Source organism: Affinundibacterium nitidum, assembly GCF_014284155.1.
Classification (GTDB): domain Bacteria; phylum Pseudomonadota; class Gammaproteobacteria; order Burkholderiales; family Burkholderiaceae_D; genus Undibacterium; species Undibacterium nitidum.
In genome coordinates, this window is sequence record NZ_JACOFZ010000001.1 from 461,372 (window position 1) to 519,042 (window position 57,671).

General features: G+C 45.4%; 55 protein-coding genes (1 of these 55 cut by a window edge). 10 read left to right on the top strand and 45 right to left on the bottom strand.

Translation table 11 applies throughout. The features are described 5' to 3' along the window. Window positions 1-1,935, bottom strand: the 5' portion of a protein-coding gene (locus H8K36_RS01960) for a YhdP family protein (RefSeq protein ID WP_186915336.1). 2,235 nt of this gene lie to the left of the window's left edge; 1,935 of the gene's 4,170 nt are visible here — the first part of the coding sequence; the start codon lies at window positions 1,933-1,935; its stop codon lies off the left edge, out of view. Between the two features lie 331 nt (window positions 1,936-2,266). Here H8K36_RS01960 and glnE point away from each other — a divergent pair, with 331 nt between their 5' ends. Then, a complete protein-coding gene (gene glnE / locus H8K36_RS01965) occupies window positions 2,267-4,987 on the top strand; it encodes a bifunctional [glutamate--ammonia ligase]-adenylyl-L-tyrosine phosphorylase/[glutamate--ammonia-ligase] adenylyltransferase (protein WP_186915335.1) in 2,721 nt (906 codons plus the stop codon). A 90-nt stretch (window positions 4,988-5,077) separates the two neighbouring features. Here glnE and pbpG read toward each other — a convergent pair whose 3' ends face one another. The 4 genes from pbpG to H8K36_RS01985 all read right to left on the bottom strand — a co-directional run bounded on the left by pbpG (window position 5,078) and on the right by H8K36_RS01985 (window position 9,389). Next, complete coding sequence (gene pbpG, locus H8K36_RS01970; RefSeq protein ID WP_230404270.1) at window positions 5,078-6,178, bottom strand: D-alanyl-D-alanine endopeptidase; 1,101 nt, start codon at window positions 6,176-6,178, stop codon at window positions 5,078-5,080. A gap of 188 nt (window positions 6,179-6,366) precedes the next feature. Then, window positions 6,367-7,062, bottom strand: coding sequence for a nitroreductase (locus tag H8K36_RS01975; protein WP_186915768.1), 696 nt, complete (start codon window positions 7,060-7,062; stop codon window positions 6,367-6,369). Between the two features lie 20 nt (window positions 7,063-7,082). Continuing rightward, complete coding sequence (locus H8K36_RS01980; RefSeq protein WP_230404330.1) at window positions 7,083-8,966, bottom strand: ATP-dependent DNA helicase; 1,884 nt, start codon at window positions 8,964-8,966, stop codon at window positions 7,083-7,085. A 222-nt stretch (window positions 8,967-9,188) separates the two neighbouring features. Next, window positions 9,189-9,389, bottom strand: coding sequence for a YdcH family protein (locus tag H8K36_RS01985; protein WP_186915333.1), 201 nt, complete (start codon window positions 9,387-9,389; stop codon window positions 9,189-9,191). 78 nt (window positions 9,390-9,467) lie between these two features. Between H8K36_RS01985 and H8K36_RS01990 the strand changes: the two genes are divergently transcribed. Beyond that, window positions 9,468-10,265 carry a PP2C family protein-serine/threonine phosphatase gene (locus H8K36_RS01990; RefSeq protein ID WP_186915332.1) on the top strand — a complete coding sequence of 266 codons (798 nt, stop codon included), beginning with the start codon at window positions 9,468-9,470 and terminating at the stop codon, window positions 10,263-10,265. A 79-nt stretch (window positions 10,266-10,344) separates the two neighbouring features. Here the strand turns inward: H8K36_RS01990 and flgL are convergent, their stop codons facing one another. The 11 genes from flgL to flgB form a co-directional block, all read right to left on the bottom strand. Then, window positions 10,345-11,568 (bottom strand): flagellar hook-associated protein FlgL, encoded by a 1,224-nt coding sequence (flgL, locus tag H8K36_RS01995; RefSeq protein ID WP_186915331.1) that lies wholly within the window; start codon window positions 11,566-11,568, stop codon window positions 10,345-10,347. A gap of 11 nt (window positions 11,569-11,579) precedes the next feature. Beyond that, window positions 11,580-13,883, bottom strand: coding sequence for a flagellar hook-associated protein FlgK (gene flgK / locus H8K36_RS02000; protein ID WP_186915330.1), 2,304 nt, complete (start codon window positions 13,881-13,883; stop codon window positions 11,580-11,582). Window positions 13,884-13,978: 95 nt separating this feature from the next. Next, complete coding sequence (gene flgJ, locus H8K36_RS02005; protein ID WP_186915329.1) at window positions 13,979-14,893, bottom strand: flagellar assembly peptidoglycan hydrolase FlgJ; 915 nt, start codon at window positions 14,891-14,893, stop codon at window positions 13,979-13,981. Window positions 14,894-14,901: 8 nt separating this feature from the next. Continuing rightward, the gene (locus H8K36_RS02010) at window positions 14,902-16,023 is read right to left on the bottom strand and encodes a flagellar basal body P-ring protein FlgI (protein ID WP_186915328.1); all 1,122 of its coding nucleotides are present in this window, start codon (window positions 16,021-16,023) and stop codon (window positions 14,902-14,904) included. A gap of 11 nt (window positions 16,024-16,034) precedes the next feature. Further along, window positions 16,035-16,703, bottom strand: coding sequence for a flagellar basal body L-ring protein FlgH (locus H8K36_RS02015; RefSeq protein ID WP_186915767.1), 669 nt, complete (start codon window positions 16,701-16,703; stop codon window positions 16,035-16,037). A gap of 34 nt (window positions 16,704-16,737) precedes the next feature. Further along, window positions 16,738-17,520, bottom strand: coding sequence for a flagellar basal-body rod protein FlgG (gene flgG / locus H8K36_RS02020; protein WP_186915327.1), 783 nt, complete (start codon window positions 17,518-17,520; stop codon window positions 16,738-16,740). A gap of 54 nt (window positions 17,521-17,574) precedes the next feature. Next, window positions 17,575-18,315, bottom strand: coding sequence for a flagellar basal-body rod protein FlgF (gene flgF / locus H8K36_RS02025; RefSeq protein ID WP_186915326.1), 741 nt, complete (start codon window positions 18,313-18,315; stop codon window positions 17,575-17,577). Between the two features lie 31 nt (window positions 18,316-18,346). Next, window positions 18,347-19,702 (bottom strand): flagellar hook protein FlgE, encoded by a 1,356-nt coding sequence (gene flgE / locus H8K36_RS02030; RefSeq protein WP_186915325.1) that lies wholly within the window; start codon window positions 19,700-19,702, stop codon window positions 18,347-18,349. Between the two features lie 105 nt (window positions 19,703-19,807). Further along, complete coding sequence (locus H8K36_RS02035) at window positions 19,808-20,476, bottom strand: flagellar hook assembly protein FlgD (protein ID WP_186915324.1); 669 nt, start codon at window positions 20,474-20,476, stop codon at window positions 19,808-19,810. 21 nt (window positions 20,477-20,497) lie between these two features. After that, entirely contained in the window at window positions 20,498-20,902 is a 405-nt protein-coding gene (gene flgC / locus H8K36_RS02040; protein ID WP_186915323.1) for a flagellar basal body rod protein FlgC, read from the bottom strand. Window positions 20,903-20,929: 27 nt separating this feature from the next. After that, window positions 20,930-21,325: a flagellar basal body rod protein FlgB gene (gene flgB, locus H8K36_RS02045; RefSeq protein ID WP_186915322.1), complete on the bottom strand. Its 396-nt coding sequence runs from the start codon at window positions 21,323-21,325 to the stop codon at window positions 20,930-20,932. A gap of 215 nt (window positions 21,326-21,540) precedes the next feature. On the opposite strand from flgB, the gene flgA reads away from it, so the two are divergent. The 3 genes from flgA to H8K36_RS02060 all read left to right on the top strand — a co-directional run bounded on the left by flgA (window position 21,541) and on the right by H8K36_RS02060 (window position 23,107). Continuing rightward, window positions 21,541-22,197 (top strand): flagellar basal body P-ring formation chaperone FlgA, encoded by a 657-nt coding sequence (gene flgA, locus H8K36_RS02050; RefSeq protein WP_230404331.1) that lies wholly within the window; start codon window positions 21,541-21,543, stop codon window positions 22,195-22,197. A 110-nt stretch (window positions 22,198-22,307) separates the two neighbouring features. Beyond that, a complete protein-coding gene (gene flgM, locus H8K36_RS02055; RefSeq protein ID WP_186915320.1) occupies window positions 22,308-22,622 on the top strand; it encodes a flagellar biosynthesis anti-sigma factor FlgM in 315 nt (104 codons plus the stop codon). Next, a complete protein-coding gene (locus H8K36_RS02060; protein ID WP_186915319.1) occupies window positions 22,619-23,107 on the top strand; it encodes a flagella synthesis protein FlgN in 489 nt (162 codons plus the stop codon). The genes flgM and H8K36_RS02060 overlap by 4 nt, the downstream gene beginning before the upstream one ends. Window positions 23,108-23,205: 98 nt before the next feature. On the opposite strand, the gene motD is transcribed toward H8K36_RS02060, so the two are convergent. The 26 genes from motD to H8K36_RS02190 all read right to left on the bottom strand — a co-directional run bounded on the left by motD (window position 23,206) and on the right by H8K36_RS02190 (window position 47,848). Then, complete coding sequence (motD, locus tag H8K36_RS02065; protein ID WP_186915318.1) at window positions 23,206-23,985, bottom strand: flagellar motor protein MotD; 780 nt, start codon at window positions 23,983-23,985, stop codon at window positions 23,206-23,208. 11 nt (window positions 23,986-23,996) lie between these two features. Next, entirely contained in the window at window positions 23,997-24,737 is a 741-nt protein-coding gene (locus H8K36_RS02070; protein WP_186915317.1) for a flagellar motor protein, read from the bottom strand. Then, the gene (locus tag H8K36_RS02075) at window positions 24,719-25,453 is read right to left on the bottom strand and encodes an RNA polymerase sigma factor FliA (protein ID WP_186915316.1); all 735 of its coding nucleotides are present in this window, start codon (window positions 25,451-25,453) and stop codon (window positions 24,719-24,721) included. Before H8K36_RS02075 ends, H8K36_RS02070 begins: the two co-directional genes overlap by 19 nt. A gap of 7 nt (window positions 25,454-25,460) precedes the next feature. Next, on the bottom strand, window positions 25,461-26,303 hold the full coding sequence (locus H8K36_RS02080; protein ID WP_186915315.1) for a MinD/ParA family ATP-binding protein: 843 nt from the start codon (window positions 26,301-26,303) through the stop codon (window positions 25,461-25,463). Continuing rightward, window positions 26,296-27,555: a flagellar biosynthesis protein FlhF gene (gene flhF / locus H8K36_RS02085; RefSeq protein WP_186915314.1), complete on the bottom strand. Its 1,260-nt coding sequence runs from the start codon at window positions 27,553-27,555 to the stop codon at window positions 26,296-26,298. Before flhF ends, H8K36_RS02080 begins: the two co-directional genes overlap by 8 nt. Next, window positions 27,552-29,636 (bottom strand): flagellar biosynthesis protein FlhA, encoded by a 2,085-nt coding sequence (gene flhA, locus H8K36_RS02090; RefSeq protein ID WP_186915313.1) that lies wholly within the window; start codon window positions 29,634-29,636, stop codon window positions 27,552-27,554. Before flhA ends, flhF begins: the two co-directional genes overlap by 4 nt. Further along, the gene (flhB, locus tag H8K36_RS02095) at window positions 29,633-30,784 is read right to left on the bottom strand and encodes a flagellar biosynthesis protein FlhB (RefSeq protein ID WP_186915312.1); all 1,152 of its coding nucleotides are present in this window, start codon (window positions 30,782-30,784) and stop codon (window positions 29,633-29,635) included. Before flhB ends, flhA begins: the two co-directional genes overlap by 4 nt. 266 nt (window positions 30,785-31,050) lie before the next feature. Continuing rightward, window positions 31,051-32,265, bottom strand: coding sequence for an EAL and HDOD domain-containing protein (locus tag H8K36_RS02100; RefSeq protein WP_186915311.1), 1,215 nt, complete (start codon window positions 32,263-32,265; stop codon window positions 31,051-31,053). 24 nt (window positions 32,266-32,289) lie between these two features. Next, on the bottom strand, window positions 32,290-32,919 hold the full coding sequence (gene cheZ / locus H8K36_RS02105) for a protein phosphatase CheZ (protein ID WP_186915310.1): 630 nt from the start codon (window positions 32,917-32,919) through the stop codon (window positions 32,290-32,292). 27 nt (window positions 32,920-32,946) lie between these two features. After that, complete coding sequence (gene cheY, locus H8K36_RS02110) at window positions 32,947-33,342, bottom strand: chemotaxis response regulator CheY (protein WP_186915309.1); 396 nt, start codon at window positions 33,340-33,342, stop codon at window positions 32,947-32,949. A 98-nt stretch (window positions 33,343-33,440) separates the two neighbouring features. Continuing rightward, window positions 33,441-34,517 carry a protein-glutamate methylesterase/protein-glutamine glutaminase gene (locus tag H8K36_RS02115; RefSeq protein WP_186915308.1) on the bottom strand — a complete coding sequence of 359 codons (1,077 nt, stop codon included), beginning with the start codon at window positions 34,515-34,517 and terminating at the stop codon, window positions 33,441-33,443. A gap of 61 nt (window positions 34,518-34,578) precedes the next feature. Continuing rightward, window positions 34,579-35,187 carry a chemoreceptor glutamine deamidase CheD gene (gene cheD / locus H8K36_RS02120; protein ID WP_186915307.1) on the bottom strand — a complete coding sequence of 203 codons (609 nt, stop codon included), beginning with the start codon at window positions 35,185-35,187 and terminating at the stop codon, window positions 34,579-34,581. A 3-nt stretch (window positions 35,188-35,190) separates the two neighbouring features. Then, entirely contained in the window at window positions 35,191-36,078 is an 888-nt protein-coding gene (locus H8K36_RS02125) for a CheR family methyltransferase (protein WP_186915306.1), read from the bottom strand. Window positions 36,079-36,139: 61 nt separating this feature from the next. Further along, entirely contained in the window at window positions 36,140-36,652 is a 513-nt protein-coding gene (locus H8K36_RS02130) for a chemotaxis protein CheW (RefSeq protein ID WP_186915305.1), read from the bottom strand. 40 nt (window positions 36,653-36,692) lie between these two features. Then, on the bottom strand, window positions 36,693-38,720 hold the full coding sequence (gene cheA, locus H8K36_RS02135; RefSeq protein ID WP_186915304.1) for a chemotaxis protein CheA: 2,028 nt from the start codon (window positions 38,718-38,720) through the stop codon (window positions 36,693-36,695). Between the two features lie 49 nt (window positions 38,721-38,769). After that, a complete protein-coding gene (locus H8K36_RS02140) occupies window positions 38,770-39,135 on the bottom strand; it encodes a response regulator (protein ID WP_186915303.1) in 366 nt (121 codons plus the stop codon). Window positions 39,136-39,184: 49 nt separating this feature from the next. Next, complete coding sequence (locus H8K36_RS02145) at window positions 39,185-39,730, bottom strand: chemotaxis protein (protein WP_186915302.1); 546 nt, start codon at window positions 39,728-39,730, stop codon at window positions 39,185-39,187. A gap of 60 nt (window positions 39,731-39,790) precedes the next feature. Next, a complete protein-coding gene (motB, locus tag H8K36_RS02150; RefSeq protein ID WP_186915301.1) occupies window positions 39,791-40,708 on the bottom strand; it encodes a flagellar motor protein MotB in 918 nt (305 codons plus the stop codon). 17 nt (window positions 40,709-40,725) lie between these two features. Beyond that, entirely contained in the window at window positions 40,726-41,586 is an 861-nt protein-coding gene (gene motA / locus H8K36_RS02155; protein WP_186915300.1) for a flagellar motor stator protein MotA, read from the bottom strand. Between the two features lie 137 nt (window positions 41,587-41,723). Continuing rightward, window positions 41,724-42,476 carry a class I SAM-dependent methyltransferase gene (locus H8K36_RS02160; protein ID WP_186915299.1) on the bottom strand — a complete coding sequence of 251 codons (753 nt, stop codon included), beginning with the start codon at window positions 42,474-42,476 and terminating at the stop codon, window positions 41,724-41,726. A gap of 53 nt (window positions 42,477-42,529) precedes the next feature. Then, window positions 42,530-43,072, bottom strand: coding sequence for a flagellar transcriptional regulator FlhC (gene flhC / locus H8K36_RS02165; RefSeq protein ID WP_186915298.1), 543 nt, complete (start codon window positions 43,070-43,072; stop codon window positions 42,530-42,532). Window positions 43,073-43,108: 36 nt separating this feature from the next. Beyond that, window positions 43,109-43,426: a flagellar transcriptional regulator FlhD gene (gene flhD, locus H8K36_RS02170; protein ID WP_186915297.1), complete on the bottom strand. Its 318-nt coding sequence runs from the start codon at window positions 43,424-43,426 to the stop codon at window positions 43,109-43,111. A 605-nt stretch (window positions 43,427-44,031) separates the two neighbouring features. Beyond that, window positions 44,032-44,748, bottom strand: coding sequence for a DNA polymerase III subunit epsilon (gene dnaQ, locus H8K36_RS02175; protein WP_186915296.1), 717 nt, complete (start codon window positions 44,746-44,748; stop codon window positions 44,032-44,034). Between the two features lie 33 nt (window positions 44,749-44,781). After that, on the bottom strand, window positions 44,782-46,176 hold the full coding sequence (tilS, locus tag H8K36_RS02180) for a tRNA lysidine(34) synthetase TilS (protein WP_186915295.1): 1,395 nt from the start codon (window positions 46,174-46,176) through the stop codon (window positions 44,782-44,784). Further along, on the bottom strand, window positions 46,173-47,147 hold the full coding sequence (locus H8K36_RS02185) for an acetyl-CoA carboxylase carboxyltransferase subunit alpha (RefSeq protein WP_186915294.1): 975 nt from the start codon (window positions 47,145-47,147) through the stop codon (window positions 46,173-46,175). Before H8K36_RS02185 ends, tilS begins: the two co-directional genes overlap by 4 nt. A gap of 53 nt (window positions 47,148-47,200) precedes the next feature. Further along, entirely contained in the window at window positions 47,201-47,848 is a 648-nt protein-coding gene (locus H8K36_RS02190; protein ID WP_186915293.1) for a DNA-3-methyladenine glycosylase family protein, read from the bottom strand. Window positions 47,849-48,345: 497 nt separating this feature from the next. On the opposite strand from H8K36_RS02190, the gene H8K36_RS02195 reads away from it, so the two are divergent. The 5 genes from H8K36_RS02195 (at window position 48,346) to H8K36_RS02215 (ending at window position 53,311) form a co-directional block, all read left to right on the top strand. Next, window positions 48,346-49,350, top strand: a complete 1,005-nt coding sequence (locus H8K36_RS02195) for a nuclear transport factor 2 family protein (RefSeq protein ID WP_186915292.1) — start codon at window positions 48,346-48,348, stop codon at window positions 49,348-49,350. Next, on the top strand, window positions 49,350-51,107 hold the full coding sequence (locus tag H8K36_RS02200; RefSeq protein ID WP_186915291.1) for a L,D-transpeptidase family protein: 1,758 nt from the start codon (window positions 49,350-49,352) through the stop codon (window positions 51,105-51,107). The genes H8K36_RS02195 and H8K36_RS02200 overlap by 1 nt, the downstream gene beginning before the upstream one ends. Window positions 51,108-51,224: 117 nt before the next feature. Next, window positions 51,225-51,968 carry a peptidylprolyl isomerase gene (locus H8K36_RS02205; RefSeq protein WP_186915290.1) on the top strand — a complete coding sequence of 248 codons (744 nt, stop codon included), beginning with the start codon at window positions 51,225-51,227 and terminating at the stop codon, window positions 51,966-51,968. A gap of 46 nt (window positions 51,969-52,014) precedes the next feature. Continuing rightward, window positions 52,015-52,503, top strand: a complete 489-nt coding sequence (locus tag H8K36_RS02210) for a peptidylprolyl isomerase (RefSeq protein WP_186915289.1) — start codon at window positions 52,015-52,017, stop codon at window positions 52,501-52,503. 28 nt (window positions 52,504-52,531) lie between these two features. Next, window positions 52,532-53,311: a UDP-2,3-diacylglucosamine diphosphatase gene (locus tag H8K36_RS02215; protein ID WP_186915288.1), complete on the top strand. Its 780-nt coding sequence runs from the start codon at window positions 52,532-52,534 to the stop codon at window positions 53,309-53,311. Window positions 53,312-53,373: 62 nt separating this feature from the next. Here H8K36_RS02215 and cysE read toward each other — a convergent pair whose 3' ends face one another. The 3 genes from cysE to rnr form a co-directional block, all read right to left on the bottom strand. Then, window positions 53,374-54,120, bottom strand: coding sequence for a serine O-acetyltransferase (gene cysE, locus H8K36_RS02220; protein ID WP_186915287.1), 747 nt, complete (start codon window positions 54,118-54,120; stop codon window positions 53,374-53,376). A gap of 115 nt (window positions 54,121-54,235) precedes the next feature. After that, on the bottom strand, window positions 54,236-54,976 hold the full coding sequence (gene rlmB, locus H8K36_RS02225; protein WP_186915286.1) for a 23S rRNA (guanosine(2251)-2'-O)-methyltransferase RlmB: 741 nt from the start codon (window positions 54,974-54,976) through the stop codon (window positions 54,236-54,238). Between the two features lie 124 nt (window positions 54,977-55,100). Then, on the bottom strand, window positions 55,101-57,575 hold the full coding sequence (rnr, locus tag H8K36_RS02230; protein WP_186915285.1) for a ribonuclease R: 2,475 nt from the start codon (window positions 57,573-57,575) through the stop codon (window positions 55,101-55,103). Window positions 57,576-57,671 lie beyond the last annotated feature (96 nt).

The following is a 57,671-nucleotide window of genomic DNA, read 5'->3' on the forward strand; positions in this document are numbered from 1 at the left end:
GACACCGTCTTTCGACATCACACCAGGTAAGAAATTTAACTTGCCGTCGGCAATACTTCCTCGTACAACAAATTCACCCGTACTTTTTTGCTTGGAGTCCAGACTGGTAAATGGAAAATCCTGTAGGCGTCCCTTTAGACGTAAACTCACATTGTTTGCTTTACCCTCGAGCAAAGCATTGGCCAGCCAATGGCGCAGATGCTCCGGTGCTTTCTCTGGTATGAAACGAGCAATTGTTTTAACATCAAAGCCAGTCAAGTCGCCATTCAAGTCGACCTCGCCAAGATCGACTTGGCGCATATTTCGATGATGACTTCCATGTAAATGCGCGGTTGCGCCATTTTGCTCGAAACTTAAGTCTTGTATTTCAAAGCGGAAATCTTCGTTATTCTGCAGTTCCCATTTAGCGTTCATGCGTAACGAATCAAACGGCATATCTGGATCGACAAAGTAACTGGGCAATTGCAAATGCAGTGCTTTGGAATCTAACGTCAGGCGGCCTGATTTTTCGTTGGCACTAATCCGACCACTCACATTATCGAAGCCGGGGGTTGCCGGAAAACCAGCTTTCGCAGGCTGCTTGCCAATTTTTGGGCGCGCCAACTGCGCCTTAAGAGGTCGCATCTGTAGTTCAATGAATTCACCTTCGATCCTATAGGTCGAAATTTCTGGGAAAGTACCCTGCCAACTTGCCGTGAAATCGCGGAGTAAGCCTTTTGGTGCAACATCGATCAAAATCTGCCGTTGATCTGCAGGAATGGGCAAATGCTCAGCGAAATTTGCCAATGAATGCAAGTCCAACGACTTTGCATGAATTTCCACTTTTTCCGCTTGACCTTTACTCGCAGGGATATAGGTTTCGCGCAAACTGGTCGCTGGAAGTACAAGACCACTACGGGTCTTCATCGTCAAATTTTCAACCGCTAAACTATGACCCGTTTGACCAAAAATATTAGGTAGGTAAGGATAGTCCTTGATTACACGCTCAGAAGCAATAATGCGCCCACTCACGCTTGCCATATCAAGTTCAGGCAAGTCACGACGAAAACGTCCAAAAACATCGAAAAGCTGAACATCTGCAGTGAAGTCGGACAAGTGCCCTGCTTCAATACGCAACCAGCAACGTAGGGCACCAAGGCCCTTGTCTAACTTAATGGGAAAAGGGAAATAGCGATGAATCGCTGGAATATCAGCCGCTTTGAGATCTGCATACATTTCGCCAGACCATGACGCCAAATCCAAACGTTTTTTGGCAAAAACCGACTGTTTAAGAGAACCACGAATATCCAATGGAGCGGCCATTTGCGATGGAGGTGTTGCCTGCAAGGCGAATTGGTGAGTGCGCCACTGATTCTGCACGCGAAGATGTAAATCTTTAAGCTCAATCAGGGGCAAACCAGATAAGCGATCGTCCCAACTAATTGATCCGCCATTGATACTCAATTCAGATTGCGCCAATAGCCATTCGATGATGTGCTCATTACTACCGCTACCGCCCTTTGGATCAATTCGAAATCCTGCTACCTCTATCAAACCAGCGCTATTGCGGGCAATTTGCAGGTGAGGTGAAACGATCTCAATACGTGAAAAACGCAAATCAAATACGAATAACGACCACCAAGATATCTGCGTATGAATCTCTGGCAAAGATAAATCTGCAATCCCTTGATCATTTAAGATTCGGAACTCTTTGATATTGATCTCGGGATGCCAACCACGCCACTCCGCTTGAAGACTCGCAAGCTTCACTTGGCGTTTTAGCTGGGTAGAGGCATATTGCTCAATTTCGGGTTTGTAACGTTCTACATTTGGCAAAGCCACGAAACGCAAAAACAAGAAAAGTAAGGCGAAGAAAAAATAGGCAAAGACTAAAAACTTGAAACACAAACGCGCGGCATGACGCGCTCCCCGCCCACTATGCAAGGCGGTGATCAAACAAAAACCTCGCAATGTACGCCAGAATTTTTTGAATCTAGAGTTTGAGGGTAAATCTGTTACCGATTGATCTCCCGATTTTTTTTCACCGGTTGACATCAGTAATGACAAATATATATTAGGGACAAATTAAACCTCAATTGAACAAACCTTCAACAGACACCGAAACAATTCAGGCTGTTCTATTTCACAAGCTTTTTAGGCATTTACACCAAGTCAACGTCAATTAACGAAGGCGACAGAATCACAATCGCTTACAATTCTCTCAAACCGCACGAAAACGACGCATTTTCGAATACCCAGACATTAGCATTTTGCAAGCATAAATTCAATGAACGCCAATCATATTCAAAGCCTAGAGGGCTACCAATCCTCCCGATTTCTTAATCGTTGGCTTGCGGCAAAATCAGAACGATTGCCATCGTTAATCGAACAATCAGCATTATCAATGACGAAGCAAGATTTTGCGCAAATTTTACAAAATGAAATAGATTCGGGAGCAATCCTCAATGCAGCCATGCGCCGCACCCGCAATCTAGTCATGGCAAGTTTAATCAAACGCGATCTCGAAGGACAGGCAGAATTGCATGAGGTAGTGACCACAGTCAGCGAATTTGCCGACTTCGTGGTGCAAACCCATCTCCAATCTCTGATGGAAGAAATGGTGACAAACCACGGGGATCCGATTGGAGAGGAATCTGGTGAAAAGCAGGAACTGATTGTTTTGGGAATGGGCAAGCTCGGAGGCTTTGAACTCAATGTCTCTTCTGACATTGATCTCATCTTCTGCTACAACGAAGATGGCGAAACCAAGGCCAGCGGCGAACAACGCCAACTTTCAAATCACGAATTCTTTAGTCGACTTGGAAAAAAACTGATCGCTGCGATTTCCGAAATTACCGAAGATGGTTTTTCATTCAGGGTAGACATGGCGCTGCGCCCGAATGGCGCATCCGGCCCACTCGTGGCTAGCTTCGGCATGATTGAAGATTACTTCCTCGTACAAGGACGCGAATGGGAGCGTTACGCATGGGTGAAAGCACGTGCGCTTACTGGTAAACCATCTGACATCAACGTACTTGATAAAATGATCTTTCCCTTTGTATATCGCCGCTATCTCGACTATGGTGTTATCGATTCTCTTCGCAATATGCATCATCAGATCCGAGCAGAAGTAATACGGCAAGAGACACGGCATCCAGATCGAGGCATCAATGTCAAACTGGGTCGCGGCGGGATACGCGAAGTTGAGTTTCTAGCGCAAGTCTTTCAGTTGATTCGTGGAGGGCGAGAAGCACATCTACGAGATCGCTCCACTAGAGCCACTTTGCTTTGCCTTGCCGAGAAAGGCATCCTCGATGGCCTGTTAGTCGATCAATTGCTACAAGCCTACAACTTTTTACGCAATGTAGAACATCGATTGCAATATCTGGACGATGCGCAAACCCATATTTTCCCCGCCAAATTAGACGACCAAACGATAGTCGCACGAATGATGGGCTATCCCAGTGTTGAAGCACTCAATCAAGTCCTGGTGCCATACATGCAGTTTGTCGCCGAACAATTCGATGCCATTTTCAAAGAAAAATCTGACAATGAGGAACATCAACTAGACGCTTCCACGATGTCAGATCAAGAGGCACATGAAAATATCGTTAGCCATCTGCAATCACTGCAGTTCCACGATATGAAGGATGTCGCTACGCGTATCGCAACAACTTGGCAATCCACCAAAATACAAGCACTGAGCGAATCTACCCAACAAAAAATGGCAGGACTCATCAACGCCGCGCTGCTCACGATAGCAAAACAAAAAGAAGCGCAATTAGAGACGATCAGTCGCTTCCTCGATTTCCTCGAGCAAATTGCTAGGCGTACCGCCTATCTTTCTTTGCTTACAGAGTTTCCTCATGCACTTGAACGAGTCGTGCGCATGATGGCCGCAAGCGATTGGGCTGCAAAATTCCTCAATCGCCACCCAATTCTCCTAGATGAACTTTTAGACGAATCGGTATTACACCAAGTGCCCGACTGGATAGAATTTGAAAGCGAGTTGATGCAGGCGCTCCAAGCGCATGAAGGCGATATTGAAAGCCAATTAGATACACTTAGGGAATATCATCATGCACTACTGTTTCGTCTATTGGCGCAAGATCTTGAAGGTCGCGTTTCAGTTGAACACTTGGCAGATCTGTTATCGAAATTAGCAGACATTATGGTCGAAGCAGTGGTGCAAAGCGTATGGAAAACCATACCCAATCGCCATCTTGAGCGACCACAGTTTGCTGTCATTGCCTATGGTAAGTTAGGTGGTAAAGAGCTCAGCTATGCCTCAGATCTAGATGTGATTTTTCTCTACGATGATGAAGACCAAGAAGCGCCGGCATTGTATGCAAAACTTGCGCAGCGTTTTATTACTTGGATGACGACCCATACATCATCTGGCATTTTATTCGACATCGATATCGCGCTTAGACCTGATGGCGCAAGCGGACTAATGGTTTCTTCGTTGGCAGCATTTGAACGCTATCAAGAAAAGTCGGCTTGGTTGTGGGAGCACCAAGCCCTGACAAGAGCACGTTTCTGTGCTGGCGATCACTCCATTGGCGAGAAATTTGAACAGATACGTCGACAAGTCCTCAGTCAAATTCGAGAGCCTCAAAAGTTACGCGAAGAAGTGATACACATGCGCAAACGTATGCGCGATGCCAATGTCAATCGTAGCAAATTGTTTGACCTCAAACATGACGAAGGCGGCATGATTGATATCGAGTTTATCGTGCAGTATCTCATCCTCATGCATGCAAACAAGTATCCAGAACTAACCGGCAACTTGGGTAATATCGCGCTACTTAAACGTTGTGGGCAGCTCGGTTTAATTGATGAAAAGCTCGCCAATGAGACCGCAAACACTTATCGCGTCCTTCGCAAATACCAGCATAATATTCGTTTACAAGGTGAAGAAAAAGCACGCGTCGCGAAAGAAAAACTTGCCGATGTCTGCATGGCTAGCCTTCAACTGTGGAGCAGTTTATTTTCTCCTGAGGGATAAATAGAGTATCAAGAAATAAAAAAGGCTTTGAATCAATCAAAGCCTTTTTTACGTTTTAATGTCATTACGTTTTAATGTCATCCAGCCAAATTACATGTACTGTTTTGCCTGTGGGTGCATAGTATTTTGTATCCACTTCTTAATGCGTCCCGCATCTGCTAAGCGAGAATACTTGCCTTTGGAGTCAAGGAAAACCATCACTACAGCACGTCCTTCAATAATCGCCTGCATCACGAGGCAACGTCCCGCTTCAGCAATATAACCGGTCTTCTGCAGACCGATTTGCCATTCGGAGTCAGCCACCAATTTATTTGTTGTGCCATATTCCAAAGTACGGCGACCATTCGGATTTGGTGTGACGACATATTTCGAATCAGTCGAGTATTCGCGAATCAATGGATACTGATATGCCGCATTAATCAATTTCACCAAATCTCGGGCAGATGCCACATTCTTACTGGAGAGACCACTTGAATCGACATAACTCGTGTCGTTCATTCCTAATTGTTTCGCTTTCGCATTCATCGCATTAACGAAGGCGGCTAAACCGCCGGGATAGTTGCGTCCCAAAGCAGAGGCTGCGCGATTCTCTGAGCTCATCAAAGCAATATGAAGTAAATCTGCACGCGACAACTTCGCGCCAACTTGGAGTCGAGAGCCTGTGCCTTTCTCCTTGTCCAAATCTTCATTCGTAATTTCAATGACTTCATCGAGATCTTGTTTCGCTTCAACCACGACCAAGCTAGTCATTAACTTCGTAATCGAAGCAATAGGTAATGAAACCTCAGAATTCTTCTCGAACAGAACTTTTGAACTATCTTGATCGACAACAAAAGCGACATTTGACGCTAACGCCAATGGATCATCAGAGTGTTTAAGGCCAGCACGATCGCCGTTACTAGGACGATCTTCAACCTCGACTCTATGAGCGGCAACTTGCTTCTTGCCACGATGTTTTGTTGACTTCGCGAGCGTAGCGCCGTGTTTTTGACGTTTACTCGCTTTACTTGCCACTTGTTTTGACTTTGCAGAGGCTGATTTCGCTACATGTTTTTTATGGTGCGCGGCATTCGCTTCAGACATCATTCCCAAAGTTAATGCTGGAACGAGCGCGACAATGGCAAAAAGTGAGGCCCCGCTGGTGAATGTAAACATCGACTTCCCCATCGACTTCAGCTTTAATGCAAGCATGAATTGCTCCTTCTAACAAAAAAATTCCTAACGGAAAGAAGTTTAACAAATTTGCGATAATTCGCAAGAAAATTAAACACTTAGCGCAACTTCTTCAGCAAATACCTTCGCAGATGTGGTTCATCATATCAAAGGATTCCTAAAGAGCAAGAAAATTTATCACCCGCCTCAATCGTAAACCACTGTCCTTAATCAAGAAATTTCGTAAATTCTGTCAAGTCTGCGCGCTCCGTCACAAGCGAATTTTCAATCTTGTCGAGATCGGCGTAACCAAGCGCCATGCCGCAAACGACCATTTCTTCTTCGGGCATGTCTAAAACCGATCGAATGATTTTATGATATTGAGTAAAAGCCGCCTGCGGACAGGTATCCAAACCTCTGCCCCGGGCCGCGATCATGATATTTTGCAAGAACATGCCATAGTCTAACCATGAACCCTGCTCCATGATTCGGTCGATAGTAAAGATTAATCCAACTGGCGCGTCAAAAAATAGGTAATTCCGACCATGCTGCGCATGCATCCCTGCCTTATTTTCTCGTCCTAATCCGAGTAAAGCATACAGATCCCACCCCACTTTTCGGCGCCGATCAATATATGGACTACGCCACTCAACCGGATAGTATTTGTATTCTTCCGTGTGGGTTTTAGCGACTTCAGGTGCATTATGCACAGCTAAGATTTCTTGCTCAAGTTTCGCTTTTGTCGCGCCTGTCAAGACATAGACTTTCCATGGTTGCGTATTGGTGCCAGACGGTGCTCGCGATGCGACCTTGATTAATTCGGCGATATCTTCGTGCGCTATGGTTTTAGGCAAGAAAGCACGAATTGATCGACGACTTGTGATCGCTTGGTCGACCGTGTTTTGTTGTTCAGTCCGAATCATCATCATCCCTTTACTGTTTATCATCCGACTGACGCAGGGACAGTTAAATGACTAAAAAATTGAATTGCTACAGCCTGTTCACGGGTTCGAGAAAAAGGAGGCAAACTCTGCCAGATTCGCTTACCGTATGGTTTGGAAATCAAGCGGGGGTCACAAATCATCAAAACACCGCGATCTGTTTCGTCTCGAATTAAGCGCCCTGCTCCTTGCTTCAAATTAATGATAGCTTCTGGTAACTGATGGTGCACAAACCCGTTCAGGCCCTTTTTCTCCATGGCTTCAATTCTTGCTGCAAGTACCGGATCATCTGGAGGAGCAAACGGCAATTTATCAATCACGACTAAAGAAAGTGCGTCACCTCGTACATCGACCCCCTCCCAAAAACTCTGACTCCCGATCAATACCCCATTGCCTGCGGCGCGGAAGCGATCAAGCAGTTCAGTACGTCCGGCATCGCCCTGCACAAACAAAGGAAATGCCAAACCTCGTTTTTCAAACTCGTCACGCAAACGCTCTGCACAATGTTTGACCGCTTTGTTCGTAGTGCACAGAATGAATGTACGCCCTCCTGCCGCTTCGATTAGCGGTAAGGCTGCGTCAACCACTGCATCGGTATACTCCCAAGAGTTTGGTTGCGGCATATTTTCAGGGACGTAGAGCAAGCCCTGATCTTGATAGTTGAAGGGACTTGGCCAAGTTTTGGCAGGCTCATCCCATAAACCCATCTGAGACACATAATGACTGAAGTCATTCTTAACTGCCATCGTTGCGGAGGCAAATATCCACGCTCGGGGCATGCCTTCCCGTTGCTTATTGAAAATTGGGGCAATCGACAACGGTGTTTTATGCAGCTGCAAAGAACTCGAATACGCTTCAACCCACAAGACGCAATCTGGCTTTCCTTTTGCCTCTTTCGAATTTGGGTCGAGCTCTCTCCAATCCTCTAACGACGAATGCAAATCGATTGCGCGCACCCGACATTGTTCAATCGTTTCAGCGCGTTCTGCCTGCTTTTCTAATGTCGCAATCAGGTCTTCCAAACTATCCTTCAGCGCTTCCAAGTGTTCAAAGAATGGACTCGATGGCGCAATCTGTGCCAGAGAAAGCCGGATCGAATCTTGGGGAAAAGCCAAACGTAAATCTCGAGCCGCACGTTCGACCGGCGCCACAATCTTCGCCCACTCTGCGCCATCTCTGGCATGAGATAAGCCCTCAGCTAAACTATCTCGACAAAGTTCCAAGATCTGTGAGGTCGAGACCGCATCCCCGAAAAACAAAGTAGCGGTCTCGGGCAACTGATGCGCCTCATCAAAAATGACAGTGTTTGCTGAGGGAAGAAGCTCGGCAATACCAGTGTCCTTAAGGGCTAGATCAGCAAAAAACAAATGGTGATTGACGACCACAACATCGGCCTGCTGCGCTTCTTTTCGCGCCTTCATAACAAAGCAGTCTTGATAGTATTGGCACTCTGACCCCATACAAGTGTCTTTAGTCGAAGTAACCAAATTCCAAACTGGGGCAGTTTCAGGCACTCGCGCTAACTCAGACTTATCGCCGCTCATCGTCGTTTTGATAAAACGTGAAATATCACGAAGATACCCAACATCTTCTCGGGAAGTTAAGCGACCATTTTGTAGCGTACGTTCCAAATGAAAATGGCAAAGATAGTTGCCGCGTCCCTTGAGTAACGCGACCGATACCGGAGCCTTCAATACTTTCTTGATTGTTGGGATATCGCGTAAATACAGTTGATCCTGCAGATTCTTGGTTCCCGTGGAAACGATAGTTTTGCCACCCCATAGCAAAGCGGGAATCAAGTAAGCATAGGTTTTACCTGTTCCTGTACCTGCTTCAGCCAGCAAAGTGCTCTGCCCCTCGATGGCCAGAGCGATCGACTTTGCCATCTCAATTTGGGCCGCACGTGGACGATAACCGGGAATAGAAGAACTGAGTAAGCCCGTTTCGCCGAAAATCTGTTCGACTTCGCGGTCATGAATACCTTGGGCATTCGAATTTGATTGAATTTCTGTCAAAATAAGTGGTATGTAAAAAACACGAAGGAATTTTCCTAGACGCAATCACGATTTGGACCGAGGCAGTAGCCAAACCGACCGCCAAGCGGAAATTTAAGCCGGAATATCGGGTGACAATTGCATCTTGAGCAAAGCGATGTAATCCTTTAATTGCAATTTTCGCTTTTTCAATCGTCGAAGTTGCAACTCATCATGATTTGGATCTTTCACAATCGCCTCAATGACGGAGTCGAGGTCACGATGTTCCACCTCCAACTCACAAATGCGCATTCTAATTTGATTTGTATGATCCATAAGCTTTAAGAACGAGTAAAATAAGACGAATTAATTAAGTATTTCGGAAATACCGACTAGTGTAATCTACCCAGACGTATGAGCCAATATAAGATCGAAGCAGGTACCGCCCAACACATCGGCGATCGCAAAGAACAACAAGACCGTGTCGCGCTCTTCGCTGCCCCCAATGCCCCTGGCCACATGATGGCCGTGGTGGCAGATGGTATGGGCGGAAAAAGTGGCGGCGCCATTGCCGCAGAACAAGTTATTCGTTCCGCAAAAATGCTATTTGATGAGTTTTTCCCAGGTAATGACATCAAGGCGATGCTAGAAGCAATCGTCCACGAAGCTCACACGGTGATTAAACTGTCTGCTGTTTCTTCGGAAAAAGAACCTCACAGCACATTCGCAGCACTGGTCATATCTCCACAGAAAGCCGTTTGGGCACACGTCGGTGATTCTCGCCTATACCGTTTCTCTGGCCCGAATTTTGCCGAGCGTACCAAAGACCACTCTTATGTTGAGCGCTTGGTTGACGAAGGCATGATTACACCAGAAGAGGCCAAGAATCATAAAATGTCGAACGTCTTAGTGAACGTATTGGGTTCAAAAAATGCGATCCCTTATGTCACCTTCGGCGAGAAAGACAACCTCGTTGCAGGGGATTCCTTTTTACTTTGTTCAGACGGCCTCTGGCATTACTTCAGCGATATTGAGTTATCGGTTGCGGTTGGCGCGAGCACTCCGAGACAAGCGTCTGAGCTGATGATTCGGAAGGCGCGAGAACGAGCAAACTCGCATGGCGATAATGTTTCTTTCGCTATTGTTAAACTTGCTCCTCAGCCGGTTGAACAAAAAACCTATGTTGCTGAAAAAATGACAAGAGTGATTTAACGACCCAAATCAAGATCACAGTAATAAAAAAAGGATGCTACGGCATCCTTTTTTTGTGGCACTTGGATTTCAAAAGAAACTAGTTCATATAACTGAACAAGGACAAAGAAGTCGCCTTTACAAACGATTGTTGCGCAGCTTGCAACACCACTTGATTTTGATTTAGCTCAGTGATTGCTTTCGCATAGTCGAGATCTTGAATATCGGAAAGCTCTTGCTTATAAATCAAACCTAAACTATCACCTGCACTATTGAGTTCGTCTAGCTCTTTCAAACTAGTCCCAAAGTTAGTCCGCGCCGTTAGAACGTTCGACAATGATTTATCGACATTGCTATTCGCTTGATTCAAACGCCAATTAAGCTCAAGCTTCCCCTGCGACGTGGTCGCAGATGTTCGCAATGCGTTAATGACGTCAGTCAAGGTTTCGAAAATATTCTGATTTCCAGGTTGAACTGTATATTTATCGTTTGGTCCTGGAGCAGCGCTCGGTCCTGCGCCATTGGCAACAGTAATGTCCATTCCATCCACTGTCACAGTCGTTGGATTAGTATATGCCGTCGACGGTACGACAGTATTTCCTGTTGTCGTGTTTTTGACACTAAAATTCAAACCTGTGGAATCAAATGCAACTTCATAGTTATTGCCAGTGAGGTTCGCTGTCGTCGGCACATTAATCGCAACGGCTGTTGTAGCAGTTCCAGTATTTGACGGATTGGGAACGACGTTAAATTGGTTTGTTGACGTCCGTATATTTCCAAAAATGGCGTTTCCGGACTCGCTAATTGGAATCTGGCGCGAAGTGTCTACCTGAATCGATCGAACCCCTTGATCACCATTATAAGACGCCCCACCCTGTGTCTTGGTGTAAGGCGCAACCGTCGAAGAAAATCCAGAAAAAAGATAGGCTTCCGTACCATCGGTAGAATTTGCGAGGCCCAATAATTGATCCAAGTTACCTTGAAGCTCATTGGCGATGTATGAACGTTCTTGATCGCTGAGAACGCCATTTCCTGCACTGACCATGAGTGTTTTGACATTGTGCAAAACATCAGTCACATTGCCGAGCGTGTTTTCCGCAACGCTCAAGGTATTTATCGCATTTTTGCGGTTTGTTGCATATTGATCATTAACCGCATCAGACTGGGAAATAACTAGCGCACGAGCTGAACCAATTGGATCATCTGAGGGCGACAAGATGCGACGACCTGCAGCGATCTGCTGCTGAGTACGATTCAATGCAACTTGAAGGTCGCTAATACGGCCGCCACCGTTCTGAAAAATTGTCGTAGTACTGATACGCATAATTAAACCTCTTATCTACCCAATGCCAAGAGCGCATCAAACAACTGACTCGCAATCTGCATTAACTTTCCTGCAGCTTGATATGCCTGCTGATACCGCAATAAATTTGCAGCTTCTTCATCCAAGTTAACACCTGACTCAGCTTGTTGCGCTTGCAAAGCCTGATCTAAAAGTTTGGTCTCAGCAGAATTGGTCACTTCTAATTCATGAGCCTTATTACCGATGAGGCTTACGAACTGGCCGTAGGCACCTTGAAAACTGGTCGAACCAGACGACATCGTATTTTTCGTTTGAAGACCCGCTAATAAAACCGCATTACGATTGTCACCCGTACCTGAAGCATTATTAGAGATATTAATGACATCTCCATTCCGATACGCACCTGAAACAACAAAACTTAAACCGTTATAACTAATCGTTGACCCTTCCACATAGGGGATAGCAGCGCCCGCGACATACGATGTCGTCGTGTTGCCATTTTTTACGGTCACATTCGCTGTCGCCGGAAAACCAGAGAATGAATTCGTTACTGAATTGTAGGTCAATGTTGACGCCGTCACTGGCGTTGACGAAGCCAAAGTGAATGTCTCACCCGCTGTTGGCGCAGTTGGATTGTCCTTGATCACAAAACTGATGCCTGCATAGGTGACCGTTGCACCGCTTGTATATGGCACATTGACGACTTTAGGGGGTGTCGCAGAGGGAGCCGCCGCAGCCGCGACTTCATAATTGGAAGTTACCCCACCGCTAGTCACCGATACCAGAGCCCCGACAGGAAATCCAGCGAGAGAATTCGGCGCTGAGGCGAAGCTTAGATTCAATGGCGATGATAATGTTGTAGAGAGATATGAATCTGCCACAACCACAGAACCAATACTCGCTGTTAATGAATTGCTTTTCACAGCGACAGGAGCATCAATAACGCCTGGAGTTATTTTCCCTGTGCCTAAGTTTGTTGCTGGCGTGGTTGTCGACAACGGAGTACCTGCAGCGATCTTAGAAACATCCGAAATTGCCACACGAAGCGACGAAGCTCCAGCTGCGGTGGGCTTAACTAAAAATTCATCGTTGACTGCTGGCAGAACGGCGCTAGACTTCAAATTGAAGGTAATGCCATCAATCACCGCTGGCAAAGTATTCGATGTTTGCGCATTCCCATCTGACAGCCGTGTGATCTTGAAATAGTTCGGTGCAGGTGATGTACCTGCTAAATACTGGACACGATAGTCACTAAGCGTTAGCGCCCCAACATCTGCGAAACTTGCTGCGATATTTGCCGTTCCAGTATTGGCACTACTTGGTGTTGAGCTTGGACCTGCAATCGAGAAAAAGTCATTGCCGATTTGCCCATTGAGGTCCTGCCCTAGTTTGTGCTGAGCATTAAACTCAGTCGCAATGGCAATTGAAATACGGCCTATAGAATTACGTGACGCGTCAAGCGAGTTTGTTCTAAAAGCAAACAAACCACCCAATTCACCACCGGTAATACTCTTTTCGTTCAGCTGAATTAGGGTTCCATTGCTTTCATAGGAAGCTTGAATTCGACTTGGATCTGTAAGGGAACTTGTTGGTTGCAAAACACTGACTTTTGCACCAAGAACTAGAGGTTGCCCGGTTCCCATAAAAATATTGAACTTGCCGCTCTGTTCAACGACGGTGACATTCACAAGGCGACTCAGTTGAGTGACCGCATAATCTCGCTGGTCAAGCAAGTCGTTCGGCGTTGCGCCACCGGAAATACTCTCCGCTGTCTCAATTGAATCGTTGAGTTGCGAAATTTGTTTTGCATAACCATTGATATCAGTAATTGTCTGAGAAATTCGACTATTCACTTCCTCAGACACCTGATCAAGTTGCGCACCGAGGCCAGCGAGTCTCGTAGTAAGTGCAGCTCCTGTTGACAACACAGATTGTCTCGCTGCAGAACCAGCAGTTCCATTCGGTGTCGATGCTAAATTTTGGATTGCACTAAAGAATTCCTGAAGTGAAGGGGAAATGCCAGCTGTCTGATCTGCAACGAGATTGTTGATTCTTTGGACCTGATTCAAATACGCTGCAGAGTAATTCTGAGCAGATTGGGTAACGTTGACTTGTTGACCAATAAATTCATTGTAAATGCGCTTCACTTCGCCAATTTTGGTGCCTTGTCCAATGAAACTACCCCCGTCATTTTGAGCTGCAGCAGCGCTTTGTAGCAGCACCTGCCGGCTATAACCAGGTGTATTGGCATTGGCAATATTATGTCCAGTCGTCGCAATTCCCATCTGGGCAGCCGCTAATGCGCTTTGTCCGATACCGAGAATACTGGTGCCCATATATCAACCTATCTGTAAAAATTGCAAACTTTTAACTGCTACCGTCATTCAGTTATCGGGTGAGTTAGCGAAAACTTTAATCAAGTGCAAGATCATCAAGATGCGCCAAATGAGTGGCGAATGATGCTATTGAGCTTTTGTGCATAATGAGGATCAGTTGCATAACCTGCTTTTTGCAATGCCTGGGCGAAACGGGTTGGATCTCCGGCGCTTTCCATTACATTTTGATATCGCGGATTATTACTGATGAGACGCGCATAGTCTTTAAAAGCATCGCTGTAACTATCATATGCCCTAAATTTTTCGACACGTTGTTGCGGAACACCATTAATGTACTCGGTGGTTATTGCTTCGACCGTGCGACCTTTCCAAGACGCTGTAGCTTTGATGCCAAACACATTGTGACTACTGGTGCCATCTAAAGCCTTAATCTCACGTTTTCCCCAACCGCTCTCCAGTGCTGCCTGTCCCAACATAAATTTTGCTGGAATTCCAGTCTCGGCACTCGCAGCTTGCGCCTCAGCACCAAGGCGCTGGGTGAACTCTTGTACATGTTTAAGGCCTGAGTTACTAACAATAGGCTGTGTATTTTCGACTAACTTCGCAGCCCGAATGCTCTGCTTCTGCTGTTGTAAGTATTGATCAATCCCTGCCATACCACCCAATGCAGGAGGAGACTGAACTTCACTTTGGACAACTTGAGACATAGCATTGTTTGACATCTGTCTTACCATGGCATCGGCCAAGCCCAAACCGCGACTTGCCATTTTTTGCGACAATTGCTGATCCAACATCGAGGTGTACATGCGACTCTGTTCGCTATCAAACATTCCATCCTGACTTCCTGCCTGGCGCATTGACTTCATGAGCATATTGACAAACAAAGCCTCAAACTGAGTTGCAGCAGCCTTTAATGCCTCCGGAGAGTTATTGTGCGCAGACTGCCTTAACGCATCTAAACCTTTGGTATCAAATGCGAGGTTTTCTGAGATATCGGCTTTACCTATCATGAACGGCCTCAAATAATTTCAAGATCAGCACGTAATGCACCGGAAGCCTTCATCGCTTGCAAAATAGCAAGAAGGTCTTGTGGAGTTGCGCCGATTGAATTGAGCGCTTTCACTACGTCGGCTAGAGAAGCTCCCGCTTTTAGCATAAGCAGTTGACCTCCTTCTTTAGTAATTGAAACGTTCGAATTCCCAGTCGTAGTCGTTTGTCCATCTGACAGCGCATTTGGTTGACTTACCGTGTTTTCAGTATTTATAACGACCGACAGATTGCCATGTGCAACAGCACAAGTGTCGAGACTGACCGCTTGATTCATCACAATCGAACCGGTACGCGCGTTCAAAATGACCTTCGCCGCATTTTGTGCAGGTGATACATCCAAACTTTCTAATGCACCTAAAAACGCCACCCGTTGGTCGTTCACCATGGGTGCTTTGACTTGTATCACACGTCCATCAACTGCAGCAGCTGTATCAGCGCCAAACTTCTTATTGATCGCCTCAACTACTTTAGACGCAGTGGAGAAATCAGCAGTATTCAATTCCAACTGTATTGTATTGCCCTGCCCTAAAGGAGATGGCACAGCACGTTCGACAGTCGCCCCGCCAGATATCTTCCCAACGCTTAAATGATTAATCTGGGCTTTACTTCCATTTGCAGAAGCACCCACACCGCCAACCAACAAGTTACCCTGTGCCATCGCATAAATTTGGTTGTCAGCACCTTTCAACGGTGTCATCAGCAATGTCCCACCACGCAAACTTTTTGCATTCCCCATGGAGGACACTGTCACATCAAGGGTTTGCCCCGGTTGAGAAAATGGCGGCAAGGAGGTCGTGACCATCACCGCGGCAACATTCTTTAACTGTAAGCTCGTGCCCACTGGAATACTGACACCCATTTGCTGCATCATACTGATAATGCTCTGTACGGTAAAAGGTGTCTGGGTCGTCTGATCACCACTGCCATCAAGTCCAACGACTAAGCCATATCCCATCAGTTGATTCTGGCGAACCCCTTGAATTCCTGCGATATCTTTAAGACGTTCAGCATGTGCAGTAGCAAGGAAGAAAGGAGAGCAGGCACAACAAAGAACACTTGTCACAACGATTTTTTTCATCAATTTACGCATGATGAATATCCCTAAAAAGGAAGAAAGCTTAAGAAGAAACGTGTCAATAATGAATTCGCTTCCGCTAAATCGACACGCGACGTTGATCTATATTCAAAACGCGCTTCAGCGACTTGCGTAGAGGACACTGTATTAGCAGCAGTAATCGTTTGTGGATTAACGACACCTGAAAAACGCACATATTCCGCGCCTTTGTTGAACGCGATTTGTTTTTCTCCACTAACGAGTAGATTGCCATTGGGAAGCACATCAACGACCGTAACAGCAATCGTACCTGTAAAGGTGTTGCTCGCTGTTTCTGCACCTTTCTCATCGAATTTTGACGACGCTGTTGTTGATATCGAGGCTTTTGCCGTTGTCGTCGTTGGAATACCAAATAAAGTTGGCGCCGCAAAGCTCGCGCCGCCCGCTTTACTTCCTGAAGATGCTGCCGCTTTCGCTGCTGAGGTATTTTCGCTGATGGCAATCGTCAAGACATCACCTACCAAGCGAGCCTTGTAGTCTTCGAACAATGGCCGATAGGACGCTGCCTGGAAAATCGCACCATTCGCTTCTTTTTGGTTTTTCGCAGTTTGCGCACGTACCATACCGGGTTGCTGAACGATCGGCGTTGGCGTAATCGCACAAGCCGTCAATCCCAACACGCTGAGGACCATCACGAGTCGCTGAAAACACTTCATCATAAGTACTCCCTCAATTAATGCAGGCTATGCTTTAAAGTTGCGACAATCGTTGCAACATTTGATCTGAAGTCGTAATGGCTTTGCTGTTGATTTCATACGCACGTTGCGTTTGAATCATACTCACCAATTCTTCTGCAACATTCACATTAGAGGTCTCAACCGTCCCTTGCACGATCAGCCCTGCGCCGTTTGTGCCTGGCGTATTGGTACCCGGATTACCGGAAGCTGCAGTCTCAACGTAAAGATTCTCACCCAACGCCAACAGCCCAGCTGGGTTAATAAATGTAGACAATTGAATTGATCCGACTTGTACAGGTGCGGTAGATCCTGGTTGGGTAACAGATACGGTTCCATCTCTCCCCACAGTGATTGACTGGGCATTCGCTGGAATCGTGATAGCAGGTTGAATTACAAAGCCACTGGAAGTAACCAATTGACCTTGATTATCGACCTGAAACGAGCCGTCGCGTGTATAACCTGTTGTACCATCAGGCATCAACACTTGAAAAAATCCTTGACCATTAATCGCCAAGTCTTTGCTATTACCGGTTTGCTGTAAGTTCCCTTGGGTAAATATCCGCTCAGTGGCAACAGGTCTCACGCCAACACCTAGCTGCAGACCGGAAGGCAGTTGAGTTTGTTGCGAACTCTGCGCACCTGGCTGGCGCACTGTTTGATACAGAAGATCTTCAAACACAGCACGTGAACGTTTAAAACCATTCGTACTGACATTCGCCAAATTATTGGTGATCACGTCCATCTGCGTTTGCTGCGCATCGAGACCTGTTTTCGCTACCCATAATGAACGTATCATTTTTTTCTCCTGTGGAGGGCCACATTACTTAATTCTATTATGCGCCAACAAATATCAACCTAAAGTGAGGATCTGACTGGCTTTTGTCTCGTTACTCTCTGCATTACTTAAGAGTTTCATTTGCATTTCGAACTGACGGGCAAGGTTAATCATAGTCACCATGGAGTCCACCACATTGACGTTACTTCCCTCTAAGCTTCCGTGCGTTACCGTGACTGCAGCATCTGCATCAGGAATAACTCCATCTTTGGTCTTGAATAAGCCATCGTCGCCGCGCACCAAGTTGCTTTCGGGCGGATTCACCAGCTTTAGTCGGCCAATGGTTTGCACAGCGTTAGGCTTTGTTCCCATTGGAATGGTAGAAATCGTGCCGTCTTTCGCAATCGCTATTGTGACTTCGGGTGGGATAGTGATTGGACCTCCTTCGCCCACGACTTGCAAACCATTTTGAGTTTGCAAAATACCGTTTTCACTTATCTTCAGGCTGCCATGACGAGTCATCTTCTCGGTTCCATCTTCACCTTGAACGACTAGCCACCCCTTTCCTTGCACAGCAACATCAAGGTCTCGTCCTGTATGTTGCAAGACACCGGTCGAAAAATCAGTACCGACAGTCGCATCGACCACAAAAGCCCGCGTAGGGAGACCTTCACTGATCACAGGCACCGCACGAAAAGAATCGAGTTGTGCTTTAAAACCAGTTGTAGTCGCATTGGCTAAGTTGTGCGCATTTGTGGTCTGTTGCTCCAACAAATGTTTAGCACCTGTCATGGCCGTGTAAATCAATCTATCCATAGAGCCTCCCCCAGCGACAATACTTTACTCATCAACGCAAGTTCACCAAGGTCTGTAAAATTTGATCTTGAGTTTTGATAGTCTGCGCGTTCGCTTGATATACACGTTGTGCAGTAATCATATTTACCAACTCGCCAGTCAAGTCCGTATTGGAGTCTTCGGTTGCATTTGAAGTCAATACACCCATACTGCCCGAACCTGGAGGCCCAACCAACGCAGGGCCCGAGGTCGCAGTCTCCGTCCATTGGTTGTCACCTAACGATTGCAAACCATTTGGGTTCGTAAAATTTGCCAACGCTATTTGTCCAAGCACGGCCGTTTTACCATTGGTATAGCTGCCGACAATCGTGCCGTCTTTTGCAGTATTAAACTTGGAGAGTTTGCCAGAGGTATAACCATCTTGTTTAATCGAATTGACACTAAATGCCGAGCCGTATTGGGTCATACCTGTCATATCGTATTTGATCGTCGGTGTGGAAATTGGGGTAACGGCACCGGTCGAGACAGGGATTGCAATCGCAAACGCATTGGGATCTGTTGTAGCAAAGTTTGGTGTTGCAGCCACTAACTTACCCATATTATCGAAACCGACTTTACCAATAGAATTAGTCGGCGCAGGTGCGGTTGCAGGACCATTGATCAATACCCCATCAACAGCGGCAAAAACGTCCCACTCAGCGGTCACGGTGCCAGTTGGCACACGCGGCACAGGCGCAGTCGGAGAAGGGTCAACACGCACGAAGAAGGTTTGCAAGACATGGGAATTACCCAAACTATCAAAGACAGCAACGGAAGTCGCGTTATTATAAGAAAGTGGATCTGTTAAAGAGAATGCCACCGGAATAATCACAGGTGGATTGGCGACTGGTACTTGAGTTCCCGGAACCAAAGATCGGGAATCCAAATTCAGAAGTGCATTTACCGTATCAGTTTGTTTTGGGGCGATATCAGATGTATTAATCGTCAATGGTACTGCAGCACCGGTAGACAAAACGCCATTTGTGTCAGCGGCATAACCTGTAAGGCTAGCACCTTGTGAGTTCACAATGTTTCCGCTCTTATCCAGTGAAAACTGACCATTTCGGCTGTAAGTGATCGCACCGTTCGTCGACATCCTAAAGAAACCTGAGCCGTTGATCGCAATGTCCAAAGGATTATTCGTCGAGCTGATATTCCCTTGTGTGAAAAGCTGATTCACACTTTGCACTTTCACACCAATCCCAACTCCACTTGTCCCAGCGCCACTCAGAGAATTCGCAAAAACGTCAGCGAATTGCGCTTGCGCCATCTTAAAGCCAACAGTATTGGCGTTCGAAATATTATTACCAATCACGTCAAGTGATTTTGATGCAGCGTTAAGACCGCTTAAACCCTGTTGAAAACCCATGAGATTTCTCCTCTAGCTTCGATAAATTAGATCGCGGACCGCGACTGCCACCGGAACCAAACAAAAAATATTTTTTATCTTTATTCCGATCAAAACACACCTGTCTTAAAATACCTGCCGAACATCGGCCATCGCGACGTCACCGACGTTGGAAATGGACAATTGAGCACCCTGCTTTCCAAACGTGACGCTAGACACCATGCCAAAACTGAGACTTGTCGTCGTCAATTTTTTATCTCCCGAACTCGCATCAACGACAAACTCATAGTTACCATTGCCAAGCAAAGTTCCACTATCATTCTTTCCATCCCAAGTCATCGAATTCATTCCGGCAGACATATTATTGGAAGTTAGTGTTCTGACTACGGAACCTGATACATCCTTGATTTGAACTCGAACAGCATCAGCGGACTGAGGAAGATCAAAACCGAATACTGATTTACCGTCTTTAAGTTCGACATTATTGCCCGGCACAACTACGCCATGCCCAATCATATTGGCGGCCTGCAAGCCCTGGCTGCTCTGGAAATTACCACTCATTGCAGACACAGTTTCATTCAACTTATCGATACCAGTTACTGTTGAGAGCTGCGCCAACTGGCTTGTGACTTGTGCGTTATCAAGCGGATTTAGTGGGTCTTGATTTTTCATCTGAGTCACCAAGAGTGTCATGAATCGGTCTTGGGCAGCTTGCGCAGCAGACTTAGTCGAAGACCCACCATTCATTGTTGACAGCAAGGTCGGATCAACCGATTGTGTAGTGATCGTATTCATTCTAATTACCTTTCATTGGCATCACTGTCCAAGACTTAAGGTCTTGAGCAGCATCGACTTCGCTGCATTCATCGTTTCAACATTGGTTTGATATGAGCGCGAAGCTGAAATCATATTCACCATTTCTTCGACAACATTTACGTTTGGCATCGCGACATAACCTTTTTCATCTGCCAGTGGATGCTTAGGGTCGTACATCAATTTCGCAGGGGTCGTGTCTTCAACAACCTGGCTAACTTTGACACCGGTAGACGAAGGGTCGGCACTTTGCATAGCGCTGAACACAACCTGTTTAGCCTTATACGCTTGACCATTCGAGCTCGTGACACTATCGGCGTTCGCCAGATTGCTCGCGACTACATTGAGACGCTGTGATTGAGCACTCATGGCTGAACCAGAGACATCGAAAATTTTAAAAAGAGACATGATTTACCCCTATTTCCAACCCAAATTTCAGCCTTGAATCGCTGCAAGAATGCCCTTGATTTGCATGTTAATCATGGTCAGGCTTGCTTCATAACGAAGCGCATTATCTGTAAAAGCATTGCGCTCCTCGTCCATATTTACCGTATTCCCATCGACGTTACCTTGTGACTCCTGACGATACCCAGGTACTACACCAGCGACAGTCCCCTTGGCTTCCAAATGGGAGGAATCGCTCTTCTTTAGAGAGTTTGGAGGTGTTGCTTTCTCCAGGGCTGCGCTCATCGCCTTTCCGAAGTCGATATCGCGCGCTTTGTAATTTGGCGTATCGGCGTTAGCGATATTCGATGCCAACAATTGTTGGCGCTGACCACGAACAGATAAAGCGGATTCATGGAAACGCAGGTAATCATCAAGTTTAGTCAATTTACACTCCTGCTAAATCACTTCGAAATCGATTCAAATTACGGTTTTTGATGAATGCATAGTAGTCCTCTGAAAGTCAATTCGATATGCAGATCAGACCACGAAAAACCCATCTATTCATTTAATTGCTTTGCGCGCGTGAGGCTACAATTTCAGCAATGTCACTACTCCTAAGGAGTAAGCTAATGTTGAGAAATACTTTCATTTTGTTGATCATGTTTTTGTGCTGCATTGACACTTTTGCACAATCTCAGGACCACGAACAAATCCGAGAATTGACGAAATCATTTCTTGCTAAAACAGCAGAAGAGTTCGGTGACAATGCCCAAATTGAGGTGAGCAATATCGACACCCGCTTAAAATTGAACAACTGTGATAGTGCAGAAGCCTTCCTTCCCCCAGGCAGTAAGGCGTGGGGAAAATTGACCGTAGGCGTCCGATGCAATGCACCAAAACCTTGGCAAATTTATATTTCTGCTCAAGTAAGAATCAAAGGTAGTTATTTTGTTGCAGCCAATAACTTAAGTAATGCGCAAGTTATGACTGCCTCAGACTTAATCAAAGTCAACGGAGAGTTGAGCAATCTACCTGGAGGCGCGATAACAAATTCACAGCAAGTGATCGGAAAAACAATCCAAGGTAGCTACACCGCCGGCACAGCCTTGAGAGCGGATATGTTTCGCAGTCCTCAGGTGGTTCAACAAGGACAAACTGTCAAAGTAATTAGCAATGGCAAAGGCTTTAGCGTATCAACTGAGGCAACAGCAATGACAAACGCCAACGAAGGACAAATTGCACGAGTGAAAACAAATAATGGACAACTTATCACTGGGATTGCTAAACTTGGTGGCATTATAGAAATACAAAATTAACTTATTGGACTACACATCTCTCGTTTTCTCAAAATAAGGTTAAAGTTTAAAATAAGAGAGCCGTTACAGAAGGTGTAGATGTATGTAAATCCAACCATAGAGGTATCGCCGTGAAAATTAACGACTCACTCAGTTCCACCCAAGGGCTACCAAATAGCCCTCCCGCACCGCGTGCGGACAAGGCTGGTGATAATGCGAAAGTGGCGACCACACCTTCGCACAATGTACAAATATCGCCAATGTCAGTGCAATTGCAAGCAATGCAAAATACACAAGCCAGCGGTGCTGTTTTTGAAGCCAAAAAGGTTGAAGAAATTAAATTGGCAATCTCTGAAGGGCGTTTTCAAGTCGATGCTGAAAAGGTTGCGGATGGTTTATTGGAAACCGTTAAAGATTTATTAAATTCGAGAAGACAGCCAACATGAACGAAAATCTGACCAACGCACAAAATATTGCGAACATCGTTGCGCAAGAAGTCGAACTTATGTCGGCGTTGGTACAGTTATTAAAGAAAGAAGAAGAAGTCTTAGTTGATAACACTCCTGACAAACTAGAGACTATCGTTCTTGAAAAAAATACTCTTTTGACACAGATTATTGCATTAGAAAAAAATCGTAATTCTTCTCTATCACAAAGCGGGCTGAGCCCAGATGCTGAAGGGATGAACCTTCTATTCTCGCAGCTTAGTACTTCAAGTGACGTTCAAAACAATTGGGAGCGATTGCTTAATTTGTCTTCGGCTGCCAAAGAGAACAATCGAACGAATGGTATTCTGATTAACCGCCACATGGTACGCAATCAGACTACTCTCAATATACTGCAGCAGAACGATCAAACCGCATCTGTATATGGTGCAGATGGTCAATCACGCGTAAATTCAAATAGCGGCCGCGGCATTATTGCTGGCTGACCTACGCACCAAATCACAAGCCGAGCCTTTCCTCTAGGGACGATGACAGGGTTCCAACTAACTGTCCTCGAAAATCATTAAGCGTTCAAAAGGTTTGACTAACGTTGAGTTCCGCTAGAGACTGGCACTTCTACCGGAGTTTCAGGCAGCAAAGACAAAATCGTGATTGTCACTCTACGATTACGGGCACGTCCTTCTATCGTTTCGTTCGAACTTACAGGAGACTTCGGTCCTTGCCCAACAGCAGTCATTCGACTTTCATCGACACCATTCTCCATGAAAAGCCGTGCAACAGTACTCGCCCGAACTGCAGATAGCTCCCAATTGGATGGGAAAACAGAATTCCTAATGGGTAAGTTATCGGTGAAACCCTCAACTTGAATAGCATGATTATCAGTCTTCAACACTTCAGCAATTGCTTTGAGTGCTTGAATAGAATCTGTATTGAGTTTGGCTTCGCCTGGAGCGAATAGAAGGCTCGCATTAATTTCAATTGAGACCCCACGACTAGTCTGCGTCACTTTAACTTTCCCTTCCCGCACCAAAGGCTCGAGTACTAGCAAAATATCTTTTGCCACTCCAGTCATCTTCTCCCGCTCTTTTTTTAGAGGCTCAGGTGGTTTAGGACGAATATTAGGTATCGGTTCGAGTACGTTTGTTTGATTTAATTTTGGATCTGGAATGGCACCCGATGCCATCATTGAAGTGCCGAAAGCACCGGTAAGGGAATTAGATAAGACTTTATACTTACCCACATTAAGAGAAGAAATAGCATACATCACAACAAAAAAAGCAAAAAGCAAGGTCATGAAATCGGCATAAGATACAAGCCAACGCTCATGGTTATCAGGCTCTTCAATGTACTTCTTACGCGCCATTTCGCTCTGCTTTACTTGCGGTGATTGGAAAGCCGCTCTTCTACGATACGAGGGCTATCCCCTTGTGCAATACTATAGAAAATATCGGCTAACATTTCTCGACGAACTACTTCACGCCCAACTATCTCCTTAAGTTTATTGGCGACTGGCAGAAAAAAAAGATTGGCCAAGCCCACGCCATAAATCGTCGCCACAAAGGCAACAGCAATGCCGCTGCCAAGTTTATTTGGGTCACTCAAATTTTCCATCACATGGATCAAGCCTAACACCGCACCGAGAATACCTATTGTCGGAGAGTATCCACCAGCAGCATCCCAAATTTTGATTGCTTGTCGTTGTTCCATTTCATAGAAAGAAATATCAACATCTAAGATTTCTTTCAGTCTTTCTGGATCGACACCATCGATCACTAATTTGAGCCCCTTTTCAATGAATGCATCTTTGGCCGAGTCAATATAACGTTCTAGACTCAAAAAACCCTCACGTCTGGCAACCACACTCCACACCAATGCATCTTGAACATTTTTACGATTTTTATCTTCGGGCATAAATGCTATCCACTTCAGCATTTTTATGCCGCGAATGAAAACTGGCAGCCGACTTTGCAGTAATACTGCACCAATCGTGCTAACAACTACGATGGTGAAGGCAGCAGGCTGCAACAAGGAAGAAAGATGTCCACCTTCCAGCGTTTGACCGGCGAGAATGCCGACCAAGACAAGAACAATACCAATTAAGCTAGCCCGGTCCACGCGCGCTCCCTCAGCGATGCACGTAACCGCGCCACCGCTTGACTATGTAATTGCGAAACACGTGATTCGGAAACGCCCATCACGGCACCAATTTCTTTTAGATTGAGTTCCTGTTCATAATAAAGCCCCATCAACAGCTTTTCCCGTTCAGGCAAGGCGTTAATCGCATACACCACAGCATCACGAAAATCACCATGAAGCAAATCTTGGAGAGGGTCACCCGAGCGTTCGTCATTGCAGAAATGATCAAGAAAATGTTCTTTGGTGTCAGCATCGTGAAAATCTTCGTAATACAACAACTGATGCCCACCGCTCTCGCCTAATAATTCTTGATAATCAATTAAAGAAAGCTTCAAATGCTTTGCCACTTCAGTCTCGAGTGGAGGACGACCTAAGCGCTGCTGCAGTTCATTCATTGCATTCTCGATCTTACGCATATTCTGACGAACGCCGCGTGGCAACCAATCACTGCTTCGCAATTCATCCAACATCGCACCACGGATCCGCTGAATCGCATAGGTTTCAAACTGCGCACCATGAGTTTCCTCATATCGATTTACGGCATCTAACAAACCGATCATGCCTGCCTGCACCAAGTCATCTACTTCTACACTAGGGGGAAGTCTCGCTTTTAACTGATATGCCAAACGCTTTACCAACGGAGCATGCTCAGTGAGTATTGAGTTTTTATCTGACTTACCACTTGCTGTGTACATAAATTAATTAATATTCCAATTGCGCACCTACCATAGGAGCAGAGTTAAATCTCAAACTACTTGTCGCAGTAGATATGAGTTTATCAGCAATGCGCACAAATGCATTGGATGCCTTTGATAAAGGGAACGCTTCTACAACAGAGCGCCCTAATTCAGTAGCACGTTTCAAATACAAATCTTCCGGAATGTAGCCGACAAGATCAAGATCTACCGCCAAGTAACGTTTCGCGGTCATTGAAAGATTAGCAAATATAAGTTCCGCTTGCGCTTGATTCACGTTCGTTACAACAATACCGAATTCACGAATACCCAAACTACTTTGCAAGCGTTTAATTAAGCCATAAGCAATTTTGATGGTAGATGGATCAGCCGATAACTGAATAATTACGTCGCTATCGTCAAAAGACGATAAGAGAAATGTATCATCAGCATTCAATTCGCAATCAACCACGACGACATCAGAACGACTTGCGGCGATGTCAAACACCTTTGAAAGCTCGCGAAATCCGCTTTTTGGTAGTTGTAAAGATTGCGGCGTCGAGTGGCTTACTTTGGTCACGGATAAGCCAGGCGAAACCTCTTTAATTACAAATTCCATTGTACGCTTTTGTCGTGCCACATCCAACAAAGTCTGATCAGCTTGTAAGTTGAGCCACGCGCTCAAACTTGACGCCGAAGTTTTCGCATCCACCATCAACGTATGCTTTCCTTTACGAGCCAAACTTGCTGACAAATTAATTACTGTGCCATTTCGTTCTGATTCAGGCAAAGCAGACAAAAAGGTAAGGACCCTCTTTTGCGGCAATTCCAACATACGACGAAGGCCTTCGGCCTGATCAAAGTTAGCCAAGAGACACCTCCAGTCGTGCTGTATCGCCGTTGCCATTTGCCATTAACAATGGAAGTTCATCATTTTGTAGCTTATAGGCAGAAGTTTCACGTTTTAATTTAAAGGCACGATCTACGAGGTATTGTTTATTCGCGATATGCAGATCCTCAGGAACACGCTGTCCACTTGCAACATAGTAGATATGTAGTTTCTGCCTAATGGCAATATCGAGTGCGCCACCAATCGTCGCTGCTTCATCTAGCTTGGTCAAAATGCAACCTGACAAACCCGCACCAGCATACGCTCTCACAACTTCACTGAGCGTCTCCCCTGTTGATGTCGCATTTAGGCATAGCAAACGCTTTACATCTAAACCGCTACCAGACAACATCGCTACCTGCTCAGTCACCATCTTGTCTCGTTGACTGACCCCAACGGTATCGATCAAAACAGTATGCTTATTCTTTAATTCAGCAAGCGCTATTCTTAGGTCCGCTTCATCCTTCACTGAATGGACCATCACACCTAGAATCTTGCCGTAGATGCGCAGTTGTTCATAAGCACCAATACGATAACCATCCGTCGTAATCAACGCGAGCTTTGAAGGACCATGGCGCATCACACAACGTGCAGCAAGTTTTGCCGTTGTCGTCGTTTTACCAACTCCAGTCGGGCCCACCAAAGCATATACGCCACCTTTCTCTAAGATCTCACTTTCGTTTGAGATCGTCGACAGGTTGCGGCTCAAAATACTCTTAATCCAATCTAAACCATTATTAGATTGTTCGGTTTCAGGGAGTTTTTCGATCACATGACGGGCTAAACTTGCACTAAATCCCGTTGCCAACATTTCTCGCATCAACTCTGCTTTTCGTGGTTCACGTTGTTGAGTATTGATCCAAGAAATTTCTGAAATCTTGTTTTCAAGGATACTGCGCATAGAACGAATTTCACGCATCATCTGTGCGACCTCGCCTGGACTCACCAAACTTTCCATCTCTAAACCAGATTTCAATCCATGCAAAATTTCCGTACTTTGGGCTCTTGCTTTTAAACCTGCACCTTGCGGATTAAAGCGCAATTCCGAATCATTATGTTTTGGTTTCGCTGGCTCTGGTGAAATCGACCCGAGACTACTGTCGTCCATCGCCAAAATCTCTACATTTCCATCGACGTTTTTATTCGACAAGATCACTGCGTCGACACCTAGGGCATCACGCACTTTACGCAATGCCTCGCGAGAAGTTGGTGCAGTAAATTTTTTAACGTTCATAATTGACCTCCGACCAGGCTAGTCACCCGGATAGTTTTATTTTCTGGTAGTTCAGAATGCGACAAGACTTTGACTTGCGGTAATGTGCGACGTAAGAATCGTGACAACAAAAGTCGTAGTGGGCCAGGCACTAACAGCACAGGAGTCAAGCCGAGCTGTTGTTGATGTTGTGCGGCTGATTCGGTCTGCAATGCAATGGTATCGGCCAAACCAGGTTCCATTGTTGCGCCATCAACGCCACCACCTTGAAGGGTTTGCATGAGCAATCTTTCCAGCTTCGTGTCTAGAGTCATCACCGACAGCTCATTCCCAGTTGGGAAGATTTGCTGCACAATCGCACGTCCCAAGGCGATTCTTACCTGCGCGGTCAGTTCAGTTGGATCTTGTGTCTGCGCACCAAACTCGGCAAGTGTTTCGACAATAGTCCGCATGTCACGGATATGGACACCTTCTATCAGTAAGTTCTGCAAGACTTTCTGTATTGCTGAAAGAGAAAGCAAACGTGGCGTTAAGTCTTCAATCAATTTAGGCGAATCTTTTCCTAAATGATCAAGCAATTGTTGAACCTCATGACGTCCAAGTAACTCGGCAGCGTTCGATGTGATGAGGTGATTCAAATGTGTTGCGACCACCGTACCAGCATCAACTACTGTATAACCAAGTGATTGGGCCAATTCACGCGTTGAAGCGTCAATCCATACCGCGGGCAAACCGAATGCAGGGTCAGTTGTCGGTACGCCAGGTACGGTGCCCGAAACCATGCCAGGGTCAATCGCCAAGTATTGCCCCATGTTTGCTTCGCCGGTCCCTATCTCAACACCTTTCAAGCTAATTCTATAGGCGGATGGCTTGAGTTCAAGATTATCGCGAATGTGAACCGGTGGTGATAAAAATCCTATCTCTTGCGCGAATTTTTTTCGAATCCCTTTAATACGACGCAGCAGTTCTCCACCTTGGGTTTTGTCTACTAAAGGTATGAGTCGGTAGCCAACTTCTAGTCCTAAAGTATCAACAGGTAAAATGTCTTGCCAGGTCGCTTCTTCCATTTCTGGAGCCGCACTTGCTTGCTCGACTTTATTCTCAGTAGGAACTTCAGCTTCTTTACGATGACTCATCATATATGCTGCACCCGCCATGGCCGACGCCAATAATAAGAACGCAAAGTGCGGCATACCTGGAATGATTCCCAAACCACCAATAATGCCCGCGGTGATATACATGACCTGAGGTTTAGCGAAAAGCTGGCTGACGAATTGGTTACCGATATCTTCTTCACTCGCGACTCGAGAGACAACGATACCGGCAGCGGTTGAAATGATTAATGAAGGAATTTGAGCCACCAAACCATCACCAATTGCAAGCAAGGTGTATATTTTTGACGCGTTTGAAAAATCCAAATCGTGTTGGACCATACCAACAATCAAGCCACCCACAATATTGATCAAGGTAACCATAATGCCTGCAACCGCGTCACCTTTTACATATTTACTTGCACCATCCATAGCGCCGTAAAACTCGGCTTCTTGGGCCACTTCGGTACGGCGACGACGCGCCTCCTGTTCAGCGATAAGACCAGCATTTAAGTCTGCATCAATCGCCATTTGCTTACCCGGCATCGCATCCAATGCGAATCGTGCACCAACTTCGGCAATACGACCGGCACCTTTGGTCACCACAGTAAAGTTAATGATAGTCAAAATAACGAAGACGACGATACCGACGGTATAGTTCCCCCCAATCAGAAAGTGTCCAAATGCTTCGATGACTTTGCCAGCAGCATCGGGACCGGTGTGCCCTTCCGTCAAAACGACACGTGTTGAGGCTACGTTTAGCGAAAGGCGTAGCATTGTACTGACCAGCAAAACAGTCGGAAATACCATGAAGTCGAGTGGCTTCACCGTATAAAGACTCGTTAATAAAATAATGATCGACAGGGCAATATTGAAGCTAAAAAAAATGTCTAGGGCGAACGGTGGCAAGGGCAATATCATCATCGCAAGCATCATGATGATCAAAATAGGCGCCGCGATCGCCTTCGATCCTGGGCCACTAATCCAAGCACTAACTTTCATCCAATTCATACTTCAACCTCGTTCACTTTATTAAGTGGATCTAATTCTTTTGGAACTTCAACATTACTCGGCTCTGTTGGACGCAATCCACCATTTTTCTTGAAAGTACGAAGTTGAAATACGTAAGCCAATACTTCAGCAACTGCGGCGTATAAGGCTTCTGGAATTTGATCACCTAACTCCGTATGCTTGTGCAATGCGCGCGCTAGTGGTGGCGCCTCCAAGATTGGAACGTTATGTTCTTTCGCCAATTCCCGAATTTTGGCTGCGACTTCATCGACGCCCTTTGCCACAACCCGGGGTGCACCATTTCCATCCGAGTATTTCAATGCGACGGAAAAATGTGTCGGGTTAGTGACAACGACATCTGCGGTTGGAACTTCTGCCATCATGCGGCGTCTCGCCATCTCACGTTGTTGTTGACGAATCTTCGCTTTGATTTGTGGATTACCATTAGCTTCTTTTGACTCTTGCACCACCTCTTGATGCGTCATTTTTAGCTTTTCGGCATAGGACCACATTTGATAAGGCGCGTCGATCGCAGCAATCAGAACCAATCCCGCTACGATTGCCAAAAATGAGAAACCGAGCATACTTCCCAGATGTTGCGGGCCGCTATCAATGGTCTCCAACACCAAACCAAAAATTGCTTCTTTCTGGCGATTAATGACAACCCAGGCGATAGCACCAATCAGAATGGTTTTTAAGATTGCTTTCACGAGTTCCACCCCAGCCCGCGCCGAGATAATGTTTCCAAGACCGCTCAGTGGGTCCATACGTTCGAACTTCGGCTGAAACGCCTTTGCGCTGAATAACCAACCACCAATCAATAAAGGTGATCCAATCGCTGCGATAATAAATAGCAGTGCAATTGGAGTAAATGCGATGAACACGTCGGCGATCATTGCCGCAATCTTAGAGGTAAGAAAGCTTGGATCAAATGCAGCGGCCCGTTCAAAACCAAGGCCGCTAGTCAATACCGATCCTAGTCGATGTGATAAGCTCCCCCCCATAGCGTATAAGCCACCACCAGCTGCTAGTAACACCAAGCATGTGGAAAGCTCACGCGAACGCGGAACGTCCCCCTCTTCCCTTGCTTTCTCAAGCCTCTGGGGTGACGCCTCTTCGGTTCGTTCTAGTCCGCTATCTTCTGCCATTACCGTGACCTATCACAAATACTCAACACTACTTCTGTCATAGCTGAGATTATTCGCGAAATCATCGGAAAGGGATCGTCTGAATAGACCGAGTTTCCACCCTTATTTCCCAAGAACAAGTATTTTAAGCTGCTCATTTTGCCCGGTAAATGCTGGCTCAACGCGCTTTGATTGACATTGTTAGTACATTAAAAAAGCCGTCGAGACGACGGCTTTCGGGGGAAGATACTGGCTTTGAAGAGAATGTTGTAGTGTGGGCTAAGACACTAGGCGGAAATAATATTTTTCGACCAAACTAAAGAGGACAAATGGGCTTTGTTCACATCCCCAGGCGCAATTTTCAATGTTTCAGACAAAGACTGTACCAACATGCTATTGAGTTCACAGGCCTCTGCAAGAGCCAGATAAGGCCCATAAATACCGCCGCGAGACACCAATGCTTCAACCACACTCTCCGGTAATTGAATGGTCGACAAGACCTCTTCCATTGGCAATCCAAGCAAACGATCTAACAGCGAAAACATACCAGCAACAAACAAATTTTCAGCTTCGGTCTTGGACATAAATGGTTGTCCAAGCAATTCCGCGAAACGCCCGCGCACAATCGCGGTTTCTAATAACACCGGAGAATTACCGTTAGTACTAGCGGTTGCCAACAGCAGAGAAAGCCAACGGTATAACGGACTGTAACCTAGAATCGTCACCGCATGCTTCAGAGATTGCACTTCTGTGCGCAAACCAAACCCAGCAGAGTTAATATAACGCAAGAGCTTATATGCGAGCGCAGCATCGCGCTTAACGACCGTTTCTAACTGCTGGATATCTGCATTTTTGCGAATCATCTCCATCAACTGGAGAATTGTTGTTTGCGTGGTATTGAGTCCTTTATGACTTGGATTTGGTCTCGGAGTTAGGTGTAATTTTCCGACAAAACTGCTCAATCCCAAGGCGGCGCAAGCTTCAAAACTCTGCCAACTTCCCACATTTCTTGCCACCATTTGTACGTTGGATTGCTTCAGTGCCGCATAGGTTTTTGCCTGAGCAGCCAGATTCGCTCCATCGATTTGAACTTCGAAATGGGTAATTAATGAGAAAATTGAACGGTCAAGAGCTGTGGCATCAGCGTTTCTCAAACAAATACCAAATCCTAACTGCCTCAATTCTTTGATCGCATCTAGAGATTGTTGGTCTCCAAAATATCGTTTCGAAAAAATCAGTACCGTATTTGCAGGTGCTAATTTTTTTAAGCTCGCTGCTTGAAGCAACCCAGGAACTGCCTCTAAGAAAATAATGCTATCCCCAAGGAGAAAACCGTTTTCTTCATCGTTAAGCTCGTCAGCCACAAAGGCGATTAGAGCGTCGATCGCAGGGACGTCGACCTCACCACTAGCACTCTTACTTTGCCAAGATAACTGAAAACCAACTACACGCTGCGCTGGATCTAAAAGAGGTTCTCGAACGATGAAATTTGGCTGACTCATAAATTTTGTATTGAAGGTGAAACGCTAAAACCCGAGACTATCTAACAAGTCATCAACCTGTCCTTGGTTTGCAACCACGTCAGACTTACCCTCAGGGTTTACTTGCGGGCCGTTCAGCAAACCATCTTGCTGAGGACGCTTAATTTGTTCGGGAGAATACTCGATAAGCAGCTGTACCAATTGCTGCTCTAAGTGTTGGGCTAATTCGGTGACTTTCTTGATTACTTGGCCAGTCAAGTCTTGGAAATCTTGAGCCATCATAATTTCAATTAGATGAGCCTTTGTTTCCTTCGTATGGGTATTGGTCGACTCCAAAAACCCCAATGTCCTTTCTAATTGCGCCCGGTATTGTTCTTGGGACGCATTAGCAGCAAGAAGTGACTTAATCTGTATCGCCAGATCTTTTGCTCCATCATCGAGCGACTCTTGCAAAGGAATCGCAGCATCGGTAGCGTTTAGTACACGCTGTGCAGCACGCTCTGACAACTTTGCCACATAATCGAGTCGATCACGTGCGTCAGGAATATCCTCAGCCGCGCGTTCAAGGAGTTTATCTAGTCCCAGACCACGCAGGCTGTCATGCAAAAGGCGTGTCATATGTCCAACACGAACCAAAAGCTCGTCGTGTTGAGAGTGTTCAACTCTGGTGTTCATATCGACTCCGAAAGATCTCGATTTGATTTAAGCGGGCTTGCCTAACTTTTCGAAAATCTTTTGTAGCTTCTCGTCCAAGGTTGCGGCAGTAAATGGTTTAACGACGTAACCATTTGCACCTGCTTGTGCGGCAGCGATAATGTTTTCTTTCTTCGCTTCTGCAGTGACCATCAAAACAGGTAATTTAGCCAAAGCAGGGTCAGCACGAATATGCTGCAACATCGTCAAACCATCCATATTTGGCATGTTCCAGTCCGAGATAACAAAGTCAAAGTCCCCACTCTTCAACTTAGCCAAACCCAGAGCTCCATCTTCCGCCTCATCAACGTTTGAATATCCGAGCTCCTTGAGCAAATTTCTCACAATGCGACGCATCGTTGAAAAATCGTCAACAACTAAAAACTTGAGGTTTTGATCAGCCATAAATTACTCCATGATTTCTAAAGGACGGGTAATACACATTATCGGTTATATAAACAAATTTGGGGAAGCAAAATACAACAACAGTCAACAATAAGACACTAAACACGCAACGCTCTGCTACCGTGTTGCTCCAAATACCCAAGGACACGTGTAGGTAAATCGTTCAAGGCCGCGACTTCATGCACCGCACCCACGGCAATAGCTTCCCGTGGCATTCCAAATACCACGCAGGTGGCTTCGTCTTGAGCAAAGTTAAAGGCGCCCGCTGCCTTCATTTCCAACATACCCTCCGCACCATCTTTTCCCATGCCAGTCAAAATGACACCGACTGCATTCTTCCCTGCAAATTTTGCCGCAGAACGAAACAAGACATCAACCGAAGGACGATGACGATTAACCGGTTCCGACGCGTCCAATTCAGTGACGTAATTCGCACCACTACGAGCCAACTTCAGATGAGAATGTCCAGGTGCGATATAGGCATGACCTGGCAGAATCCGCTCACCACCTTGTGCCTCAGAGACGGAAATCTTACAAATTCCGTCCAGACGTTTAGCAAAAGATTTCGTAAAACCCTCAGGCATATGTTGAGTAATCAAGATACCCGGACAATCGGAAGGCATTTGACAGAGAAAACTCTTGATCGCTTCTGTACCACCTGTCGATGCACCAACAATAATAAGCTTCTCACTACTCAACAATGGGTTTTTCATTGCTGGCAACACGCTAGAGCTAGGTGCTGCACTTGCTACAGAACTCACTGCGCGCGTACGCACTTTTGCTTTTGATGCCGCGCGAATTTTGTCAGTGATGACATGTGCATATTCAAGCATGCCACTTTGAATTGAAAGTTTTGGCTTGGTCACGAAATCGACCGCTCCCAGCTCCAGCGCACGCATGGTAATTTCCGACCCTCGTTCGGTCAGAGATGAAACCATGATGACTGGCATTGGCCTTAGACGCATCAATTTCTCGAGAAAATCTAAGCCGTCCATTTTCGGCATTTCGACATCCAAAGTTAGGACATCAGGATTTGTTTGTTTAATGAGTTCACGCGCAACTAAAGGATCGGGAGCAACGCCAATAACCTCCATATCACTTTCATTTCGAATGATCTCAGACAAAATACTGCGAATAAGCGCTGAATCATCGATGATGAGAACTTTAATTTTCATTGTGTTTCTCCGTACGAACGCCTATTCACCCAATGTAGAAGGAGCTGAGAAATCATTTTAATCAAAACAAATCCACGTCACCACCAACTGGTGCACTCTTGAGCCTGCTCGCGTAATCGAGTTCGCGTTTTTTGAGCGTGTCGTTGTGTTCGACTTTGAGTTTTTTGACTAAAACCTTTCCTGTACGCGGAAAAAAATAAACTTTTCTTGGATAGATATCGTTAAGATCTTCTGCGATTACTCGCATTCTCTCCATGCGCAGGTAGTCCAATACAAACTTCGCATTACGCTCGCCCACGTTGATCGATGTAAACCCCCGAAGAACGTTACCACCACCGAATACTTTGGCTTCCATGTTCTCTCGCTTTGCTCCCGCCTTCAACAACTCATTGATCAATACCTCCATTGCATAGGTACCATAACGCATGGAAGCAGAGACAGGATTCTCAGAATTTTCCCCTCCGTCGGGCAACATAAAATGATTCATTCCACCAACGCCGGAAACACGATCACGGATGCAAGCAGAAACACATGAACCGAGCACGGTCACAATCAGCATATCTTTACCGGTGAAATAATATTCTCCAGGTAGAATTTTCGCCGCATCGCAATCAAAAGTGCGATCGTAATAAACATTCGTCGCAAAGTGTTCTTCACTAAACTGACTCATGGATCACCCTTTATTTAATTCGTGTGAATTCATTTTTTTTCGTTTTTCTTCTGCGGTCGCTAAAACATAAACCGTCTTACCACGCAGCTTAAAATCATCCGAGACATAAAGAAAATTTTCAGAATGTCCGGCAAAAAGTAACGCGTCCGATTTCATCAATGGCACAAACTTCCTGAGAATTCCTGACTGCGTTGGCTTATCAAAGTAAATCATGACATTCCGACAAAAAATGGCATCAAAGTCGCCTTGTATATGCCATCGATCGTCTAACAAATTAAGCGGTTCAAAGGTAATTAGATTCCGTATTTCCGGTCTAACCATCACACTTCCATCATTCCGACCTTTGCCACGCAAGAAAAATTTCCTGACGCGCTCTTGCGACATTTTTTCGACGCGATCAATGTTATATACGCCCTTTGCAGCAACAGCCAACACATTGGTATCAATGTCAGTTGCGACAATTTCGAGGTGCGGAGACATCGTCCCCAAAGCCTCACATACAGTCATGGCTATCGAATAAGGTTCTTCCCCTGTGGAACTTGCGGAGCACCAAATACGTAAGGGGCCATGCTTCTTTTTCACATGTTCAGCGAGGATAGGAAAATGATGTTCCTCCCGAAAAAACGAAGTTAAATTGGTGGTCAATGCATTCGTGAATGACTCCCATTCTTGGCTCTCAGTTTCTCGTTCCAACATATTCAAATATGTCGCAAAAGAATTAATTCCTGTTGCTCGCAAGCGGCGTGCCAAACGGCTATAAACCATCTCTTGCTTGCTCTCAGAAAGCGAAATCCCGGCGCGTTTATAAATCAGTTCGCGAACTCGATCAAAATCACGATGATTAAACTCAAACTCTTTTTCGCCGTCACTGCGCTCAGATTGTTTTGCCATTATTGGTATTCGCTTTCAGCACTCAGGCATCAACACTTTCTCAATTTTTTCGAGCTCAATCTTATTCCGCATGATCCAGTAGTCCCATTTCTGGGCTCGACATCAGCTTCTCGATATCAACAAGTATCAGCATACGTTCATCTAACGTACCCAAACCGATTAAAAAATCATCATTGAAAGTTGTATTCATTTCTGGCGCAGGGCGCACTTGCTCCGGCATCAATGTCATCACGTCTGAGACACTATCGACCACCATACCAACGACTCGCGTTCCAATATTCAAGATAATGACTACAGTGAGTTGATCGTACGTCGGCGTTCCGAGATTAAACTTAATCCGCATGTCAACAATCGGCACAATTATCCCGCGAAGATTAATTACGCCTTTCAGGAATTCTGGCGCATTTGCGATTCGAGTGACAGCTTCATAACCTCGAATCTCCTGCACTTTCAAAATATCAATGCCGTATTCCTCGCTGCCCAACGTAAATGCCAAGAACTCGTGTCTGGTGATGTCACCGTCTGCTGGTTCACCAGATGCATTTTTGGTGGTAACGCCCGCGCTTTGTATCATGATAGTTTCCTCGTTTAAAGCTCAAGTCTTCAAAAAAATTTTATCGAACTGCACGTAGCAGAGCTGCGACGTCTAAAATCAACGAAACCCCGCCATCACCGAGAATTGTAGCCCCCGAAATTCCTGGGATTTTTCGATAGTTAGATTCGATATTCTTCACTACAACTTGTTGCTGCCCTACTAAATCGTCAACAAACAAAGCAGCTTTCTTACCATCGACCTCGACGATCACTGTGATTCCATTTGATGGATCAGTGTGACGCGGAACAATATTAAAACTCTCATAAAGTGGTATGAGTGGGAGATATTCTTGTCGAATTTTAATGACTCTACCTTTGCCATTAATCTCTTTTATGTCTTCACGTTGTGGCTGTAATGATTCGACAACGAAGCCTAAAGGAAGGATGTATATTTCATCGCCAACCTTAACAGACATACCATCTAAAATTGCTAAGGTTAATGGAAGCGAAATAGTGATCGTCGTTCCAAAACCACGGGCAGATTTAATATCTACTACACCGCCCATCTGAGTGATATTACGTTTGACGACATCCATTCCGACGCCACGACCGGAAACATCAGTCACTACTTCAGCGGTTGAGAAGCCAGGCGCAAAAATCAACTGCCAAACATCCGAGTCAGACATAGAATCTGAGACCGCCAGTCCATTTTGCTTTGCCTTTGCTAAGATTTTCTCACGATGTAAACCACCACCATCGTCGCAAACCTCAATCACAATATTTCCGCCTTGATGCACAGCAGACAAAGACAATTTACCTGATTCGCTCTTGCCATTTTCGACTCGAGTGGCAGGCATTTCTATGCCATGATCGATACTATTTCGAACCAGGTGAGTTAAGGGGTCAACGATGCGTTCAATCAAACCTTTGTCGAGCTCAGTGGATGCGCCATAGGTGACGAACTCGACTTTTTTACCAAGTTTGGTAGCAAGATCTCGAACCATTCGTGGGAAACGTGAAAACACATAATCCATCGGCATCATGCGAATCGACATCACGGCCTCTTGTAGGTCGCGTGTATTGCGCGTTAAGTGCGCCACGCTGCTAAGCAAACGCTCGTTGGAAACTGGATCGAGGTCCTGTGTTCGTTGGGTGAGCATCGCCTGAGTAATTACCAATTCGCCGATTAGATTGATAATTTGATCGACTTTTTCAATACCAACACGAATGGTAGAAGATTCTTGTGAACTAGCGCTCTTCTCTGCCTCTTTCTTTGCAGTCGATTTAGCCGCTGGAGGTGGTGGTGGCGGTGCTTTTTCGACCGGCTTGGCTGCTTCCTCCGCAGTTTCAGTTTCTGGCGGGAACATTGCATCCAGAGGCTCAAAGAATCCGTAGCCTAAATCGTCATCGCTCGGTTGCACAGCTGCCACGACTGCTTCTTCAGTAATCGTCAACTTATCAGCATCGGTGATAAACGAGCAAACCGCTAGAATGTCATCTTGACTACCGTTAGTCTTAAGATAGATCGACGACTTTCCATTTGCGCCCTTCTCACTCTGCGCGTCTCCAAGTAGTCCTAGCTCGGAAGTCAACAACTTCAGATCATCATCGCCAACCTCGGCAAAGCTCACTCGAAAGGCGTGATGATATGTCTCTGTTGTTTCGGCCGCATTATTGACCGGAGCCAAATTTGCGACTGGTGCAGCCTTAGCCGCGAGCTCGCCTTGGACAAAAGACTGCAATAGCATACGAACGTCACCAACAGCATCAAGATCTACGGCAGTGCCATGACGGTGCCCATCGAGTTGCATTTTCAAGACATCTTTCGCCGCTAGAAAAGCATCAACGTGATCGGAAGTGAGCGCCATTTCTCCCTTACGAATCTTATCGAGCAGATTCTCAAGGATGTGCGTAACTTCTGTCATATCGTTCAAACCGAACGTCGAAGCACCACCTTTGATCGAGTGAGCAGCACGGAAAATAGCATTGAGATCCTCAGGGTCAGGCGATGAAACGTCGACACCCAATAACAACTTTTCTTTCTCAGCCAGGAGTTCTTCCGCTTCATCAAAAAACACCTGAAAGAACTGACTCATGTCAATCGTCATTATCCCACCCCATTATTTACTCGAATGATCTCGCAAATATGCGTCCAGATTAGCCAATCACTTTTTTCACAACTTCAGTTAATTTCTGAGGATCAAATGGCTTCACTAACCAACCATTTGCGCCGGCAGCACGCCCTTTAGCCTTCATGTCGTCACTAGACTCGGTTGTAAGCATCAAAATTGGTACACGTTGATAGGTCGCCAAAGCCCGCAGCGACTTGATCAAAGTTAAGCCATCCATGCGCGGCATGTTTTGGTCAGTCAATACCAAATCGACGACCTGATTTTTTGCTTTTTCCAAACCATCCTGTCCATCGACAGCTTCGATTACCTGATAGCCGGCGGCCTTCAAACTAAATGCCACCATTTGGCGCAAGGAACCTGAATCATCCACTGCTAAAATTGTCTTAGCCATCATTACTCCATTTATGAAAAATTGAGAAAATTCTCAGTTCTGTCAATCATTAAAACAATTCAATATCACCACTATCAAGATGCTGCTGATTTACTGTTTTCCGCAACAAACTCTTTAACTCAATGCTCTGACGTTGCAGTCTTTCAGTGATCTCTGATAGCACGCCAGCGATTTCTTCTGTGCCCCCATCATGTGGAATGTCATTTCCCACGTCTAAGGTTGAAAGTAACTCGCGTAGACCCGCGCTGCGTTGCACCGTCCGAGAGATCAATTGGCTCGTAAGATCTTGAAACTGCAAACTGGTGACGGCTCGATTAATATGCAGTGCAATATCTGCTTGGATTTGCGCCAGTTTATCGACACTCTCTTGGGGCACTTTTCCGTCACTGATAATTTCTCTAATATGCTCTTCTTGTACGGTTATCGAACTATGCAAATCAAGAAAACTAGCACCAAGCTTTTCGATAGCCTCAGCCAGCAAAAGCGTAGTCTGTACGAGATCAGTTTCGACCTCGACCAAATGATCAACACCGTGGTCGGAAACACCAGCCAGCAGTTCCTTTACCCGAGATCCCAACATCTGTTTCTTCGACATCTTTAGCATCCCATTCTGCAACGTTACAGTTGCAATCTTTTAAGCAATTAATGAATTACATTACTTTTTTGGTTCCGTTATTACATCAACTTGCTTACCAACATCGATCTCACCACCATCTTGCGACGCCGATTGTTCGGCTTTTTTATTCATTACAATAATACTGATCCGGCGATTAATAGGGTTCAAAGGATCACCCTTATCAAATAGAACGGACGAAGAAAGGCCAACAATCCTTAGAACTTTAGTCTCATCCATGCCACCGTAAATCAGTTCTCGACGCGAAGCATTTGCGCGATCAGCTGACAATTCCCAATTGCTATAGCCTTTTTCACCGTGTCCATATGGTGCAGCATCGGTATGACCGGACAAACTAATCTTGTTCGGAACCTCATTCAATGCCAAACCGATTTCATGCAAAATCTCTTTTGTGTACGGCTGTAAATCCGCATTACCGGAAGCAAACATCGGACGATTTTTTTCATCCACCATTTGAATTCGCAAGCCTTCAGTCGTGATATCCAGCAGTAGTTGCTTCTTAAACTGTTTGAGTGTTGGACTCGCTTCTATTGCGGCCTCAATCTTCTCTTTCAAACTTTTCAGGCGTTCAGCATCTACTTTTGCTAGCGCTGCTTCCGCCGCCTGAAGGTTATAAGTTTTCTTAGGCGCCTCAATATCACCTTTACGAGTTTGCCCTTCCCTTAGAGATAAATCTTTACCACCACCCTTAATGACACTAGAACTATCGCCACTACCGTCACCACCGGACATGGCCACTTTCAATGGCGTTTGAAAGTACTCAGCAATACCTTGCAAATTACCTTTAGCCGTTGAACCCAAAAGCCACATCAACAAGAAAAAAGCCATCATCGCAGTGACGAAGTCGGCATAGGCGATTTTCCACGCACCACCATGATGACCACCACCATGTTTCTTGATGCGCTTGACGATAATGGGTCTGAGCTCTTCGTTTGCCATGATTAAATCAAAGGTGTTTATTTAGACTTCGATTGTTTAATATGCTCTTCCAACTCAGAGAACGTTGGCCGCTCAGTGGAATACAAAACCTTGCGTCCAAATTCAACAGATAATGCTGGCGCATAACCATTCAAACTCGCTAACAGCGTCACCTTAATGCATTGAAAAGTTTTAGATGACTCATCCAAATTTTGCTCCATTAAACTAGCCAACGGACCGACAAAACCATAAGCCAGCAAGATACCAAGGAAAGTGCCAACCAAAGCATGGGCAATCAAAATCCCCAACTCTGCTGGTGGAATACCCACAGACTCCATGGTATGAACCACACCCATCACCGCCGCAACGATACCGAACGCAGGCAAACCATCACCTAATTTCGCAATAAAGTGGGCAGGTGCTGCACCTTCGTGGTGATGCGTCTCAAGCTCGTTATCCATCAGGTTTTCAATTTGAAATGCATCCATATTGCCGGACACCATCAAACGAAGATAATCACCTAAGAATTCCATCAAATGATGATCGGAGACCACCAAAGTGTATTTGCTAAAGAGCGGGCTTTCCTCAGGCTTTTCGATGTCTCCTTCGATCGACATCAAGCCTTCTTTCCGAATTTTTGTGAGGACATCAAACAACATTGTCATCAGCTCCATATACAAGGCTTTGCTGTATTTAGAACCTTTGAATACGCTAGGCAAAGCCTTTAATGAGGCTTTGAGAGTTTTAGCATTATTACCGACCAGCGAAGCACCGACTGCAGCGCCACCAATCATGAGTAATTCGAGCGGCTGAAAAAGAACGGCGAGATGACCGCCTGACATGACAAAACCGCCGAAAACGGACCCGCAGACAACGATATAGCCGACGATGACTAACACGAGTGAGACTCCTCAAGAAGAACTGCCAAACACCAAAATTAAATCCGTAGAGCAATATCTAAAGAATACCAGCGATCTAGTAATATGAGGCAACATTTTCCAAAATATTGCTCAAAAAATATATTTCTGTTGTTTCATTATATGCGCCACCCGTATAACACCGGCCCACCGCCCTTCATCTCAAGCGTAAAACTCACTGGCACATCAGGAATAATGAACTCATAACTCAATAGCATCGAGCCTTTTTTCATCTCTGTACTTGCCTTATCCCACAAATCTGGCATAGCCGCAGGAGAAAGATAACAAAAAACAACATCAAATTCGCTAAGATCTAAGCTAAAGTAGCTTCCGAATAGAAATTTAACATTTGAACCTCGCAAGATACGCCGGATTTGACTGCAGCAATATGGCAAGGGAGCGATTTCAATCCCAAAAAATCGGGCGTTTTTACGTGAATCCTCCAGACGAAACAATAAGCCACCCAGGCCACTTCCCAAGTCAATTAAACTTGGAGACTCAAACTCATCAAGCAAGGAAGCAATTGGCTCAGCCAATGAAGAACGTGATGGGTAGTAAGGCACTTGTGTCTTGTACGTAGACCAAAAGACGAGAGCGCAAACAAGTAAGGCAGCCAAATATGCTATAGGTGCGATATTTTGCTGATAGGCGAAATAGATAATCGACGGGAAGCATAACTGTATAAGCGCCCACCACCAATCGAACCTAAGAATCAGCGAGAGAATTGCAGCTGCAGAGCCACAACAAACTAGAAATGCATATGGTGAAGCGATAAACCCGAAAGCTCGATTTAAAAGTATCAGAAAAAGAAAGCCTAGAAAAAAAGAGACAAACTGTATTCCCAGCGATTTAATCCCGATCGATACTTTCAAAGTGCGCCCTTTCTACTTTTATTTAAGAGACGCACTATTTCAAGCAAATTTAACTAGTGCGTCAACTCGGCATGCTTTGCCTTCTTCGTTTTACCAGCCCTCGACGGGACATGGCATAAACCGCAAGCATAATGATCGTGCAAGTCTAATGTATGCCCAACGAATTGACCACCGCAATGCTCACAACGCACAAAAGACAACATATTACCCTCGAAAAAACGAACTAAAGTCCAAGCCCGAGTCAACGAAAGAACAGGCTCTTCGCCGTCAGCCACAGGCATCTGCTCGAGGTATAACTTATATGCTTTAACCACCGCATGAATACCATTGACACCAGCATGTTCACGGAGGTATTTAAAAATATTCATAAACAAGGACGAATGAATATTTGGCTGCCAAGTAACAAACCAATCCGCTGAAAATGGCAACATTCCTTTCGGTGGTGATACACCTTTAAGCTCTTTATAAATCTTCAAAAGTCGCTCACGTGACAAGGAAGTTTCAGACTCAAGCAATTGCAAGCGAGCGCCAAGATTGACTAGATCAACCGCTAATTGGATTTCGTTAGCTTCATTCACTATACTTTTGGTCACCATAATATTCCCCTCAGTGCGCAAATAGATTCGATGAAATTAAGCAATTTCTTCGACGTTTTGGCCAGCCATCAAAATGGCAGCATGAGACTGAGCCAAACTGCGCTCTTTGTTATAATTGGTCAACATACAGAGAATTGAGCTATCTTCGAAGCGGAAGCGTGCCAACATCATGTTGGAGCCTGCCAGTTTCAAGATTTGAGAATTATTTAATCCCTCGATCAAATCAGCGATTTCCTTCCCGATACCTAAGCGGAAAATTGCCGTTGCTTTATCTGCACGGATCATTTGTTGCGCAAGCATCAAATAGCTCAAGTTTGCATCGCGAATTTCAGCCATCATATCATTTGGTGTCATTTTAGCACTCCCACATATTTGCCCTAGCGAAATGTATTGCCAGTGGGATACATTGTGTTACCAAGGAAAAATGTGTTGTATCAGAGAAATGATGTAATTTCGCGCAGAAAAAGATGAACGACCACATAGGATATCCTCCTACATATGGTCGGTAATTTGATATTGCACCGTTGATAATGCAAAATTTGAATTGTCTTCGAAATAATTGATAATTTTTACAAATTAGAAATTTTTCGATAAAAAACAAAGACTTACAAAACTACTTTTGCAACCCTTTCGCTTCTTAAAATCATTAACGGCAGACTTTAGGAAAACTTTAGGGTTCTCTCAAAATATTTTTTACTTACTTTTAGTCTTTGTCGTACCACTCTTAACGGACAGGATTAGGAAAACTTGAGGTTTTTTTTTGAGATTACTCAAAAAAAATGTTGGAAATTTGCCGAAAAGTAACAAAACAACAAACAAAGACATTGATTCCCTGACATCTTAGGTTGATATAAAAGCAAAATGGAGCACTCTCTCGAGGACTCCATTTGCTAATTTCATACCTAAATATGGCAAAACACTGAAACTTTTATTTAAATGAATGCGTGGAAGTTGCTGAATTAAACTGGAATTTCCTTGTTTTGCATCCAAACGCTACTTCCATTCTTGCCAATATCCTCCAATTGCTTCTGGTGTATTTCGATTTCTGCCTCACTCGCACGGAGAATCAAAATATCGTAATTCGCTTCATCAATAATGACTTCTTCAACCGTTTGAGTTTGCTGTTCTGCCTCGTCATCAAGGCTGATAAAACTATTTTGCCCACGTGACATCGCCAAAAAAACATCCGCCAAAAGCTCCGCATCGAGCAACGCACCGTGCAATTTACGATGGGCATTTGAAATTTCATACCGATCGCAAAGTGCATCGAGTGAATTACGCTTTCCGGGATGTAGTTCTTTTGCTTGAACCAAAGAATCAATTACCGTTCCAACGTATTGATCGAAAGGGCCCCGCCCCAAAAGCTCAAACTCGGCGTTCAAGAAGCCCATATCAAAAGGCGCATTATGGATAACCAGCTCCGCGCCCTGAACGTACTCCAAAAACTCTTCAACGATTTCTGAAAATTTTGGTTTATCACTCAGAAACTCGGTGGTTAATCCATGGACAGCTAACGCTCCCTCTTCAGATTCACGTTCCGGATTGATGTAACGATGAAAGTTATTTCCCGTCAACTTACGATTAATAAGTTCAACGCAACCGATTTCAATGACTCGGTTTCCTTGACGCGGATTCAAGCCTGTGGTCTCAGTATCTAAGACAATTTGTCTACTCATTTCGTTTTACTCTTCTCTCTTTTGATGCACTTTTCAGGGGTTATCTTTCCAAGATATTCGAATCTTGGGTCCTGGCTCTTCACTCAAAAAATATGCATCGATGCCTACTTCCGCCACAAACAACAATCGTTCGTCCATGAACAGAAATGGTAACTGGGCACGTCGCCAAAATGGAATGCGGCAAGTTTGGAAATGACTCTTCATGTCTCTTGAGGGTCTATTTTTTCCGAGTCGAAGACGAATCCCAGAAACACGTCTTTGGACTCGCAAGCTTTTTCCATAAAGTTGCTGAGGACTGATTCCAACCTCAGCTTCTTCAAAGCTTAATCTTCCATTGAACTCAGGGATTTCAATTTCCCCTTCCCCCATCCATAACAAATTGACGACTGGATCGGGATCTTGATTCGGAGCGCTTCGTATCAAATAAATCTTCTCATCATATCGAGACAGTGTGAAGTCAAGATGCTGAATACCTATACGTGCATCTGCTCGAGCGCTAAATAACTGTTTGCGCATTTCACTCAACTTCGATGTTGATGGCATCTGTACCTTAGAAATACTGAGCCAATACCGAAATAGGTTATCAATGCGATCTGTACTTAGATTAACTAGATGTTTGAGTTGCAGCGCATCCTCATCCAGAGCTGCCCTAAGATCAGAATCCGCCAGCTCATCCAACATGCGGTTTGCGGAGCGCATATGTGAGGCGCTTCTAGCCAGCCTCTGTGAAAACTTTGGTGCGAGCACTTCAAGTTGCGGCATTAATTGCCGTCTAATCGCATTTCGAGTAAATCTGAGATCCTCATTTGACTCGTCATTTACGTGACTCAGAGAGTAGTGTGCGCAAAAGACTTCCAAATGTTTTCTTGTTTCATGCAACAAAGGTCTTGCAACCATAAGCGACGCGCTATGGAGCAAATCAGGGGCAAAATTGAAGTCATCCATGCCACCTAGCCCACGCGGGCCGCTTCCACGCAACAACTGCATCAGCAAAGTCTCTGCTTGGTCATCAATATGGTGGGCTGTAAGTAACAGAGGGATCTGGTGTTTAGTGCATAGCGTACCGAGCGCCTGATAACGCTCCCGACGCGCTGCAGCTTCTAAACCTTCGCCATTCAAATTGATTTGAACTCGTTGAAAATCGAAAGGCACACCAATATTAATACACTCAGATGCGCAATGCTGCATCCAAGCATCGGCGTTACGACTCAAGCCGTGGTGAACGTGAAATGCAAAACAGGGAATTTGTTGGTCTGCACAGAATCGGCTGACCAAATGTAGGAGTGCAGTAGAATCGAGTCCACCGCTATAAGCAACTGCAATTCCGTGCTTAAGAGCAAGTGGGACCTGATCTTTTAACAGGCCAGCAAGTTTGGCAACCGCGCGGTGTTCAAACGCATCGACAGATGCCGCCAGCCCTAAACTCATTCAGATACTCGAGTTTCCTTAAAGGTGCCATAGCTCATCAACTTCTCATGACGAGCCGCTAGCAGGTCCTTAGTTTTCATACCTTGGAACTGACGCAGTGTATCGGCAAGAGCACGCTTAACCAACGCGCACATTTGCTTTGGATCGCGATGAGCCCCGCCCAATGGTTCATTGATAATCTTATCGATTAAACCCATAGCCTTCAGACGATTGGCCGTTAAACCCAATGCTTCTGCAGCGTCTGAGGCACGCTCAGAAGTTTTCCACAAAATTGAAGCACAACCTTCTGGAGAAATAACCGAATAAGTTGCATATTGCAACATCAGGACCGAGTCACCCACTGCCAGTGCCAACGCACCGCCCGAACCGCCCTCACCGATAATGGTCGCGATCAAAGGTACCTTCAATTCAGCCATCACATATAAATTGTGACCGATTGCTTCAGACTGACCGCGCTCTTCAGCATCAATACCTGGCCATGCGCCGGTGGTATCAATAAACGTAAAGACTGGAATATCGAACTTTTCAGCAAGCTTCATTAGGCGCATTGCCTTACGATAGCCCTCTGGCTTTGGCATACCAAAGTTGCGCATTGCACGTTCTTTAGTATCGCGGCCTTTTTGGTGACCAATTACCATACAGGCTTGGCCATTGAAACGCGCCAATCCACCAACAATCGCAAGGTCATCAGAAAATGCACGATCGCCATGCAACTCATGAAAATCAGTGAAAATCTGATTAATATAATCGAGCGTATATGGACGCTGAGGATGACGTGAGATTTGAGAGACCTGCCACGGAGTTAACTTGGCATAAATATCTTTAGTCAACATCTGACTCTTCTGGGATAGTCGGTCAATTTCTTCAGAAATATCGACTGCAGAATCGTCTTGAACAAAACGCAATTCTTCGATTTTTGTTTCAAGTTCCGCGATTTGTTGCTCAAATCCTAGGAATGTAGTCTTAGTCATCGTGTCCCCTTAAAAAATCCACACGAGTTAGAAATAGGTGTCGATTGTACCATTTATACGGCCTTAGAATCCAAACTTCGCCACATATACCATGTTGCAACCGTTCGCCAAGGCTCCCAATTGGCGGCTACCTCACGGATATCAATCCGAGAAACCGGCTCACCAGAAAAGTAATTTTTGCTAATCCCACTTATTAATCCTGCATCATCAAGCGGCAATATATTTGGCCGCAGCAGATTGAAAATCAAGAACATCTCAGCGGTCCAACGACTGATGCCACGAATCTGGACGAGTTCAGCGATTACCGCCTCATCCGACATATCAATCCATTTGTCTACGTGGACTTTACCGTCTTGAAAATGACTTGCGAGATCCAATATGTAATCTGTCTTGCGCTTCGAAAGGCCACAGCTCGCCAATGTCTCACGCCCCACTTTCAAGACTTCGGCTGGGGTCGACTTCGGACAGGCGACCAAATACTTTTCCCACAAGGCAGCAGCCGAGTTTGCGGTGATCTGCTGAGCGATAATAGACCTCGTCAGTGTTGTAAAGGCATCGTCACGGCCCAACAAGTAAAGATCGCCAAACTGCGGTATTAAACGACGCAAAATACGATCTCGTTTCATGAGCTCGCTTTTAGCCTCGTCCCAATAATCAGGAACATGCAACTCGTTTTTGCGGTTTGAATTATTTGTTTTCATTTTTCTTGATATCTGCCGCGCTCGAACACAAACTTGTCTTTAATTTACGTTCTTTCCATTCGCCATCCGATTTGCGGCTCAAACGGCAAGGAAAAGCGCCTGATTTTACATCAAACCGGAACTTGAGAACGCTTTTTTCCACCTTCCAAACAAAAGTTAAAGTATCGAATTCACCGTTTTTGTTCGTGAAAATTTCTAATTCGCGTTCGCATTCCAATACTTTCACTGGAATTACTCCAATTAAGAAAGAAATCTCTTTTTGTTCATTCTCCAAAATAGTTCAATAAAGCGCGGCGCCAGAGAGGACACTGAATCAATGAACTAAATATTTAGATGCAAACCGTAGCACATGCTCAAATTTGTGACTTTTTAGAGCGAATTTACAGAATAGCTACCCGCATGCACGGGTTTATTTGCTAAGATTGCGCCTGACCAAATTAACAAACATGTCATGGACTAATTCGTGACATCTTTTTAGAAAAGACAATTCGTACACTATGCGCAATCCCATCAAAAACGCATTTGCGATTTCCGCACTGTTTGCCATTCTCGCCCCAGGCCTGGTCTACGCAGACGATGCGAGCGACGCCAGCAAATTGTACAAAGCAGGTCAACTGAACGAAGCGATCAAAAAAATTGATGCCGTGCTCGCCCAAAAACCAAAAGATGCGCAAATGCGTTTCCTCAAAGGTATTATTTTGACCGAGCAGAACAAATCTTCAGAGGCGATTGTCGTATTCACAAAATTAACCGACGATTTCCCAGAACTTCCAGAGCCATACAACAATCTCGCCGTGCTTTATGCATCGAACGGGCAATATCAAAAAGCGAGCGCTGCTCTAGAAATGGCGATTCGTACTAATCCAACTTATGGCACCGCACATGAAAATCTTGGGGACGTGTATGCCAAGTTGGCAAGCCAGTCATATGACAAGGCTCTACAACTCGATTCGAGCAACTCCACGGCCAAACTCAAGCTCAATTTGGTAAAGAACTTAATCGGTAACACAACGGGCGGCACCAATCCCAAATTAAATCCGCCTGCAGCTGCGAATGTGCCCGTTACGACACCACCAGCACCAACACCTGCAACAGTGGCAGCGGCAAACAATTCAAAACCTGCTGAGCCAAAGTCTAATGTCAAACCAACTTCAGCTGTCTCTGATAAAGATACTGTGACGAATGCGGTTGAATCATGGGCAAAAGCGTGGAGTAATCAGGATGTAAATAAATATTTATCTTATTACGCCAAAGATTTCCAGACACCGAATGGCGAATCGCGCAGCAATTGGGCGGAAGACCGCCGTTCACGAATCGAAGGTAAAGGTAAAATCAACGTCCGCATTGAGGATCTCAATATCAAAGTTGAGGACAACACCGCTACCGTTAAATTCAAACAATATTACACTTCTGATCGCCTGTCTTCGACCAGCCGCAAGGTTTTGGTGATGACCAAGCACGATGGAAAATGGCTGATTAAGCAGGAACGTTCGGGTAGCTAATGGTTTCATTTTTTCGAAGTACACAGCCAGCACTGCTCAGTGCTGGGCAACGCCTGCTCGTAACAACATTGTCTCTGTTCTTGATCAACAGTCCATGCGCGTTCGCTAGCGGTACGAATAATCCTGCGCCAAAACCAGACTTGGCAACAATCAGCAATGGTCCCAATCCAGATCTTCTATTGATCGACGTCTATAAAAGCCTAGCTAACAATCAGATAACAAAGGCTCAAACACAAATTGACAGTTTATTGGCTGCCTACCCAAACTTTCAACTAGGCCATTTAATTCGCGGTGACTTAATTGCGATGCGTGCCAAACCTGTCACACAGTTAGGTGCTGCAAATTCGAATAGCGACAAACTAAAAGATCTCCGCGCTGAAGCAATAGCCCGTATACGCGCTATCACTGAAAAGCCATCGCCCGATCTAGTGCCGCTCAATCTATTGGACATGGCCGAAGATCAAAAATATGCGCTGGTCATGGATGCTCAAAGAGCCCGTATTTATTTATACGAGAACGTCAACGGTGTGCCCAATCTGCGCAGCGACTATTACGTAAGCCAAGGTAAGTTCGGTGTCGATAAAGCCAAAGAAGGCGACCAAAGGACTCCCATCGGCGTTTACTTCATTACGAACCGCGTTCCAGGCGCGAAACTACCAGACTTTTACGGGCCAGGCGCTTTACCGTTGAACTATCCAAATGAATGGGACAAGTTACGTGGCCGCGGTGGCTCTGGAATTTGGCTGCACGGCGTTCCCGCAACCAACTATAGCCGCCCTCCTCTCGCATCAGACGGCTGTGTGGTGTTAGCCAATCCGGACTTCCTCAAAGTTTCCGCCATGGTGGATATCGCCAAGACGCCAGTCGTGATTAGCGAACGACTTAATTTCGTTAGCCGACAAGTGTGGTTGAACGAAAAACTCAATGCACGCAAAATGTTAGACCTTTGGCGTCAAGACTTTGCGTCTGCCAATCCCGTGTTTTTGGCAAAACATTATTCACGTGGCTTCAAGAGTTCTAACGGTGATAATGCAGCCACATGGATCCAAAAACAGTACGCTGGTTTGCAAGGAATGAATGACAGCGCGGTTAAGATACGTGAGCAGTCGCAATTCAAGTATCCTGGCCGCGAAGATATGATCGTGAGTTTCTTCACCCAAGATATTAATACAAGCCGTGGGGTCGCGACTTTCAAACGACGTCAGTATTGGGCCAAAGAAGGTACACAATGGACTATTGTTTTCGAAGAGAATAATTTCGTCTCTGGCACCAAGCCAGAGAATGAAGTAGCAAAAACTGAAAAACAAAAAGTTGAGCCAATCAAAGAGCCAAGCAATACGACCAATAATTCAGTTGCAATAGCCGCCAATCAGGCAGCAAAAAATAAACAAAATAATGACAAGAAAAATAACCAACAGGCTCAAGCTGAAGTCTTGAAAACGGTAGATCGTTGGCTGAACGTATGGGCTGCGAAAAACACCAAAGCTTATTTAGGGTATTACGCTAAAGATTTCCAAACCCCAAACGGAGAGTCTCGCAAATCGTGGATGGAAGAACGCAAATCCCGAATTGAAGGCAAAGGCAAAATCACCGTTAGATACGAATCTCCAGTAGTTTCAATAGACGGCAATAACGCTACCGTAAAATTCCGCCAACATTATCAATCTGGAGCATTGGTCGCAAGTAGCCGTAAAACGCTCTTAATGGTGAAACAAGATGGCAAGTGGCTCATCAAACAAGAGAAAACCGGCAGCTAATCTTGAAACGTTTTACACGGAATAAATAAGCTAAAATAGTTGCCAAAACAAAGCCTGAGCATTTGCATTTCAAACGATAAGTTAATCGAATTATAGAAAATTTTTTCTGGAGGAAAAATGGGCGCACGTTTTCAGCGTAACAATACACTCAGTATATTTTTTTTCAGCCTGTTTTTCTTCGCTACAACAGCTTGTGCACAAAACGGAACGCAAACGGCTGAGCAAACAGTTGCATCTCAACCGGTCTTGACCTCGCAGATAGTTTCGTCGCCGAGCAAGCCGCTGCCGAAGGTAAAAATCAAAACCACGCTTGGCGATATCGTGCTTGAACTCTACCCCGAAAAAGCACCTAAAACAGTCGAGAACTTTCTCCGTTACGTCAAGAAGGGGCACTACAACAAAACGATTTTTCATCGTGTAATCGACAATTTCATGATTCAAGGTGGTGGCCTCGATATCAAGATGAATGAAAAACCAACCGAAGCAGCTATCACCAACGAAGCTGGAAAAGCATTCGAACAAGGTCTAAAGAACGATATCGGCACTATTGCGATGGCTCGCATGCAAGACCCTAATTCTGCAAAAGCGCAGTTCTACATCAACGTCAATAACAATGATTTTTTAAATTATCAACCTATCGGCGTAGGTGATCCTGTCGTCGTCATGAAGAATGGAGAGCCAATCACCTTACCTCGCTCACGCGCCTTGGTTGCAGCAGCAGGTTATACGCCTTTCGGCAAAGTAATAGAAGGCTGGGAAACGGTCGAAAAAATCAAAGGTGTGACAACCGGCGAAAATGGCATACATCAAAATGTGCCACACAAACCGATCACTATCCTTAGCATACAGCTCATGAAGTAAATCAAACTACATTAAGAAAACTCAACAAGACAAACAGGAGAAAAATATGGCTGTTCTACTTACCACGAATCTTGGAACTATCAAAATTGACTTGAACGCAGAAAAGGCCCCAAAAACCGTCGCCAATTTTCTGAGTTACGTTGAAGCAGGTCACTATGCTGGCACCATTTTTCACCGTGTTATTCCTGGTTTCATGATTCAAGGCGGTGGTTTTGAAGTAGGCATGAAACAAAAACCAACCAATGCTCCTGTTGAAAACGAAGCAAATAATGGCTTGAAAAACGTTCGTTATTCGCTAGCGATGGCACGCACAAGTGACCCACATTCTGCCTCTGCGCAATTTTTCATTAACACGACGAAAAACGATTTCCTCGATTACCCAGGTCAAGATGGCTGGGGCTATTGTGTATTTGGAGAGGTTGTAGAAGGCAAAGAAATCGTGGATAAGATCTCCGCTTCGAAAACTACACGTTCTGGTATGTTTTCCGATGTCCCCGTTGAGAGTGTGATTATCGAAAAAGCAGAAATTGTTTAAGTCGACAGTCGTATTTTACTGATCAAGAATGAAGCTTTCAAAAGATTCAGCTGCAACCACGAAAGCGCAAGCACGTAAGCTTGCGCTTTTTGTTTCAGATGTACATCTGAGCCCTGCATTACCAAAGACAACTGAACGATTTCTCTCTTTCTTGTCGCATCAAGCGCGAGACACAGAAAATTTATATATTCTTGGTGATCTCTTCGAATATTGGGCTGGCGACGATGATTTAAATGATCCTTACATTTCAAGCATCGTCAAATCAATCAAGTCAGTGAGCGAGAGCGGAGTCAGATTATTCTGGATTGCAGGAAATCGCGATTTTCTAATCGGGGCACAATTTTGCACGACTATCGGCGCACAAGCGCTAGTTGATCCAACGCTACATGAACTAGGCGGTAAGCCTTTTCTCTTATCTCATGGCGATGCTCTGTGCACTGACGATTCTAGTTATATGCAGTTTAGGGAAATGGTGAGAAACCCCGCTTGGCAACAACAGTTTCTTGGAAAGCCTTTGAGCGAGCGCAAAGCGATCATTGAGGGTATGCGCAAGATGAGCCACCAGGAACAACAAACCAAACGCATGGAGATCATGGATGTGAATCTCAATGCCGTAAATGATTTGGTAAAGGCACATTCAGGGTGTACCTTGATTCATGGGCATACTCATAGAAATGCAATTCACAGGGAAGAGTTTGCAGAGCGCTACGTTCTACAAGATTGGGATTTCGATCATAGCGCACAAGCACGAGGCGGATACTTAGAGCTAGACCATCAAAGTCAACTTCGTTTTATCCATCTGGTCTAATTTCGGCAAACACTCCTGAATAACTTAAAGTCAAAAGTCTTGAACTTAAGCGTGAATTAAGCTCAATCAACGAGTTGCGAAATTTCATCCGCACTGATGGGCTTCTGGTTCAAGGATTTTTCACAAACAATTCCTGCGCTAACTATCGCCGCACGCAAACGATGAATTTCTTCTTGTTGCGCACAGACATGCTCAGTCAAATGCTTGAACGCTTTCGAGATTGGATCATCACCATTCTGGCTCAAGCCATATGCACTGAACGCTGAACTTTCATTTGCATTTTCTTTTTCAGTTGGTGACTTAACGATATGCGCGGGGTTACCAACTGCTGTCGCACCTGCTGGAACAGGCTTAGTCACGACAGAATTTGAACCAATCTTCGCACCAGCACCAACGGTAAAACTGCCCAAAACCTTAGCACCAGCACCGACGATCACGCCATGCTCTAAAGTTGGATGACGTTTCGCGCCTTTGGTAAGTGAAGTCCCGCCCAAGGTAACGCCTTGGTAAATAGTACAATCATCTCCAATGACCGCAGTTTCGCCAATTACAACCCCAAAGCCATGGTCGATAAATACGCGACGGCCAATACTAGCGCCGGGGTGAATTTCAATACCCGTAAAAAATCGAGCCAAATGGGCAATAAAGCGTGCCAGCCACTTTAATCCACGACCCCAACACCAACTTGCCCAGCCATGCATAACAATGGCCTGCAAGCCCGGATAGCATGTGATCACATCCCAAGTATTACGGGCGGCTGGATCACGTTGAATGATGCTGGCGATATCTTCGCGAAGATGCTTAAACATGGTAAAAATCTGACGAGAGCGTCACAATTGTCGTGCAAAGACGCTAGTGTAGAACGATTCTTAGATTCATGCAGGCGTTCGGTCTTGCGCGACCGAACACCCACCTATTTTGATTTTATTGACTTGCAATACGTTGACGACGTGCTTCGTACAGACACACACCTGAGGCGACAGAGACATTCAAACTTTCGACTGAGCCCAGCATAGGAATTTGTACCAGCATATCGCAGGTTTCACGTGTCAAGCGACGCATACCCTCGCCTTCATTTCCCATGACGATCGCAATTCCACCCTTGAAATCTACATCGTAAATCGTTTTATCGACATCATCAGAGGTTCCGATAATCCAAATGTCGCGTTCTTTCAAATCGCGCAAGGTACGTGCCAAATTTGTCACCGTGATATAAGGCACCGTTTCTGCCGCGCCACTGGCCACTTTGGCCGCAGTCGCGTTTAGACCCACTGCCCTATCCTTGGGGGCGATCACCGCATGAGCGCCGACACCATCCGCCACACGTAAACAGGCACCCAAATTATGTGGATCAGTAATGCCATCTAAAATCAACAATAATGGGGGGCCTTCGATAGCATCGAGCAACTCATCCAAATTACGTGCTAATGACAACTCACCTGCTTTTGCTACGACACCTTGATGACGGCGCGTACCAACTATATTCGACAGACGTTGATCATCAGCTTGAATGATACGAATGCCCGCGGACTTCGCTGCATGGATCAATTCCTGCATACGTCGATCAGAGCGATCGCTGTCAACGTAAATTTCTTCAACCGAGGAAGCCTCGTGACGGATACGGGAGGTAACGGCGTGAAAGCCGAAAATCATTTTGCTTTTCATTGGACTTCTCTAATCATGCGAGGCTAGCTTTCAAAAACCACCTCGACTTCATATCAAAACTAAGTAACGTGTTACCACGTCCACTCACATACATTAACTTAATTCAATCGACTTTGATGCTGCATCAACGTTTTTTTCTAGCAGGCTTACTCGCTTTCGCTTTGCGATCCGCGCGTGATGGAGCTGCTGTAGATTTACGTGACTTGGTTTTCGATATAGGCTCAGCATATGCATTTGAAACACGCGGTTTGACCGCTTTGTTAACGCTCGATTTCGAGGCCTCAACAACTTTTGCTGGGGTGGACTTACGCTTACCACTACGTGGCTCAACCATTTCTTCGAATTCACGCACTTTCGGAAAACGATTCGGCACAGCATTCGCTGCGAGAGCCAAATCAATCTTGCGTGCATCAATGTCTACGCGACTTACTTGCACTTTAATCTTATCGGTCAATTGATAGCGCTTACCTGTGCGTTCTCCACGCAATTCGTGACGGGCCTCATCAAATTGGAAATAATCTGCACCTAAGTCGGTGATGTGCACTAAACCTTCGACAAACATTTCATCGAGTTGAACAAACAATCCAAACTGTGTAACTCCCGAGATGGTGCCGGTAAACTCTTCTCCAAGCTTATTCTTCATGAAATAACATTTGAGCCAAGCTTCAACATCGCGAGAAGCTTCGTCCGCCCGCCGCTCGTTCGCTGAACAATGCGTGCCAAGCATATCCCAAATCGTGATTTCTTTTTGCGGCCGCTCTTTTCCAGCTGCACGGTCCGCAGCCATCTGCTTACGCGCTGCGTTTGAAATCGCAGTATTCAAAATACTGGTATCGATTCCCTTAGGCTCATATTTTTTACCAGCCAAAATAGCCTTGATTGCGCGATGTGTTAGCAAATCCGGATATCGTCGAATCGGGCTAGTAAAATGTGCATAGGCATCATAAGACAGACCGAAATGACCGATATTGTCAGGACTATATACCGCTTGTTGCATGGAGCGCAGTAGCATCGTTTGAAGCAATTGCGAATCAGGACGCAACTTGATCTTTTCCATCAACTGCGCATAGTCTGACGCTGATGGTGAATCACCGCCAGTCAAATTCAAACCAACTTGACGCAAGAAGTTTCTTACTTGAGTCAATTTTTCTTTGGTCGGCCCCGCATGTATGCGATAGACGCCGAGATGTTCGTATTCTTGCAATAAACTTGCAGCACAAACGTTCGCCGCCAACATACATTCTTCGATCAAGCGATGTGCGTCATTACGTGTACGTGGAAGAATTTTCTCAATCTTGCCCGCGGCATTAGCCACAATATAAGTCTCTGTCGTTTCAAAATCGATTGCTCCACGGCGATGACGCGCCTTCAGCAATACTTGAAACACTTCGTATAAGTTGAGCAAATCTGGTACAAGGTTCGCTCGTTTTGCTGCTTCAGGCCCTTTGGTGTTGCCGAGAATTGCAGCGACCTCGGTATACGTAAAGCGTGCCGCTGAATGCATCACAGCCGGATAGAATTGATACGCTGTGACTTCACCTTCCGAAGAAATGACCATATCACAAACCAAAGTCAAACGATCGACGTTTGGGTTGAGCGAGCATAGACCATTCGATAATTTTTCCGGCAACATCGGTATAACTCGCCGCGGAAAATATACTGATGTGCTACGGAGCAAGGCATCTTCATCGATCGCATCATTAGGTTTAACGTAATGACTGACATCGGCAATAGCTACCAATAAGCGGTAAGCCTTTTCACGTCCAACCTTAACTGGTGTGCAATACACCGCATCGTCAAAATCACGCGCGTCTTCGCCATCGATAGTAACTAATGGCACATCACGTAAGTCAACACGATCATCAAGATCGGAAGGTCCAACTTCTCCAGGCAATTTCGTAGCTGCTTTTTTCGCGGGCTCAGAAAATTCATGCGGCACTCCAAACTTTCGTACTGCGATCTCAATTTCGATTCCAGGATCATCAATCTCACCAAGAATCTCAACGATTTTACCAATAGCCTGCGAATATTTAGTCGGTTGCTCAATCAGCTCAACGCTCACCACTTGACCAGATTTAGCCATACCAGGAGTGCCGGCCAATAAGATATCTTGATTGATACGATTATCCTCGGGCGCTATCAGCCACACACCATTTTCGCTAACAAGACGGCCAATAATATGGGTGTTACCACGTTCTAGGATTTCGTAGACAGCCCCTTCAAGGCGTCCTTTCCGATCTGTACCGACCACTCGTGCACTGACTCTGTCACCATTCAAGATCCTCGTCATCTCGCGATCAGGCAAGAACAAGTCTGGGCTTCCGTCATCAGGGGTGAGGAATCCATAGCCATCACGGTGACTGGTCACGCGCCCGACGATCAAATTATCTTGTGCGACTAATGAATAGCTGCCTGCTTTATCTTGTCTGATTTGACCATCGCGTTCCATTGCTTTCAGTCTTCTTGCCATACCGTCGATCTCCTCAGGTTTAACGCCTAATTTTTTCGCAATCGATGTCGCCTTCAGGTTTGTTTTTGAAGAACGCAAGACGCCGAGTATGTCCTCGCGGCTAGGAATTGGGTAATGATGTTTGTTCAAATTGATGTAGTCTCTGTTGATATAGATTGGTCGCGCAGCACACCAAACGCGTGATCTGCAGCAGTAATACCAAATTCAAAGCTAAGGCAGATATAG

Coding starts and splice junctions, on each gene's coding strand:
- H8K36_RS02140 (WP_186915303.1), bottom strand. CDS start 39,135: ATGGCTAAGACAATTTTAGCAGTGGATGATTCAGGTTCCTTGCGCCAA.
- flgL (WP_186915331.1), bottom strand. CDS start 11,568: ATGCGTATCAGTACTACGACAATTTTTCAGAACGGTGGCGGCCGTATT.
- H8K36_RS02210 (WP_186915289.1), top strand. CDS start 52,015: ATGGCTGTTCTACTTACCACGAATCTTGGAACTATCAAAATTGACTTG.
- H8K36_RS02185 (WP_186915294.1), bottom strand. CDS start 47,147: ATGACTAAGACTACATTCCTAGGATTTGAGCAACAAATCGCGGAACTT.
- H8K36_RS02195 (WP_186915292.1), top strand. CDS start 48,346: ATGCGCAATCCCATCAAAAACGCATTTGCGATTTCCGCACTGTTTGCC.
- H8K36_RS02125 (WP_186915306.1), bottom strand. CDS start 36,078: ATGGCAAAACAATCTGAGCGCAGTGACGGCGAAAAAGAGTTTGAGTTT.
- flhF (WP_186915314.1), bottom strand. CDS start 27,555: ATGAACGTTAAAAAATTTACTGCACCAACTTCTCGCGAGGCATTGCGT.
- motB (WP_186915301.1), bottom strand. CDS start 40,708: ATGGCAAACGAAGAGCTCAGACCCATTATCGTCAAGCGCATCAAGAAA.
- H8K36_RS01985 (WP_186915333.1), bottom strand. CDS start 9,389: ATGGATCATACAAATCAAATTAGAATGCGCATTTGTGAGTTGGAGGTG.
- H8K36_RS02010 (WP_186915328.1), bottom strand. CDS start 16,023: ATGCGTAAATTGATGAAAAAAATCGTTGTGACAAGTGTTCTTTGTTGT.
- H8K36_RS02115 (WP_186915308.1), bottom strand. CDS start 34,517: ATGAAAATTAAAGTTCTCATCATCGATGATTCAGCGCTTATTCGCAGT.
- tilS (WP_186915295.1), bottom strand. CDS start 46,176: ATGAGTTTAGGGCTGGCGGCATCTGTCGATGCGTTTGAACACCGCGCG.
- cheZ (WP_186915310.1), bottom strand. CDS start 32,919: ATGAACACCAGAGTTGAACACTCTCAACACGACGAGCTTTTGGTTCGT.
- H8K36_RS02015 (WP_186915767.1), bottom strand. CDS start 16,703: ATGAAGTGTTTTCAGCGACTCGTGATGGTCCTCAGCGTGTTGGGATTG.
- H8K36_RS02075 (WP_186915316.1), bottom strand. CDS start 25,453: ATGTACACAGCAAGTGGTAAGTCAGATAAAAACTCAATACTCACTGAG.
- flhC (WP_186915298.1), bottom strand. CDS start 43,072: ATGGTGACCAAAAGTATAGTGAATGAAGCTAACGAAATCCAATTAGCG.
- flgC (WP_186915323.1), bottom strand. CDS start 20,902: ATGTCTCTTTTTAAAATTTTCGATGTCTCTGGTTCAGCCATGAGTGCT.
- cysE (WP_186915287.1), bottom strand. CDS start 54,120: ATGTTTAAGCATCTTCGCGAAGATATCGCCAGCATCATTCAACGTGAT.
- H8K36_RS02190 (WP_186915293.1), bottom strand. CDS start 47,848: ATGAAAACAAATAATTCAAACCGCAAAAACGAGTTGCATGTTCCTGAT.
- H8K36_RS02205 (WP_186915290.1), top strand. CDS start 51,225: ATGGGCGCACGTTTTCAGCGTAACAATACACTCAGTATATTTTTTTTC.
- flgK (WP_186915330.1), bottom strand. CDS start 13,883: ATGGGCACCAGTATTCTCGGTATCGGACAAAGCGCATTAGCGGCTGCC.
- cheY (WP_186915309.1), bottom strand. CDS start 33,342: ATGGCTGATCAAAACCTCAAGTTTTTAGTTGTTGACGATTTTTCAACG.
- H8K36_RS02145 (WP_186915302.1), bottom strand. CDS start 39,730: ATGTCGAAGAAACAGATGTTGGGATCTCGGGTAAAGGAACTGCTGGCT.
- flgE (WP_186915325.1), bottom strand. CDS start 19,702: ATGGGTTTTCAACAGGGTTTAAGCGGTCTTAACGCTGCATCAAAATCA.
- flgF (WP_186915326.1), bottom strand. CDS start 18,315: ATGGATAGATTGATTTACACGGCCATGACAGGTGCTAAACATTTGTTG.
- cheD (WP_186915307.1), bottom strand. CDS start 35,187: ATGAGTCAGTTTAGTGAAGAACACTTTGCGACGAATGTTTATTACGAT.
- H8K36_RS02215 (WP_186915288.1), top strand. CDS start 52,532: ATGAAGCTTTCAAAAGATTCAGCTGCAACCACGAAAGCGCAAGCACGT.
- motD (WP_186915318.1), bottom strand. CDS start 23,985: ATGGCGCGTAAGAAGTACATTGAAGAGCCTGATAACCATGAGCGTTGG.
- flhA (WP_186915313.1), bottom strand. CDS start 29,636: ATGAATTGGATGAAAGTTAGTGCTTGGATTAGTGGCCCAGGATCGAAG.
- H8K36_RS02200 (WP_186915291.1), top strand. CDS start 49,350: ATGGTTTCATTTTTTCGAAGTACACAGCCAGCACTGCTCAGTGCTGGG.
- rlmB (WP_186915286.1), bottom strand. CDS start 54,976: ATGAAAAGCAAAATGATTTTCGGCTTTCACGCCGTTACCTCCCGTATC.
- H8K36_RS02100 (WP_186915311.1), bottom strand. CDS start 32,265: ATGAGTCAGCCAAATTTCATCGTTCGAGAACCTCTTTTAGATCCAGCG.
- H8K36_RS01990 (WP_186915332.1), top strand. CDS start 9,468: ATGAGCCAATATAAGATCGAAGCAGGTACCGCCCAACACATCGGCGAT.
- H8K36_RS02060 (WP_186915319.1), top strand. CDS start 22,619: ATGAACGAAAATCTGACCAACGCACAAAATATTGCGAACATCGTTGCG.
- H8K36_RS01980 (WP_230404330.1), bottom strand. CDS start 8,966: ATGGCAAAGTCGATCGCTCTGGCCATCGAGGGGCAGAGCACTTTGCTG.
- flgA (WP_230404331.1), top strand. CDS start 21,541: ATGTTTTTGTGCTGCATTGACACTTTTGCACAATCTCAGGACCACGAA.
- flgJ (WP_186915329.1), bottom strand. CDS start 14,893: ATGATAGGTAAAGCCGATATCTCAGAAAACCTCGCATTTGATACCAAA.
- H8K36_RS02035 (WP_186915324.1), bottom strand. CDS start 20,476: ATGAATACGATCACTACACAATCGGTTGATCCGACCTTGCTGTCAACA.
- dnaQ (WP_186915296.1), bottom strand. CDS start 44,748: ATGAGTAGACAAATTGTCTTAGATACTGAGACCACAGGCTTGAATCCG.
- cheA (WP_186915304.1), bottom strand. CDS start 38,720: ATGACGATTGACATGAGTCAGTTCTTTCAGGTGTTTTTTGATGAAGCG.
- flhD (WP_186915297.1), bottom strand. CDS start 43,426: ATGACACCAAATGATATGATGGCTGAAATTCGCGATGCAAACTTGAGC.
- glnE (WP_186915335.1), top strand. CDS start 2,267: ATGAACGCCAATCATATTCAAAGCCTAGAGGGCTACCAATCCTCCCGA.
- flhB (WP_186915312.1), bottom strand. CDS start 30,784: ATGGCAGAAGATAGCGGACTAGAACGAACCGAAGAGGCGTCACCCCAG.
- flgG (WP_186915327.1), bottom strand. CDS start 17,520: ATGATACGTTCATTATGGGTAGCGAAAACAGGTCTCGATGCGCAGCAA.
- pbpG (WP_230404270.1), bottom strand. CDS start 6,178: ATGCTTGCATTAAAGCTGAAGTCGATGGGGAAGTCGATGTTTACATTC.
- H8K36_RS01975 (WP_186915768.1), bottom strand. CDS start 7,062: ATGATTCGGACTGAACAACAAAACACGGTCGACCAAGCGATCACAAGT.
- H8K36_RS02130 (WP_186915305.1), bottom strand. CDS start 36,652: ATGATACAAAGCGCGGGCGTTACCACCAAAAATGCATCTGGTGAACCA.